This window comes from Mucilaginibacter gilvus (assembly GCF_004054195.1).
Classification (GTDB): Bacteria; Bacteroidota; Bacteroidia; order Sphingobacteriales; family Sphingobacteriaceae; genus Mucilaginibacter; species Mucilaginibacter gilvus.
Map to the genome: position 1 here is coordinate 403,544 of NZ_SBIW01000001.1, position 57,671 is coordinate 461,214.

General features: G+C 44.2%; 62 protein-coding genes and 1 tRNA gene (2 of these 63 running past the window's edge). 50 read left to right on the plus strand and 13 right to left on the minus strand.

Going from position 1 to position 57,671, the window contains the following annotated elements; all coding sequences use genetic code 11:
* From EPL05_RS01860 to EPL05_RS01895, 8 genes are all read right to left on the minus strand, one after another.
* A protein-coding gene (locus tag EPL05_RS01860; protein WP_128531808.1) for a CocE/NonD family hydrolase crosses the window boundary here: on the minus strand, positions 1–1,607 show its 5' portion. The gene continues 250 nt to the left of window position 1, outside the view; the window shows 1,607 of its 1,857 coding nt (coding positions 1–1,607); the start codon lies at positions 1,605–1,607; its stop codon lies off the left edge, out of view.
* Between the two features lie 148 nt (positions 1,608–1,755).
* Complete coding sequence (locus EPL05_RS01865; protein ID WP_128531809.1) at positions 1,756–2,295, minus strand: YcxB family protein; 540 nt, start codon at positions 2,293–2,295, stop codon at positions 1,756–1,758.
* Between the two features lie 37 nt (positions 2,296–2,332).
* The gene (locus EPL05_RS01870) at positions 2,333–2,800 is read right to left on the minus strand and encodes a DUF2314 domain-containing protein (protein WP_166727607.1); all 468 of its coding nucleotides are present in this window, start codon (positions 2,798–2,800) and stop codon (positions 2,333–2,335) included.
* 72 nt (positions 2,801–2,872) lie between these two features.
* Positions 2,873–4,063 (minus strand): phosphoglycerate kinase, encoded by a 1,191-nt coding sequence (locus tag EPL05_RS01875; RefSeq protein ID WP_128531811.1) that lies wholly within the window; start codon positions 4,061–4,063, stop codon positions 2,873–2,875.
* A gap of 98 nt (positions 4,064–4,161) precedes the next feature.
* Positions 4,162–4,596, minus strand: a complete 435-nt coding sequence (locus EPL05_RS01880) for a GNAT family N-acetyltransferase (protein WP_128531812.1) — start codon at positions 4,594–4,596, stop codon at positions 4,162–4,164.
* The gene (gene gap, locus EPL05_RS01885; RefSeq protein ID WP_208394649.1) at positions 4,593–5,591 is read right to left on the minus strand and encodes a type I glyceraldehyde-3-phosphate dehydrogenase; all 999 of its coding nucleotides are present in this window, start codon (positions 5,589–5,591) and stop codon (positions 4,593–4,595) included. Before gap ends, EPL05_RS01880 begins: the two co-directional genes overlap by 4 nt.
* A 64-nt stretch (positions 5,592–5,655) precedes the next feature.
* On the minus strand, positions 5,656–6,756 hold the full coding sequence (locus tag EPL05_RS01890) for an MraY family glycosyltransferase (protein ID WP_128531814.1): 1,101 nt from the start codon (positions 6,754–6,756) through the stop codon (positions 5,656–5,658).
* Between the two features lie 66 nt (positions 6,757–6,822).
* Positions 6,823–7,569, minus strand: a complete 747-nt coding sequence (locus EPL05_RS01895) for a glycosyltransferase family 2 protein (RefSeq protein WP_128531815.1) — start codon at positions 7,567–7,569, stop codon at positions 6,823–6,825.
* Between the two features lie 159 nt (positions 7,570–7,728).
* Here EPL05_RS01895 and EPL05_RS01900 point away from each other — a divergent pair, with 159 nt between their 5' ends.
* The 42 genes from EPL05_RS01900 to EPL05_RS02105 all read left to right on the plus strand — a co-directional run bounded on the left by EPL05_RS01900 (position 7,729) and on the right by EPL05_RS02105 (position 47,727).
* Positions 7,729–8,445, plus strand: coding sequence for a polysaccharide biosynthesis/export family protein (locus EPL05_RS01900; RefSeq protein ID WP_166727608.1), 717 nt, complete (start codon positions 7,729–7,731; stop codon positions 8,443–8,445).
* Complete coding sequence (locus EPL05_RS01905) at positions 8,446–10,872, plus strand: polysaccharide biosynthesis tyrosine autokinase (protein ID WP_128531817.1); 2,427 nt, start codon at positions 8,446–8,448, stop codon at positions 10,870–10,872. It abuts the gene before it with no gap.
* Positions 10,873–10,886: 14 nt separating this feature from the next.
* Positions 10,887–11,402: a UpxY family transcription antiterminator gene (locus tag EPL05_RS01910; RefSeq protein ID WP_128531818.1), complete on the plus strand. Its 516-nt coding sequence runs from the start codon at positions 10,887–10,889 to the stop codon at positions 11,400–11,402.
* Between the two features lie 114 nt (positions 11,403–11,516).
* Positions 11,517–13,301: an asparagine synthase (glutamine-hydrolyzing) gene (gene asnB / locus EPL05_RS01915; RefSeq protein ID WP_128531819.1), complete on the plus strand. Its 1,785-nt coding sequence runs from the start codon at positions 11,517–11,519 to the stop codon at positions 13,299–13,301.
* Positions 13,294–14,412 carry a glycosyltransferase family 4 protein gene (locus EPL05_RS01920; RefSeq protein ID WP_128531820.1) on the plus strand — a complete coding sequence of 373 codons (1,119 nt, stop codon included), beginning with the start codon at positions 13,294–13,296 and terminating at the stop codon, positions 14,410–14,412. The genes asnB and EPL05_RS01920 overlap by 8 nt, the downstream gene beginning before the upstream one ends.
* 37 nt (positions 14,413–14,449) lie before the next feature.
* On the plus strand, positions 14,450–15,736 hold the full coding sequence (locus EPL05_RS01925) for an ABC transporter ATP-binding protein (RefSeq protein ID WP_128531821.1): 1,287 nt from the start codon (positions 14,450–14,452) through the stop codon (positions 15,734–15,736).
* Entirely contained in the window at positions 15,723–16,130 is a 408-nt protein-coding gene (locus EPL05_RS01930; RefSeq protein WP_128531822.1) for a sugar 3,4-ketoisomerase, read from the plus strand. Before EPL05_RS01925 ends, EPL05_RS01930 begins: the two co-directional genes overlap by 14 nt.
* Positions 16,096–16,539, plus strand: a complete 444-nt coding sequence (locus tag EPL05_RS01935; protein WP_166727609.1) for a sugar 3,4-ketoisomerase — start codon at positions 16,096–16,098, stop codon at positions 16,537–16,539. Before EPL05_RS01930 ends, EPL05_RS01935 begins: the two co-directional genes overlap by 35 nt.
* Complete coding sequence (locus tag EPL05_RS01940) at positions 16,540–17,073, plus strand: GNAT family N-acetyltransferase (protein ID WP_128531824.1); 534 nt, start codon at positions 16,540–16,542, stop codon at positions 17,071–17,073. It abuts the gene before it with no gap.
* A 5-nt stretch (positions 17,074–17,078) separates the two neighbouring features.
* Positions 17,079–17,315 carry an acyl carrier protein gene (locus EPL05_RS01945; RefSeq protein ID WP_128531825.1) on the plus strand — a complete coding sequence of 79 codons (237 nt, stop codon included), beginning with the start codon at positions 17,079–17,081 and terminating at the stop codon, positions 17,313–17,315.
* Between the two features lie 2 nt (positions 17,316–17,317).
* Positions 17,318–18,376 (plus strand): 3-oxoacyl-ACP synthase III family protein, encoded by a 1,059-nt coding sequence (locus EPL05_RS01950; protein WP_128531826.1) that lies wholly within the window; start codon positions 17,318–17,320, stop codon positions 18,374–18,376.
* Positions 18,369–19,115, plus strand: a complete 747-nt coding sequence (locus EPL05_RS01955; RefSeq protein WP_128531827.1) for an SDR family NAD(P)-dependent oxidoreductase — start codon at positions 18,369–18,371, stop codon at positions 19,113–19,115. The genes EPL05_RS01950 and EPL05_RS01955 overlap by 8 nt, the downstream gene beginning before the upstream one ends.
* A 1-nt stretch (position 19,116) precedes the next feature.
* Positions 19,117–20,121 (plus strand): ketoacyl-ACP synthase III, encoded by a 1,005-nt coding sequence (locus tag EPL05_RS01960; RefSeq protein WP_128531828.1) that lies wholly within the window; start codon positions 19,117–19,119, stop codon positions 20,119–20,121.
* Positions 20,121–21,236 (plus strand): DegT/DnrJ/EryC1/StrS family aminotransferase, encoded by a 1,116-nt coding sequence (locus EPL05_RS01965; RefSeq protein ID WP_128531829.1) that lies wholly within the window; start codon positions 20,121–20,123, stop codon positions 21,234–21,236. The genes EPL05_RS01960 and EPL05_RS01965 overlap by 1 nt, the downstream gene beginning before the upstream one ends.
* Positions 21,229–21,780, plus strand: coding sequence for a glycosyltransferase family protein (locus tag EPL05_RS01970; protein ID WP_128531830.1), 552 nt, complete (start codon positions 21,229–21,231; stop codon positions 21,778–21,780). The genes EPL05_RS01965 and EPL05_RS01970 overlap by 8 nt, the downstream gene beginning before the upstream one ends.
* A complete protein-coding gene (locus EPL05_RS01975) occupies positions 21,767–22,324 on the plus strand; it encodes a hypothetical protein (protein ID WP_128531831.1) in 558 nt (185 codons plus the stop codon). Before EPL05_RS01970 ends, EPL05_RS01975 begins: the two co-directional genes overlap by 14 nt.
* A gap of 23 nt (positions 22,325–22,347) precedes the next feature.
* Positions 22,348–23,340: a glycosyltransferase gene (locus EPL05_RS01980; protein ID WP_166727610.1), complete on the plus strand. Its 993-nt coding sequence runs from the start codon at positions 22,348–22,350 to the stop codon at positions 23,338–23,340.
* Positions 23,333–24,421 (plus strand): glycosyltransferase family protein, encoded by a 1,089-nt coding sequence (locus tag EPL05_RS01985; RefSeq protein ID WP_128531833.1) that lies wholly within the window; start codon positions 23,333–23,335, stop codon positions 24,419–24,421. The genes EPL05_RS01980 and EPL05_RS01985 overlap by 8 nt, the downstream gene beginning before the upstream one ends.
* Positions 24,422–24,424: 3 nt before the next feature.
* On the plus strand, positions 24,425–25,288 hold the full coding sequence (locus EPL05_RS01990; protein ID WP_128531834.1) for a hypothetical protein: 864 nt from the start codon (positions 24,425–24,427) through the stop codon (positions 25,286–25,288).
* Positions 25,289–25,391: 103 nt separating this feature from the next.
* Complete coding sequence (locus tag EPL05_RS01995) at positions 25,392–26,222, plus strand: glycosyltransferase family 2 protein (RefSeq protein ID WP_128532063.1); 831 nt, start codon at positions 25,392–25,394, stop codon at positions 26,220–26,222.
* A gap of 162 nt (positions 26,223–26,384) precedes the next feature.
* Positions 26,385–27,656 (plus strand): MBOAT family O-acyltransferase, encoded by a 1,272-nt coding sequence (locus EPL05_RS02000; protein ID WP_243837193.1) that lies wholly within the window; start codon positions 26,385–26,387, stop codon positions 27,654–27,656.
* Positions 27,656–28,771 (plus strand): hypothetical protein, encoded by a 1,116-nt coding sequence (locus EPL05_RS02005; RefSeq protein WP_128531836.1) that lies wholly within the window; start codon positions 27,656–27,658, stop codon positions 28,769–28,771. Before EPL05_RS02000 ends, EPL05_RS02005 begins: the two co-directional genes overlap by 1 nt.
* Entirely contained in the window at positions 28,768–29,637 is an 870-nt protein-coding gene (locus EPL05_RS02010) for a glycosyltransferase family 2 protein (RefSeq protein ID WP_166727611.1), read from the plus strand. Before EPL05_RS02005 ends, EPL05_RS02010 begins: the two co-directional genes overlap by 4 nt.
* Positions 29,634–30,842, plus strand: a complete 1,209-nt coding sequence (locus tag EPL05_RS02015; protein WP_128531838.1) for a glycosyltransferase family 4 protein — start codon at positions 29,634–29,636, stop codon at positions 30,840–30,842. Before EPL05_RS02010 ends, EPL05_RS02015 begins: the two co-directional genes overlap by 4 nt.
* A complete protein-coding gene (locus EPL05_RS02020) occupies positions 30,843–31,766 on the plus strand; it encodes a glycosyltransferase (protein WP_128531839.1) in 924 nt (307 codons plus the stop codon).
* Positions 31,763–32,632, plus strand: a complete 870-nt coding sequence (locus EPL05_RS02025) for a glycosyltransferase (RefSeq protein WP_128531840.1) — start codon at positions 31,763–31,765, stop codon at positions 32,630–32,632. The genes EPL05_RS02020 and EPL05_RS02025 overlap by 4 nt, the downstream gene beginning before the upstream one ends.
* A 124-nt stretch (positions 32,633–32,756) precedes the next feature.
* Complete coding sequence (locus EPL05_RS02030) at positions 32,757–33,590, plus strand: glycosyl transferase (RefSeq protein ID WP_128531841.1); 834 nt, start codon at positions 32,757–32,759, stop codon at positions 33,588–33,590.
* Complete coding sequence (locus EPL05_RS02035) at positions 33,584–34,510, plus strand: hypothetical protein (RefSeq protein WP_128531842.1); 927 nt, start codon at positions 33,584–33,586, stop codon at positions 34,508–34,510. The genes EPL05_RS02030 and EPL05_RS02035 overlap by 7 nt, the downstream gene beginning before the upstream one ends.
* Positions 34,492–35,457, plus strand: coding sequence for a glycosyltransferase family 2 protein (locus EPL05_RS02040; protein ID WP_128531843.1), 966 nt, complete (start codon positions 34,492–34,494; stop codon positions 35,455–35,457). Before EPL05_RS02035 ends, EPL05_RS02040 begins: the two co-directional genes overlap by 19 nt.
* A 22-nt stretch (positions 35,458–35,479) precedes the next feature.
* Complete coding sequence (locus EPL05_RS02045) at positions 35,480–36,250, plus strand: FkbM family methyltransferase (RefSeq protein WP_128531844.1); 771 nt, start codon at positions 35,480–35,482, stop codon at positions 36,248–36,250.
* On the plus strand, positions 36,247–37,413 hold the full coding sequence (locus EPL05_RS02050; protein ID WP_128531845.1) for a glycosyltransferase family protein: 1,167 nt from the start codon (positions 36,247–36,249) through the stop codon (positions 37,411–37,413). Before EPL05_RS02045 ends, EPL05_RS02050 begins: the two co-directional genes overlap by 4 nt.
* 27 nt (positions 37,414–37,440) lie before the next feature.
* The gene (locus EPL05_RS02055; RefSeq protein ID WP_128531846.1) at positions 37,441–38,466 is read left to right on the plus strand and encodes a glycosyltransferase family 4 protein; all 1,026 of its coding nucleotides are present in this window, start codon (positions 37,441–37,443) and stop codon (positions 38,464–38,466) included.
* The gene (locus EPL05_RS02060; RefSeq protein WP_128531847.1) at positions 38,463–39,683 is read left to right on the plus strand and encodes a glycosyltransferase family protein; all 1,221 of its coding nucleotides are present in this window, start codon (positions 38,463–38,465) and stop codon (positions 39,681–39,683) included. The genes EPL05_RS02055 and EPL05_RS02060 overlap by 4 nt, the downstream gene beginning before the upstream one ends.
* The gene (locus EPL05_RS02065; protein ID WP_243837194.1) at positions 39,680–40,963 is read left to right on the plus strand and encodes a glycosyltransferase; all 1,284 of its coding nucleotides are present in this window, start codon (positions 39,680–39,682) and stop codon (positions 40,961–40,963) included. The genes EPL05_RS02060 and EPL05_RS02065 overlap by 4 nt, the downstream gene beginning before the upstream one ends.
* 30 nt (positions 40,964–40,993) lie before the next feature.
* Entirely contained in the window at positions 40,994–42,145 is a 1,152-nt protein-coding gene (locus EPL05_RS02070; RefSeq protein WP_128531848.1) for a glycosyltransferase family 4 protein, read from the plus strand.
* A gap of 49 nt (positions 42,146–42,194) precedes the next feature.
* On the plus strand, positions 42,195–43,589 hold the full coding sequence (locus tag EPL05_RS02075; RefSeq protein ID WP_243837195.1) for an exosortase Y-associated Wzy-like protein: 1,395 nt from the start codon (positions 42,195–42,197) through the stop codon (positions 43,587–43,589).
* Complete coding sequence (locus tag EPL05_RS02080) at positions 43,586–44,719, plus strand: XrtY-associated glycosyltransferase XYAG1 (RefSeq protein ID WP_128531850.1); 1,134 nt, start codon at positions 43,586–43,588, stop codon at positions 44,717–44,719. The genes EPL05_RS02075 and EPL05_RS02080 overlap by 4 nt, the downstream gene beginning before the upstream one ends.
* Positions 44,716–45,336 carry a class I SAM-dependent methyltransferase gene (locus EPL05_RS02085; protein ID WP_128531851.1) on the plus strand — a complete coding sequence of 207 codons (621 nt, stop codon included), beginning with the start codon at positions 44,716–44,718 and terminating at the stop codon, positions 45,334–45,336. The genes EPL05_RS02080 and EPL05_RS02085 overlap by 4 nt, the downstream gene beginning before the upstream one ends.
* Positions 45,333–46,202, plus strand: coding sequence for a glycosyltransferase family 2 protein (locus EPL05_RS02090; RefSeq protein ID WP_128531852.1), 870 nt, complete (start codon positions 45,333–45,335; stop codon positions 46,200–46,202). Before EPL05_RS02085 ends, EPL05_RS02090 begins: the two co-directional genes overlap by 4 nt.
* The gene (xrtY, locus tag EPL05_RS02095) at positions 46,186–46,743 is read left to right on the plus strand and encodes an exosortase Y (protein WP_128531853.1); all 558 of its coding nucleotides are present in this window, start codon (positions 46,186–46,188) and stop codon (positions 46,741–46,743) included. The genes EPL05_RS02090 and xrtY overlap by 17 nt, the downstream gene beginning before the upstream one ends.
* Complete coding sequence (locus EPL05_RS02100; protein ID WP_128531854.1) at positions 46,730–47,281, plus strand: WcaF family extracellular polysaccharide biosynthesis acetyltransferase; 552 nt, start codon at positions 46,730–46,732, stop codon at positions 47,279–47,281. The genes xrtY and EPL05_RS02100 overlap by 14 nt, the downstream gene beginning before the upstream one ends.
* 2 nt (positions 47,282–47,283) lie before the next feature.
* Positions 47,284–47,727 (plus strand): hypothetical protein, encoded by a 444-nt coding sequence (locus EPL05_RS02105; protein WP_128531855.1) that lies wholly within the window; start codon positions 47,284–47,286, stop codon positions 47,725–47,727.
* A gap of 4 nt (positions 47,728–47,731) precedes the next feature.
* Here EPL05_RS02105 and obgE read toward each other — a convergent pair whose 3' ends face one another.
* From obgE to EPL05_RS02120, 3 genes are all read right to left on the minus strand, one after another.
* Complete coding sequence (gene obgE, locus EPL05_RS02110) at positions 47,732–48,730, minus strand: GTPase ObgE (RefSeq protein ID WP_128531856.1); 999 nt, start codon at positions 48,728–48,730, stop codon at positions 47,732–47,734.
* Between the two features lie 107 nt (positions 48,731–48,837).
* Entirely contained in the window at positions 48,838–49,413 is a 576-nt protein-coding gene (locus EPL05_RS02115; protein WP_128531857.1) for an adenylate kinase, read from the minus strand.
* A 105-nt stretch (positions 49,414–49,518) separates the two neighbouring features.
* Positions 49,519–49,592, minus strand: a tRNA-Arg gene (locus tag EPL05_RS02120).
* 208 nt (positions 49,593–49,800) lie between these two features.
* On the opposite strand from EPL05_RS02120, the gene EPL05_RS02125 reads away from it, so the two are divergent.
* On the plus strand, positions 49,801–50,904 hold the full coding sequence (locus EPL05_RS02125) for an acyltransferase family protein (RefSeq protein WP_128531858.1): 1,104 nt from the start codon (positions 49,801–49,803) through the stop codon (positions 50,902–50,904).
* 43 nt (positions 50,905–50,947) lie between these two features.
* Here EPL05_RS02125 and EPL05_RS02130 read toward each other — a convergent pair whose 3' ends face one another.
* Positions 50,948–51,409, minus strand: coding sequence for a redoxin domain-containing protein (locus EPL05_RS02130; RefSeq protein ID WP_128531859.1), 462 nt, complete (start codon positions 51,407–51,409; stop codon positions 50,948–50,950).
* Positions 51,410–51,560: 151 nt separating this feature from the next.
* On the opposite strand from EPL05_RS02130, the gene EPL05_RS02135 reads away from it, so the two are divergent.
* The 7 genes from EPL05_RS02135 to EPL05_RS02165 all read left to right on the plus strand — a co-directional run bounded on the left by EPL05_RS02135 (position 51,561) and on the right by EPL05_RS02165 (position 57,041).
* Positions 51,561–52,400 (plus strand): ABC transporter ATP-binding protein, encoded by an 840-nt coding sequence (locus EPL05_RS02135; protein WP_128531860.1) that lies wholly within the window; start codon positions 51,561–51,563, stop codon positions 52,398–52,400.
* Positions 52,401–52,411: 11 nt separating this feature from the next.
* Entirely contained in the window at positions 52,412–53,209 is a 798-nt protein-coding gene (locus tag EPL05_RS02140; protein WP_128531861.1) for a hypothetical protein, read from the plus strand.
* Between the two features lies 1 nt (position 53,210).
* Complete coding sequence (locus tag EPL05_RS02145) at positions 53,211–53,600, plus strand: GntR family transcriptional regulator (RefSeq protein WP_128531862.1); 390 nt, start codon at positions 53,211–53,213, stop codon at positions 53,598–53,600.
* Positions 53,590–54,318, plus strand: coding sequence for a hypothetical protein (locus EPL05_RS02150; RefSeq protein ID WP_128531863.1), 729 nt, complete (start codon positions 53,590–53,592; stop codon positions 54,316–54,318). The genes EPL05_RS02145 and EPL05_RS02150 overlap by 11 nt, the downstream gene beginning before the upstream one ends.
* 17 nt (positions 54,319–54,335) lie before the next feature.
* Positions 54,336–54,725, plus strand: coding sequence for a VOC family protein (locus tag EPL05_RS02155; RefSeq protein ID WP_128531864.1), 390 nt, complete (start codon positions 54,336–54,338; stop codon positions 54,723–54,725).
* Between the two features lie 127 nt (positions 54,726–54,852).
* Entirely contained in the window at positions 54,853–55,986 is a 1,134-nt protein-coding gene (locus EPL05_RS02160; protein WP_128531865.1) for a TlpA disulfide reductase family protein, read from the plus strand.
* 71 nt (positions 55,987–56,057) lie between these two features.
* Positions 56,058–57,041: an NAD(P)H-quinone oxidoreductase gene (locus tag EPL05_RS02165; RefSeq protein ID WP_128531866.1), complete on the plus strand. Its 984-nt coding sequence runs from the start codon at positions 56,058–56,060 to the stop codon at positions 57,039–57,041.
* 90 nt (positions 57,042–57,131) lie between these two features.
* Here the strand turns inward: EPL05_RS02165 and EPL05_RS02170 are convergent, their stop codons facing one another.
* A protein-coding gene (locus EPL05_RS02170; RefSeq protein WP_128531867.1) for an SGNH/GDSL hydrolase family protein crosses the window boundary here: on the minus strand, positions 57,132–57,671 show its end. Its footprint extends 795 nt past the window's final position; 540 of the gene's 1,335 nt are visible here — the last part of the coding sequence; its start codon lies beyond the right edge, outside the window; the stop codon is at positions 57,132–57,134.

Below are 57,671 nucleotides of genomic sequence, written 5' to 3' on the forward strand. Positions count from 1 at the left end.
TCAAAACTGTTGCGAAATTTACCACGTATCGGCTCGCTGCGTACCATTTGCTCGTAACCTGCCATGTTTACCTCTTTGGCTGTGAACTGGTTGTTGGTGGCGGTATCGGGGTAAACGTCAAGTACTTTCACTATAAGATCGGCATCTGTGCCCGTGGTGCTGAATTTGAGGTTGGCCCAAATGTTACCCGCTATGGTTACGTCCTTATCCAGTACTTCTGTTTTATAGGTAAGTACATCGGCGCGTTTCTCCGCAAAACGGTTATCAGCGGTCATATACTCGCGCTTCATGTCGAAATCTGTACCATCTATAAATGGCACCGGGTTCATCGGGTCTGATACGTATTCTTTATAATCATCCGTTGCCGCGGTTGGCGCGCTGAATGATAGCTTGCCGCCCGGCAGCAGGTAAAGGTTTTTCTCTTCGGCTTCTTTTGGCGGCCAGGTATTATAGCTTTTCCATTGGTTTACGCCGGTTTGGAAAGTAGATACCTTTGGCAGATTCAGCGGGGTGCCTTTTAAGTAGTGACTAAAGAAAGCGAACTCAATTTTATCGCGGTAATACGGTCCGGTTGGCCCGCCAAAGCTCACATCGCCCAGGTGATCGCCATTACCCCGTGCCCAGCCACCGTGTACCCACGGGCCCATGGCAAAGTAGATAGGTGTAGTTGGGTTCTTTTGCGCTAATGTTTTATAGGTATTTATAGCACCGTACAGGTCTTCGGCATCGTACCAGCCGCCGGTTACCAATACCGCGGTTTTAATATCGTGCAGGTGTGTTAATACGTTACGGTCTTTCCAGTGCTGGTCGTAATTTGGGTGATCCAACATCTCGTTCCACAAACGGATGGTATCTTTAAAATACTTATCATTCGTATTTTTCATCGAACCCATATCCATAAAAAACTTGTACCCATCGTTTGTGCCGGGGTTAAAACGACCGCCGCGGCGCTGGGTTGGTTTATCGTCCTGCCTGTTGGTAAAGCCCGGGTAAAAGCCAAAGTTGGCCACCAGCATAAATGCCCCGTTGTGCCAGCCATCATCGCGCCAAAGATCGGCAATGGGTGCCTGCGGCGATGCAGCTACCAATGCAGGGTGGCGGCTTAGCAAGGCTGTAGTGGTATAAAAGCCAGGATACGAGATGCCCCACACCCCTACTTTACCATTGTTGTTCGGCAGGTTTTTGATCAGCCAGTCTATAGTATCATAGGTATCGGTACCTTCGTCTACGTGGTTATTGGTTTTGTGTACCTCCTTTTCAGGTGTCATTTCTTCATAAATCCCCTCGCTCATCCATCGGCCGCGTACATCCTGGTAAACAAAAATGTACCCATCCCTTAAAAATTGTGGCGACGGGCCAAGGCTTCCCTTGTATTTATCTACCCCATAAGGCGCAACACTGTAGCAAGTGCGATCCATCATAATGGGGTATTTTTTGGTCTGGTCTTTAGGCACATATAACGATGTGAACAGCTTTTTACCGTCGCGCATAGGCACTTCGTACTCAAACTTGGTGTAGTTATCTTTTATATACGCGGCATCGCCTTGCGCGAGTGCGCTTGCGACAGAAAAAATAAGGCAGAGGACTATGAAGGTTAATTTTTTCATCAGATGAATTTTGATGCATTAAAAGTACATAATTAAATAAAAATGCCCCTATAATTTGGGGCTGATACAAATATGTTACGTTGGGGTTTGTAAACCCGGGGTAAGCGGCGGGTTTAAGAGGCCCGGCATTCCAGGGCGGATAATTAATTTACTTCCAGCGCCAATCCAACTCCTTGGTTACTTCAATTTCAGGGTTTTGAAATATGGCAAGCAGATCGTCCACAAAGGAGCCAGTAGTCACCGCCGACTTAGGGATAACAAGCGCGTCGCCTGTATTTAAGCGAATGAAGTAATGCGTGCCTATCTCGTTTATTTCAGATACTTCGCTTACGTTGATCTTACTCTCGCCCGTTACATCTTTTGTGTCGATAACATCCTGTTGAAAATCAATTACGCATTCTTTGCCTATCCTGTAGCTAAGTTTATCTAATACGAATTTACGGTAGTGCTTTTTGTAAGCGTAGCGCTGGTAAAACGGATAAAAAATGAGGCTTATTACACCGGCGGCTGCAAAGTAGTAGCTATAAAATGTATTCTGATCTTTGAATAAAAAACCGATTATAAAGAAGCACCCCGATACAACCAACCACGACCTTCTCCGATTAGCCTTACTCCGCCTATTTTTTGATGCGGAATAGAGCAAATGGGTTAGAAAATCATCTTCGGTTAATACAACTTTTACTATCATTAACTTATTATTTTAATTAAGGCGAGGAAACAAAACCTTACTCGCCAGCTGTCTTTTTGCTACGCAGATACTTGTCAGAGAAATTCCCCAGATCCTTATTGTGCAGGTAATCATATATCGCCCAATCTTCCACATCGCTTTGCTTAATCAGCACAGGATCGCCGGGGTGGATGGTCTTTAAATACAGGGCCGAATCTGCAAAGATCCCTGTAAACTTTCCATCGATATATTTATAAACTACGCTCCACATGTGCTCGTGCTCCTTGCCGTCCACAAAGTCAGACTTTACCAAGAACCGGTAATTGCTATCCAGCGCATGCGGCTTCAGGCTATCAATAAAGGTATTTATCTTAGCTTGCGCGGTATCTTTCAGCGCCAAAAATTGTTCGTCGTCCGTTTTTAAGTTGACCGACTGAACAGTGCCTGCCTTTTCTTTTTCCGCGTTATTGCAGGCACCAGCCGCCAAAAGCAGCAGTACGGGTGCTAAAAACCATTTCTTTGCCATACCTATAAAATTGTGTGTTGAAACAAAAAAGGCAACCATTTACATGATTGCCTTTGTATATCGAAAATTTGCTTATTCGTTTATCGCTTTTACGCCGGGCAATTCTTTACCTTCCATATATTCCAGTAAAGCACCGCCACCTGTAGATACGTAGCTCACATCGTCTATCATATCAAACTTAGCTACCGCAGCGGCGGAATCGCCACCACCTATCAGCGAGAATGCACCGTTGTCTGTTGCTTTGGCAACTGCTTCGGCAATGGCTTTAGTACCTATCAGGAATTTCTCCATCTCAAAAACACCCATCGGGCCATTCCAAAGGATAGTTTTTGATTCTTCTACCACCTTGCTGAATATTTTAACAGTTTCGGGGCCGATATCCAGGCCCATCCAGTTATCAGGTATTTCGCCGGTTTTTGCTACATCTGTATTGGCATCATTACCAAATTTATCGGCAATAACATTATCAACAGGTAATAACAGGTTAACGCCTTTTTCTTTTGCTTTTTTAACCAGGCTCAGTGCCAGTTCAAGTTTGTCGGCTTCTACTAATGAAGTACCTATGTTGCCACCATCTGCCTTGGCAAAGGTGTAAGCCATACCGCCACCAATAATAAGGTTATCTACCTTATCAAGCAGTTTTTCTATCAGTTCTATCTTGTCTGACACCTTGGAGCCGCCCATAATTGCGGTAAATGGTTTGGCAGCGCCGTTCAATATTTTCTCGGCGTTGGTTAATTCGGCAGCCATCAGGTAGCCAAAGTATTTTGCCTCGGGGAAAAACTGCGCTATAACCGCTGTAGAAGCGTGCGCGCGGTGAGCGGTACCAAATGCATCGTTTACATATATATCGCCCAATTTGGAAAGCTTTTCGGCAAATTCCACGTTTCCTTTTTCTTCTTCTTTGTAAAAACGCAAGTTCTCTAATAATAAAACTTCGCCTTTATCAAGGTCTTTCGCTTTTTCAATAGCTTCGGCACCAATGCAGTCATCAGCAAACTGTACCTGCTGACCCAACAGATCTGAAAGATGCGGCACAATGTGCTTTAACGAAAATTCTTCGGTGGGGCCATTTTTAGGCCTACCCAGGTGCGACATCAATATAACGGCACCGCCATCGGTTAAAATCTTTTTGATGGTTGGCAAGGCGGCGGTCATCCGGTTATCATCGGTAATGTTATAGTCTTTATCCAGGGGGACGTTAAAATCTACACGGATAAGGGCCTTTTTACCGTTGAAAGTTATCTGATCTACTGTTTTCATATTGTTAAAGTATGATTGTTGAATGGGGCGCAAATTGGACAAATTTATTATAAATGCCAACGCTAAAGTTAAAAAGGTGCATGTTTTAGCTTAAAACTTCATTGTATCTTAACATACATTACATAATGCGGCCCTATACCGGGCACCTCAAATACAGGCGAGATCACCTCAAAACCGGTACCCATATAAAAGGCTACGGCTACTTTGCGCGCGTTGCACCACATGTAATTAACCTTTTGCCCACGCAGGTAAGTAATAGCGAAATTAACCAGCCGGTTGCCTATTCCCTTGCCCCGATGAGCGGGTGCGGTTGCCATTCCGCGGAGCTGGTAAGCTTTACCCGGATAGCCTTCATAATTTTGAGGGTGAAAGGATGCTATGCAAGCCAGCTCCTCTTCTACATAATAACCCAAATGGAAAGACTCTTCGGCGTCATCATTTAAAAAACGGCATTCGTCCAGCGTCAACTTCCCTTCGCGTAAAACTTCGTTACGCAGTGGCAGCACATCTTCTGCGGCGATAAACTTTATCATTTAGAAAGCAGATTTATTTTTTCTACCAGGTCTGCCAGGCGGCTGGAGTACCCCATCTCGTTGTCGTACCAGCCAACTACTTTTACCAAGCCGCCAACTACCGATGTGAGCTGCGCATCAAAAATGCAGCTGTGCGGGTTATCCAAAATATCTGTTGACACGATGGGATCTTCGGTATATTCCAGTATGGTCTTCATCGGGCCATCCGCGGCAACTTTAAACGCGGTGTTTATTTCGGTTACCGTAGGGATCTCTTTTAAACTACAGGTAAAATCCGTTAACGAGCCGTTCAATACCGGTACACGGATCCCGGCACCGCCAAGTCGCCCTTCGAGGTGCGGGAAAATATTGGTGATAGCTTTTGCAGCGCCTGTTGTTGTTGGAATGATGGATGCTGATGCCGCCCTTGCCCTGCGGAGATCTTTATGCGGGGCATCGTGTAGGTTTTGGTCGCCCGTCATGGAGTGTACGGTGGTGATATAGCCATCGGTTATCCCCCAGTTATCGTCCAGTATTTTTACCATAGCAGCCACGTTGTTGGTTGTACAGGATGCGTTGGAGAGGATCGGCGATGCAAGGTCAACAGTATCATCGTTAACACCTAACACTACGGTTGGCACGCTTTTATCAGCAGGCGGGGCAGAAATGATCACCTGCTTTGCACCGGCTGTAAGGTGTTTGCCTGCGCCTTCGGCAGAGATGAATTTACCGGTAGATTCTATCACCAGGTCGATATTTAATTCGCCCCACGGTAAGTTTGCAGGGTCTTTTTCCTGGTAAGCTTTTATGACGCGGCCATTAACAACCAGGTTATCTCCGGATGAGGTAACGGTGCCTTTAAACCCGCGGTGTACGGAATCGTACTTAAAAAGATGGGCCAGCGTTTGGGTGTCTGCAAGATCGTTTATGGCAACAACCTCTATATTTTCTTTCAGGAGGATGGTACGTAAAAAAACACGCCCAATACGCCCGAAACCGTTTATTGCGATCCTCATAATTATAAATTAAGAGTGCAAAACTAAATAAAATTAAAATTGAGAAAAGTTGCGCAGCGTCATTTTACGCAAACAGGTTGCGGAAAGCGAAACCCTCACGCTCTTTAGTGCGCAGGCAAATTGTAATACCCCAGTTAAACACCAGTGAATTTAAAAAGATAAGCGCCATTAGGCCAAAATTGCCTATTTGGCTAAACAGCAGTACCATTACAATGGTAATAATGTTTAAGCCCACCAATATCAGCGTTGTTTGCATGTGGGTAAAACCTAACCTTAACACTCGGTGGTGTATATGGTTACGATCTGCTGTGAACGGTGAGATCCCTTTTGATATACGAAGAATAAACACCCGTAAAGTATCGAATATTGGCCCAATAAGAATGGCGAAGGCCAAAGCAGGGGCAGAAAAAATTGCAGGCGAACTGTGGCCCGTAAACTTATTTACCTCGATAAATTTTACCGCCATAATAGCTGATATCAAGCCAATTAACAACGAGCCGGTATCGCCCATAAATATTTTTGCCGGCGTAAGGTTGTATCGTAAAAAGCCAATTACGGCGCCCACTATGGCCAGCGAAATTGCTGCAAGCTCATAATGTTTCATGTACATAAACAATAACGTGAATGTACCGTTCACCACAACGCAGGTAGTGCCGGCCAGCCCGTCTATCCCGTCTATCAGGTTAAATGCGTTCACAATAAGCATAATAAACAGTATGGATATGATGGCGCTTACCACATAGCTAATTTCGTAAACCCCAAAAATGCCATACATGCTGGTAAAGCGGATATCGCCAAGTAAAACCAGTATAGCCGCTACAAAAAACTGTATTAAAAACTTTGTACTTGAGTTAACGCCCGAAAGATCATCCTTTAACCCCATTGCAAACAACACAATGCTCGATGTAAGTAAATAGCTTATCGGCAGGCTTTTATCAACCATGCTAAAAAGCAGCAGCGTTATGGTAAAACTGGCGAAAATGGCCACGCCGCCCAATCGCGGGATACCATGATCATGCTGTTTACGAAAATGGCCAACATCATCATAAAGGTGGCGGGTACGGGCAACATGTAAAATTGAGGGAATAGACAGCAGTGTTATCAGAACTGAAAACAGTACTATAAAAATGTAGTATATGTAATACGTATTTAAATATGCTGGCATTTATATGTTGTGAAGGGGGACACTATATGACTGCGAGTGCGCAAATATAAAATATTTTTTTTATAATTAAAAAAATTGCCTTATCTTACTTAAACGCTTATATAGTAAGGCTATGGGAGGCAATTGTACATCATGCTTATACATTGCCTTCAAGTCCAAAAATAATACTTTAATACGCCCCAGATAGCTATTGTTACTAACACCGCCCGTATTCATGTTAACAACTACCCTTGCGAGGTAAAAAACTGATGCTTTTTTTACATGAATAAATCTTAGCATCAATTCATAATCAGCTGCGGTACCAAAATCGAGGCTATAAATACCAAACCGGTCGTATAAGCTCCTTTTACAATAAAAAGTTGGGTGGGGAGGCATCCAACCTTTATTAAACATCCCTGTTCTGTACTGCCCTGATCTCCATTTACGCAAAACATTCCCGTTTGGTTTTAAATAATTCAGATCAGCATATAATATATCGTTGCCGTTTTCGGCAAATGCCGCGGCAATAGTTCCAGCCACGCTATTATCTGTAAAAACATCGTCGGCATTTAACATCCCAACAACTTGCCCGGTTGCCATGGCAATACCTTTATTCATGGCATCGTACATCCCTTTGTCGGGTTCAGAAACTACACGTTGGATTTGGCCCTTGTATCTGTCAATGATGCCGGTTGTGGCATCAGAAGAGCCGCCATCTATAATAATGTATTCTATATTACTGTAATACTGGTTAATAACCGACTGTATGCATCTTTCGATGGTACTTTCGGCATTATAGCAAACCGTAATTATGGATATTTTTAATTCGTGCACGTTGGAAAAATACAGTTATTTAAACGTAAAATATGTATTTTTGAAATCGCAGCCTAATTATTAACCATACCGGCAGCTAAATTTATGCGTGTTTTATACTTCATTTGTATAGTTTCAACGGTCATTTTTATAAGTTCGTGCTCATACAAGCAAAACCACGTGCTTTTTCAAAATAAAAGTGCGTCCAATACCGTAAACGATAGTTTGCGCCTGCAGAGCCTCACTTTAAAAAACAGTTACCGCATACAACCACGAGACCAGCTACAGATAAAAAACCTGCAAAACATCAAATACATTGTTGATGAATTACCAACTTCGGTTTCAGGTTTAAGTAGCGGTGGCACGGCTTCACAAGGCCAAACTTTTGAAGTTGACGAAGATGGAACGGTAGCACTCCCGGCGTTAGGGCATGTCCCCGTCAGCGGATTGACCCGCGTAGAAGCGACAAAAAAAATAGAGGCCCTTTACCGTAAAGAATTACTTAAAGACCCTATCATTGAGCTAAAGATCACCAATTTGAAAGTTAGTTTATTTGGAGAAGTGGCGTCGCCGGGTAATTTCCCATTGCTTAAAGATAATACCACACTGGTAGAACTTATTGGGCAGGCAGGTGGCCTAACACCCAATGCCAACGAAAGCAATATCAAAATAATTCGGACGGATGGGCAAATTAAAACAACAACGGAGATAGATCTTGGAAACATTAATTCGATATCAGACCCAAGAACTTTTTTGCAAAACGGAGACGTTATTTATGTTTCACAAAATAAACGCGCAGTACGGAATGATAAATTCCTAACCCTATCAACTATTATTCAACCTATAACGTTATTGCTTAGTACAGTTTTAATTATCTTTACGCTTAAGCGGTTATAAATGGAAGAAACCGAAAATATTCAGAAAAAGTTACCTAACCAGGAAATTGATTATTTTAAGATCGGCAAAATACTGATAAGCCGATGGTACTGGGTGGCGGGTTCTTTGGCTGTTTTTTTGATCTGGTCTAACATTTATTTATGGTATACCCCTAAAACTTACGCCACGGGGGGCTATATGAAGCTGGAGGAAAAAAAATCGGAAATTGCCGATCTTTCTAATATCCTTAACAGTTCTGATCGGGGCCCGTCCAGGATACAAAGCGAAACCTCGGTTATACAAAGCCAGCCGGTTATATTAAGCGCCATAAACGACCTCAATTACCCCATTAGTTTTTATGTGGAAGGCAGGGTGCGCACAAGTGAATTATACCCGCAAAAGCCCCTTTCCATTGAAAAATTACTGTTCGACAGCCTTAATTTTTACCGGGATATTGTATCATTCAGGCCGGTAAACAACGCTACCTACAACCTCACCTACAAGTTAAACGGTAAAGATGTATCAAAGAATTATTTGTACAACAACCCGGTTAATATAGGGCCTACAACCATCATTATCAGGTTCCCGGGCGACATTAACAAAAAGGCGGTTTTTCTTTTTAAATTTAATGTACCAGAAGATTTTGTAGGCAGGGTACGCGGGGGCCTTCGGGCCAGCGAAACCGTTAAAAACTCTAACATACTGGCACTGCAAATGACTGATGCCAACCCGCAGTTTGCCGCGGATGTACTTAACGCGGTAATGAAAGAGTACTTAATTTTCGATCGTAGCCGTAAAACGCAATCGGCCACCCAAATGATCAACTTTATTGATGATCAGCTAAAATACCTTTCTAACGAGGTAAAAGGATCAGAAAAATCTATAAAAAACTTCAGGGAGAAGAACAGGCTGATGGAAGTTAGCGCTGCTGCCGATGCCGCATTGAGTAAAGCAAAGGACATAGAGTCGCAGCAATCTATTCTAAAATTTCAGCTTTTGGCAATAGATGACGTTAAGCAAAAAATAAGTAAAGAGAAAAACGATGTTAATCTTAATTTCGACGCGGGAGGCGGCCAGATAGACCCGGGCCTGGCACTGCTGATAACAAAATTAGATGGTTACCTTGCACAACGTACAGAACTCCTAAAAACTTACAATTACAATTCGCAGCCCATACAGGATATTAACAGGGGTATTTTACAGGTAAAAAACACAGCCTTAAATATTTTAAACTCATCATACATCAACACTAAGCGTAGTTATGATTTCCTGTCGGCACAGCTATCGCAGGTAAATCAGCAGATCTCGATTTTACCGGGTGCGGAACGGGATATGATAAGCCTGAGACGCGATTTTGAAATAAACGAAAAGGTGTATTCGTTTTTATCAGAAAAGAAATTAGAGGCGCAGATAACGCGATCGGGTATTTTGCCTGGGGCCACTATTTTAGAGCAGGCGCAACCAAATTACTCCCCCGTTTCGCCAAATGTGCATGATAATCGCAGATCGGCAATTATATTTGGTTTGGCGGTGGGCCTTGGGCTCATCATCCTCATCAGGATACTGAACCCTTTTATTTACGATAAAGAAACTATTGAAAGCCTTACCACCATACCAATTATAGGCGTTATTAGAAAATTCCCCGAGGCCATTGATGAAGATAATAGCCAAATACTGGCCATAAGCAAGCCGAAATCCATCTTTGCCGAATCCGTACGTTCGGTGCGTACCAATTTAAATTTCTTATCGTCAGAAAAAGCGAGCAAGGTAATTTGTATAACATCCGAAGTGGCTGGCGAAGGAAAATCTTTTGTTGCCGTAAACCTATCCAGTACATTATCATTAATTGATAAAAAGGTAATTTTAATTGCCGGTGACCTTCGCCGTTCTAAACTTCATAAAACTTTTAAAGTACCTAACGATAACGGGCTGAGCAATTATCTTTCTCATCAAACATCGCTAAGCGATATTATTCTGCACTCCCAACAGGAGAATCTGGATTTTATCGTGTCGGGCCCGGTGCCGCCAAACCCTTCGGAGTTATTGCATACCGAAAGGATGAAAGAGCTCATCCGCGACCTGAGCTTAAAATACGATGTGATCATGATAGATACGGCACCAATAGGGTTGGTGTCAGATGCAATCCCATTAATACGGATGAGCGATATCAATATATTTGTTATCCGGTCCGGAAAATCAAAATATTATTCGGCAACTATCCCGCAGCGCATCGCGCAGGAATACCACCTGGACAATACGGTGATCGTATTAAACGCTTTTGCCGAAGATCTGTTACATTCGAGGTATTACACCACCAAATTTACAGGTGATTATAGCACAAGATACTATTACTATTCTGATTATAGCGGCGGATACGAAGCATCTGGCTACTATGTAGACGACGAAAAGAAAAAGTGGTGGAGTTTAAAACGTTGGTTTAAGTTATAAGTTTTTTTAAAGGAATGGCTTTAGATAAAGATACCGGGAAGCTACGATGGTACCCGGTATACACTCACCCGCGTGCGGAAAAAAAAGCTTATGACACCCTTACAAACAAAGGAGTTGAGGCATATTTGCCCCTTCAAAAGCGCTTAAAACAATGGAGCGATAGAAAAAAGTGGGTGGAAGAGCCGCTGATTAAATCGTACCTTTTTGTGCGCATTGCAGAGCACGACCAGGCCGAAGTGCTGATGACCAAAGGAATAGCGCGCTTTATATATTTTTCGGGCAGGATAACCTCGATGCCCGATAAACAAATAGAAGACCTGCAATTACTAATGGCAAGCTCCCTGGAGCTGGAAGTTACAGAGGAAAACCTACAACCAGGAGAAAAAATAAAAATAAAAGCCGGGCCATTAAAAGGTTTAACGGGCGAAATGATAGCATACCGTTCGCAAAAACAATTATTATTGCGATTAGATAGCCTTGGTTGTTCCATTATCGTAAATGTGGCAGCATCGTTTATTAACAGGTTTTAAATTAATACCACCAGTTCAATAAAAATAATATTTATTGAACGATAAATATATTATTATCAATAAGTTACAAATAAACCATGTGACTTACCGGGCGAAGCTGTGCCCAAATGGCGTATGTGTAGAATAGCAGGGATAGTATCAGATAAGTTAGGCAGCGAACAAGTAAAGCGGCATGTAACTACTATGTGTAACGCTATGGAGCACGGTGGGCCCGATGATGCCGGCTTTTTTGAAGATGCCACCGCAGGGCTTGGCTTTGGCCACCGCCGGCTTTCGATAATTGATCTGAGCAAAAACGGGCACCAGCCAATGGCAGCCAATGGGCAAAAGGCCTGGATAACTTTTAACGGAGAGATATACAATTACCGCGAATTAAAATATAGCCTGCAAAAATCAGGGGTGACTTTCACCTCAGAAACGGATACCGAGGTTATTTTACAAGCCTATTTATACTGGGGCACCGCATCGTTTAATAAACTTAGGGGGATGTTTGCCTTTGCACTTTACGATGTGCTTAAGGCAGAAGTTTACCTGGTGCGCGATTCCGGCGGAATAAAGCCGCTTTATTACTCAACCACGAACAGTGAGCTGGTTTTTGCATCAGAAATAAAAGCGTTTAAGGCAGCAGGCATAACAAACGATGCCGATGAACGATGGCCGGTATGGCTCTTGGCCTATGGGCATATACCAGAGCCCTACACCACCCTAAAAAATGTGCTTAGCCTGCAAAAAGGCCATTATCTGTGCTGGCAAAAAAACAAAAGCTATACTATAGTTAACTATACCGAACCGGCCGCGCGTAATAGTATAAGCGATATAATCATTGCCCAGGCCGGGATAAGAGAAAGTTTACAAAACGCGGTTACGCGGCAACTGGTGTCTGACGCCCCCATCGGCGTGTTTTTAAGCGGGGGCATCGATTCCTCCATCTTATCGTTATTGGCAAACGCTAACAAAGAACAGGAACTTAAAACCATTTCGATATATTTTGACGAAAAGGCATACGATGAGCGTATATTTCAAAACGCGGTATTGGGCAGTATAAACGGCGAAAATTTTAAGCACCTGGTTAAAGAGCAAGATTTTGAGGATTACCTGCCTCAAATTATGAGCGCTATGGATATGCCAACAACCGACGGCATCAACTCCTGGTTCATCAGCAAGTACGCGCATGATGACGGGTTAAAAGCTGTGCTATCCGGCGTAGGCGCCGACGAACTTTACGGCGGCTACCCTTCGTTCAGCAGAATCAATATTGTTAAATATCTCAGAAAGTTCCCTAAAACGCTTTTATCAAAAACCAGCTTGCTGGCGCTAAACAATTATAAACGAATAGCATATCTGGCCCACGAGCATCCGGTAGCAGATTATTTGTTTCTGCGAGGATTATTTGCCCCTGCAGATATTGCCAAAATTGTTGATATAAGCGAACAGCAATTGCAGGATATCCTTTTTGGCGCAACCACAATACCACAATTGGGGGCTTACGATGGGCTGCATGCATCGTGGTTTGAAACTAACCTGTATATGCAAAACCAGCTACTGCGAGATACCGATGTAATGAGCATGAGCCACGGGCTGGAGGTAAGGGTGCCGTTTTTAGATGAAGATTTTGTGGCGTTTACCCAACAGGTAGATCCTAAATTGCGGTTCAACAACGGCAGGCCAAAACAGCTGTTAATAAATAGCTTTAAAAACGTACTGCCCACCGCTATTTGGAACCGGCCAAAAATGGGCTTTACTTTCCCCCTGCAGCTATGGATGAAAAACACCAAAAGCATTGCCGACGAAAGTTTTTATCACGGCGCGTTTGCAAAAAAGGTAATTCAGAATTTTAAGAAAGGCCAATTGCACTGGTCTAAAGCATACGCACTCTATCAAATACAAAAGCATGCCTAAAAAGGTTATTCTTTTAACACTACAAACCTTTAGCGCAACGGGCGGCATACAAAAAATGGCCCGTACGCTCGCGCATTCGTTACACCACATCTGTCAAAAAAATAACTGGGCGCTAAAACTGTTATCGTTATATGATTCAGACGATGACCTGCTCCCGCAATACCTGCCGGCGCAAAACTTTAAAGGCTTCAATAAAAACAAAAGCAGCTTTATTTGGCGTACCCTCTTTTACACAAAAAATAACGACACCCTTATTTTAAGCCATATTAACTTTGCAGTTGTTGGCATTTTAGCAAAATTATTAAACCCCAAATGCAACGTTTGGCTTATAGCCCATGGTATTGAGGTTTGGCGCCCGCTAAGCTTTCAAAAAAGGCTCCTTTTAAAATATTGCGATAAAATAATTTGCGTAAGCCAATTCACAAAGCACAAGTTGGTTACGCTTCACAACGCAAACGCGGATAAATGTGTGATATTAAACAACGCTATCGATCCATTTATAAAACGCCCGGGCATATTTACAAAGCCTGATAACCTGCTAAAAAGGTATGGTATAACAACCGCCAACCCGGTTATCTTCACGCTTACACGCTTGGCATCAACAGAAAAGTATAAAGGGTACGAAAATGTGATAACTGCCGTAGGGGCATTAAAACACCAGTTTCCGGGCATTAAGTACATTCTTTCCGGCAAGTACGATGAGCGGGAGGGGGTACGCGTTAAAGAACTCATCAGAAAGCATGACGTTAGCGATAATGTGATCCTTACCGGCTTTATTGATGAGGCAGAACTGGTAGATCATTTTCTGCTGGCCGATCTGTTTGTACTGCCAAGCAAAAAGGAGGGGTTCGGCATCGTATTTATAGAAGCATTAGCCTGTGGCCTGCCGGTATTGTGCGGTAATGCCGATGGCAGTGTTGATGCTATACGCAATGGGGAATTGGGTACAGCCATTGACCCGGATGATAACGAGGAGCTTGGGCGCCGGATATCTGAATATTTAACAAACCCGCTAACCGTAACCCAGCGCAGCTACCTGCAAAAAAATTGCCTGCAATATTTTAGCGAAGAAAGCTATATCAATAACCTGCGGTACCTATTGGATAGTTAGATGCCTGTTATATTAAATCTCACCATATTGTTTCGCAATGCCTAAAGTGATACAGGTTCAAAATTTATCAAAGGCTTATCAACTGGGTTCTTTTGGTACAGGCACCATATCGCGCGATATAGAACGTTATTGGGCACGCCTAAGAGGTAAAGAAGACCCCTTTTTAAAAATTGGTGAAATAAACGACCGTACAACCACGGGAACAAGCAGTGTGGTTTGGAGTTTAAAAGACATCGACTTTGAAATTGAACAAGGCAGCGCCGTAGGTATCATTGGCCGAAACGGCGCCGGCAAAAGCACCTTACTTAAAATATTAAGCAGAACCACCGCCCCTACAACAGGTACTGTAAAAATGAAGGGGCGTGTTGCAAGTCTGCTGGAAGTAGGTACCGGTTTCCATCCCGAACTTACGGGCACCGAAAACATATATCTTAACGGGGCCATATTGGGCATGCGGAAGGCCGAGATCAAAAAGAAATTTGATGAAATTGTTGAGTTCTCCGGCGTGGAAAGATACATCAACACGCCGGTGAAACGCTACTCATCGGGCATGTATGTAAGACTGGCATTTGCGGTAGCTGCTCACCTCGAATCAGAGATCCTGATCATTGACGAGGTGCTTGCCGTAGGCGACGCCGAATTTCAAAAGAAATGTCTGGGTAAAATTGGCGAGGTAAGCAAAGGCGAAGGCCGTACAGTTTTGTTTGTAAGCCACAATATGGCGGCCATCAAATCGCTTTGTACACAAGGGATAGTATTAACAAATGGCCAATTAACATTTGGAGGCAAACAGCTTGAGGCTGTTAACTTTTACCAGTTAAATAACGACCTCCCCTCTCATTTTGACCATAAAGCCAACCTGGATACCGCGCCTGGTAACGATACTATCCGCATAAAAAGCTTTAAAGTTGAGCCAATAAACGGCGAGGTTATTTCCATATCAACCGGGGCCTATTTTACACTGACGTTTTACAATCAAAAAGCTAACATAAATTTAGACGCTACTTTTGAGTTAAAAAATGATGATGAAGTTATCGTTTTTCACCAGGGAGTGCTGATAAGTACTAACAATGATTCCAAACAGGGTATGTATACCGTTAGGGGTATGTTGCCAGCTAATCTGCTAAATGCGGGCCGGTACGCGTTTAAGATCATTTTTGGTGAGAACCAGCGTTATGAATTATTCTCCGCGAATGATTTTATACGGTTTGAAGTTTTAAACGAAAGCGCCGGCAGCAACAGCGCGCTAACACCGGGCGTAATACTGCCTAACATACAATACAAGGTTAATTTTGAGCCGGCTACCACCCATGTTAAGTCCTGAGATAATACAACTGCCAAAGATATTGGACGACCGGGGTAACCTATCGTTTATAGAAGAAGGCAACCATATTCCGTTTAAGATAGAACGCACGTATTGGATATATGACGTACCCGGCGGCGAATGCAGAGGTGGGCATGCCTACAGCGATCTGCAGGAGTTTATTGTGGCATTAAGCGGAAGCTTTGATGTAGTATTACACGATGGCACAAAAGAGCTACGGTTCCATCTAAACAGATCGTACTATGGCTTATACATCCCAAAAATGATGTGGCGCGAACTGGAGAATTTCTCCACCAATTCCCTCGCCCTTATACTGGCAGATAAAAAATACGCGGCAGATGCCTACATCCGCAACTTTGATGAGTTTGTACAAAAACGCAATGCCGGGAGTTAAAACAACCGTTTTCGATTGTAATATTATGCAGTTGCCGCGGATACACAACCGTGCCGGCAATATTACCCCGGTTGAAAACAATGTGCATATCCCCTTTGCTGTAAAACGGATATATTATTTATACGACATCCCGGGTGGCGAATCGCGCGCCGCGCACGGACACAAAGAATTAGAGCAGGTAATTATAGCCGCAAGCGGCAGTTTTGATGTACATTTGGATGATGGTCTAAACAAAAAAACAATCCAGTTAAACAGGCCATACGCAGGCCTGCATGTAAAGCCCGGCATCTGGCGCGATATTTCTAACTTTTCCTCGGGCGCTATTTGCCTGGTGCTGGCCTCGGAGCTTTATGATGAACAGGATTATCTACGGGACTATGAGGGTTTTAAACAATATAAATTAACATAAGTGCAGTTCCCTCTTCATAAATACGGCTTAGTCTTTAGGTTGGTAGAAGAAAGCGATGCAGCGTTTATTTTGAGCTTACGTACTGATGAGGGCCGGGCAAAACATTTATCGGCAACAGACAACAACTTGCAGAAGCAAATTGACTGGATAAGGAACTACAAAGAGCGCGAAAAAGCCGGGATAGATTACTACGTTTTATTTGAGGATGATAAGCAGCAGCCTCTTGGCGTTTTTAGGCTGTACGATATAAAGGATAAGAGCTTTACCAGTGGCAGTTGGCTCATTAAACCAGGCTGCAATGAATTTGTGGGCTTAAAATCTGATTTGTTTATCGGATTTTTGGCGCATGAAATGCTTCATCTGGATGATTGCTTTTTTGATGTGCGAAAAAACAATAAAAAAGTATTGCGCTATCATAAAAGGTTTGCCAAATTGATAGGTGAAGACGAGTTAAATGTTTATTTTGTGATGGATAGAGCCGCGTACGAGCAAAAAAGTAAGTTTTTAACAAGCATTATACAATCAGATATATAATTGAGATGGATATAGAAAAATTTATAGTGGAGTTTGCCGACCAGTACGACGAAATAGAAACGGACGGATTCGGCCCGGATACTAAATTTAAGGAAAACGAAGAGTGGAGTTCTATGACCGCATTATCGGTAATAGCCATGGTTGACGATAGCTATTCGGTTAGGTTAACGGGAGATGATGTGAGAAAATCATCAACCATCCAGGAAGTTTATGACATTGTAGCCTCAAGGATAAACAGCTAAAGATGGCTTTTTTAGATATAAGAAATGTTGTTATAAAAGGGGTTGCGGCATGCGTGCCCAAAGCCATTGAAGAAAATATAGACATAATAAACATTCCTGCTTCTGACCTCGAAAAACTAATAAAAAACACAGGGGTGCAAAGGCGCCATATTATAGCACCCGGCACCTGTACATCTGACCTCTGTTTTGCAGCTGCCGAAAAATTGATTGCCGATTTAAAGTGGGATAAAAGCGAAATTGAAGGGCTGATATTTGTATCGCAAACACCCGATTATATACTACCTGCCACATCCTGTATACTGCAGAACCGGTTGGGGATTTCAACCGAGTGCCTTACCTTAGATATCTCTTTAGGTTGCTCGGGCTTTGTTTACGGCTTAAGCACCATTGCCGGTTATATGCAATCGGGCGCCATTAAAAAAGCTTTATTGCTAACGGGCGATACATCCTCCATGACTTGTTCATCTGAAGATAAAAGCAGTTATCCCCTTTTTGGCGATGCTGGAACTGCCCTCGCACTGGAGTACGCTGACGGCGACGGCGGGATAAAATTCCATTTGGGAACTGACGGAGCAGGTTTCGAGTCTATAATTATAAAAGATGGTGGTTACCGCAATCAAACAACGCAAAGTTCTTTAGACCGAAACACCGTTTCTGAAGGCATTAGCCGCAATAACCTGGAACTTGCATTAGACGGAATGGACGTTTTTTCATTCGGGATATCAAAAGCACCGGAAACTGTTAAATTACTCATTGAAAAGTTCGGGCTGGAGAAAGACAGTATCGACTACTTTTACTTTCACCAGGCAAACCTCATGATGAATGAGCGCATCCGCAAAAAGCTGCAGCTTCCGGAGGAAAAAGCACCGCTTTCTTTAAAAGACTTCGGTAACACAAGCAGCGCAAGCATACCTTTAACCATGGTTACCCAAACTGCCATGGAATTAAAAAACGGGAAAAACAGCATAGTTGCATGCGGTTTTGGCGTTGGGCTTTCATGGGCAACAATGCAATGTAATACAGAAAATCTCGTTATTCCCGATCTGTTATATTATGGATAATCCGTTTTCGTTAGAAAATAAAACGATACTAGTAACTGGTGCATCATCAGGCATTGGCAGGCAAATTGCAATTTCTACCGCCGGTATGGGCGCGTCATTATATATTTCGGGGAGAAACACTGAGAGGCTAAACGAAACGTTGCAGCTTTTGCCACGCGCCGGGCATACCCATAATACTGCGGACCTAACTAACGAGTCAGAATTAGATGTGCTTGTGGATGCCTCGCCAAACTTAGATGGGCTTGTATTATCATCCGGTATTGTGCAAACGCTCCCTTTTAAATTTGCTTCGCATTTGGCCCTCGATAACATGATGCAGGCAAATTTTTATGCTCCTGTATTATTGCTCAATAAACTCCTTCGTAAAAAGAAGCTAAATAAAGGCTGCTCTGTGGTATTTATATCCTCCATAGCAGGTAATTTTACCGGCACCAAGGGAAATTCAATGTACAGCGCATCAAAAGGTGCAATAAACGCCATGCAAAAAGTCATAGCTGTGGAGCTTGCAGCACAAAAAATAAGGGTAAATAATGTGTCGCCGGCAATGGTTAAAACCGGCATGCTTGATAATGCTACCGTATTTTCTACAGAGCAAATAGAACAAGACGAGAAGAATTACCCACTTGGGTACGGCGAACCCTTAGACGTGGCTAATGGAGTGATTTATTTATTATCTGATGCAAGCAAATGGGTTACCGGGATTTCGTTAATACTTGACGGAGGTTTTACTATTCAATAAGATGCCCGCTTTCATAAAAGCAATTTCCTATTACCTACCGCAAAAGGAATTGAGCAATCAGGAACTTTCTGCCCTGTTTCCTGAATGGGGGGTGGAAAAGATAGCATCCAAAATTGGGATAGAAACACGGCACATTGCCGCCGATGATGAATTTGCATCAGACATGGCCATAGCAGCCGCCAATAATTTGTTTGCCGAGCACGGCATTAAACCGGGCGAAATTGATTTTGTATTGTACTGTACCCAAAGCCCCGATTACTTTTTGCCCACTACCGCCTGCATTCTACAGGATAAATTAAATATCCCCGTAAACGCAGGCGCGCTGGATTTTAACCTCGGATGTTCCGGCTATACTTATGGCCTGGCACTCGCAAAAGGACTTATTGCGGCAGGCATAGCGGGTAATATCCTGCTGCTCACATCAGAAACCTACACAAAATTCATCCACCCCAGCGATAAAAGCAACCGCACCATCTTTGGCGATGGCGCTGCTGCAACGCTAATAAGCACCAACGGTTATGCCGAAATTGGCGAATTTGTGCTGGGCACAAACGGTGCCGGTGCCAATAACCTGATGGTGAAACAAGGTGCGATACGTCACCCGGCAAAAAACACAGGCCTCGTGAATGACGAATTTGGTAATGTATCGTCCGATGCTAATTTGCACATGGATGGCCCGGCCATATTCTCGTTTACCTCAGAGGCTGTCCCACCGCTTGTAGAAGAAACTTTAATAAAAAACCGGGTAGAAAAAACAGGCATCAGCCAATATATTTTTCACCAGGCTAATCAATATATGCTTACCCACCTGCGCAAAAAGCTGGACATAGCCCCCGAGAACTTTTATATCAATATGCGGCAATTTGCTAATACGGTATCATCAACCATACCTATTGCCCTTGCCGAAGCTTTAAAAGAAAAAGACACCGCGCCGGGTACCAAGTGGCTGCTTGCCGGTTTTGGCGTTGGCTACTCCTGGTGCGCTACGGTAATTACATTTAATTAATGCAGGCTACTAAAAATATCCCCTTCTTTTCCTTTGATGCCACAACCGAACTCATCAGGGCGGAAATAAAGCAAGTTTTTGACGATTTTCTGGAATCGCAATGGTATATATTGGGGGATAAGCTTACCCAATTTGAATCGGCCTATGCCGCCTTCAACAGCACGGCGCATTGCATAGGCGTGGCCAACGGGCTCGATGCGCTGCACATCGCCCTAAAAACGCTCAATATTGGCCCGGGCGACGAAGTAATTGTACCTACTAATACCTTCATAGCTACCTGGCTGGCGGTATCTTATGCGGGGGCAACCATTGTACCTGTTGAACCCGACAAGGCCACCTACAACATCGATCCAAACAAAATAGAGGCTGCCATAACCGGCAAAACAAAAGCCATTATCCCGGTTCATCTTTACGGGCAACCTTGCGAGATGGATAAAATAATGGCAATAGCCATCAAACACAATTTAGCTGTGATTGAAGATAACGCCCAGGCTCACGCGGCAACCTACAACGGGCAGCTTACCGGTAGCTTCGGGGATATTAATGCAACCAGCTTTTACCCCACCAAAAATTTTGGTGCCCTTGGTGATGGCGGCGCGTTAACTACCAATAACGCTGAGCTTGATAAAAACGCACGTTTGCTGCGCAACTATGGCTCTTCGGAGAAATACCATCACGAAATTGTAGGGCTAAACTCCCGACTGGACGAGGTGCAAGCCGCCTTCTTAACCATAAAGCTAAAATATCTGGCGCAATGGACTGCCGAGCGGCAGCGAATTGCGCGGGTTTATAGCGAGCAATTGACCGATATTAATGGCCTGGTATTGCCGGTTACTGCTACAGGGGCCAGCCATGTGTACCATTTGTACGTAATACGCACCACCCGCCGCGACGACTTGCGGGCATTCTTAAAAAACAAAGGCATTGCAACGGCAATCCACTACCCTATCCCGGCTCATTTGCAAAAAGCTTACGGAGGGCTTGGTTACAAACAAGGCGATTACCCTATTGCCGAAGAATTAGCTGCAACCAGCCTAAGCCTGCCTATGAACCCCGGCATGGCTATAGAAGACGTACAATGCATTTGCAGCACGGTACGGTCGTTTTATGAATAAAATATTAATTGTAAGCAACTTGTTACGCATCGGCGGTGCCGAAAAACTGCTTTACGAAGTAGTTGGTTTTGCAAGGGCAAACAACCTGGAGCCTGTGATACTGATATTGGATAGTTACGACCGCGAACATTACGATCCCATTTACGAACAAATGAATGTTAAAGTGGTGCGCACCCGCATCAGCCTGATCAAAAACTTTCGCTCACCGATGCAGATGCTGCAATCTGTTATATGGATAATCAGGCTGAGATATTTTGCGCGCAAACTTTATAAAAGCATTCATGTGATCGGCTTATACAACCTCGACAAAGTGTACCATGGCATAAATCACAATCGGCGCTTTTTTTGGAACGTAAATAATGCCATTCAATTTGTCGACCGTAAGTTCCCCTATTCTGCGGAGTATTTTGGCAACGGGAACGACACCATAGTTTGCATCAATAAATACCAGGCGACCGAAATGCAAAGCCAATACGGCCTGGACCTGTTAAAAGCTAAAATAACCGTGTTTAAACTTTTCCTGGGCGGCCATGATACAAATTAACCTTGTTGCCAGGATAGATGACGATAAAAACTCCTTCCTCGACCTGGTTTATGTGGCTTATAAACTAAAAAGTGCCGGCATTACAGATTTTAAAGTGCTTTTTATTGGTGGCGTGCATAAGCAAAGCATCTATCAAAACATTGTGCATTTAGCCAATTTGTTAGATGTAGAAAGCCACATCGGTTTTACTATGAAAGCTATTCCACTTGCCCAATTACCAGAAGATGTTAAGCAGGGCTATTTTTTAAATTATACTGTGGGCGCATTTGTTGGCTATTCTGCCATCGAAAGTATAGATCTGGGCCTGCGGGCCATATTCCTCAACGGGGATAAAAAACTGATTGGCGATATGCCGAAAACCGCCGGTATGTGCCCCGATCTCAACTCCCTCATAGCCCTGATCACAACACTAACGCAGGGTAAAAGCGCTATTGACACCAAAATTGATGAGAGCAATTCACAGCTCAAAAAGTCGTATTTCCTGACTGCCGCCGAAAGATCCAATTTGTTATCGCTGCTGTTGCCCGGTAACCAACCTCTATAATCCCTCCTATTCAAGCTTAAATTTTGCCCGCAGGTGTATCCGTATTAATATGTTGTTATAACAGCGCAGGGCGTTTGCCTGCAACTTTAAAACATCTTTCTGCACAGCAGGTGCCCGTAGATCTCAGCTGGGAGATAATAGTGGTTGACAATGCCTCTGATGATAACACTGCCGCCCTTGCAAGCCAGTTGTGGAAAGATCTCGGCAAAGCAGATATCAATTTTACGATACTTACCGAACCAAAAGCCGGGAAAAACAACGCATTACACACAGGAATAGCGGCAGCAGCGTACGACTATATACTAATATGCGACGATGACAACTGGCTATCTGATGATTACGTAAGCAAGGCGTTCCACAGGATGCACATCAATCCGGCCATAGGTGCGGCAGGTGGCCGGGGAGTTGCTGTTTCTGACGGGGATTTACCCGCCTGGTTTACCCAATACCAGCACGGTTACGCCGTAGGCGGGCAAAATTCCGTTACCGGTGATATTTCCAAAAAGGGGTATCTGTGGGGAGCGGGGATGGTTTTCCGGAAACAGCTCTACTACAAAACATATTTAGATTTCCCCTCGTTTTTAACCGGCCCTAATGGTGATACCCTGGCGCGCGGTGAGGACGTAGAATTTTGTCTGAGGATCCTGCTGGCTGGGCATACCTTATTTTATGATGAGGCGCTCACCTATAAACATTACATCCCGCCCGGCCGCCTTACCGAGGAGTACCGCGACAAGCTATTTAAAGGTTACGATTACGAAAAAAAGATCCTGGATCTGTACACCCGCCAAATAAAAATCAACTCATTGCCCTGGTTCAGCAGGCAGCAATTGCTGTTGTGCAGCATTTCGCGGTACATATTAAGCGGTTTAAGCGCCAAATGGAAAAGCAGCTTTGAGTCGGATATAATATACCTTATTGCCGGTTACCAGTTGTCAACGGCTTCTCACGAGGTGAAAAAAATAAGAAAACTCAATTTGCAGTTAGCTGCAACAACCAACGCCAAACATGTCTGATATTTTTAAGCATTCACATTTTGAGGCTGACGCGTTTGGGCATGGTGGCAACAAACGGACAGCGCAGATAGACGAAATTTTGAAGGATGCGGGGTTAACTTATAAAGAGCCAGACTTTTCCAATTCGGCAGTCATCACCAATAAGCTACCCGTTTATTTAAAAGGGCTTCAATACACCAAACATTTGCCTACCGCCAATAAAAACAAGTACGCTATAGGCCGTTACCTTAAAATGTTTGAGGCTTTTGTGAAAAAACAAAAGCCCGGCCTTGTTATTTGGGAATCAACGGTTGGGTACAATTTACTGCTTGCCGAAATACTGTACAAGCATCATGTGCCGGTAGTTGCCCTGCCGCATAATATTGAATCGTTGGTTGCGGGGTCAAAAAGCGTGTTCTCCTCAAAAGAATCGCCTAATTGGCTCATGGAAGAACTGAAATACCTGGGATATTGCAAAAAAACGTTTACCATTTCCAGGGAAGAAAACTGGCTCCTTTCCAACACGGGGATAAACTCGGACTACCTCCCCTATTATCCTGCGAAAAAAACTGAAGAGTATCTCTTAGCCATAAGGGCACAAAAACAAACATCATATACGGCTCCACAAACAGCAAAGGAAATTTTGCTGCTTGGCACGTATTACAACAAGCCTACGCTTGATGGTTATGTAGAATTGCTAAACTACATCAGGCAAAAAACAAGTCTTGTTATCAACGTTGTCGGCTTTGGCTCGGAGCAATTGAATAATATGTTTCCCGATAAAAACATCAGGATCTGGGGCAGCGTTAACGAAGAAAAGCTGGCCTCCCTTGTTGCCATTTGCGATTACGGCGTTGTTCACCAGGCGCCATCCAGCGGCGCGCTCACTCGCATCCCCGAAATGTTGTTAGCCGGGCTGCCGCTTTTAACAAACACCCATGCCGCCCGTAGCTATTTCGGTACAGCCGGGCTTGGCGTTTACCAATCATTTGAAGAATTACTGGATATGCTTCACACTCAAAGGCCCGAAATTGCCCCTGTTCCCGTAAGGCCTGTCGAAGAAAAGCATTTTGCAGATTACATTAGAACCCTTTTGCATTAACCCTTGAAACTCGAAAGGATAATTTCGTTTGCCAACAGAGCGAGCGAGTTGCGGTTTAGGGCGATGGTAAGTTCGTTACGCGAAACCGGCTGCTTGCTGCCCGTGTGGGTAATTCCTTATGACGATAACCTTTTCGACCTGCCCGATAATTGCACCTGGTGGCAAATGGATGAAGTAGAAAACCTGATCAAAACATCTGCGCTGCATCCCATGAAAAGGAAGTTCCAATGCTTTTTAACAAACAATTATCATTTTGTGGATGCCGATGTCATCTTCCTTCGCAACCCGGAGGAAGTTTTGGCCAACATAGATGGCTTCGTAAGCTCCTGCGGGCACTGGCACAACCCGGAACACACCTACGTGCCATCTACACTGCTATTATATAAACAGGCCAGCACAACCTGGCAAAAAAGCATTTTTAACTCGGGGCAGTTTGCCTGCGATAGGGCACTGTATGACATTAACACCCTTACAGAGCTTATCCGAAACCCCTTATACAAAGAAGCCCTGGACAGCCACGACCAAATCTCTATCAACCTGTTTGTTTTCCTTTCAGGGGTAAAGGTTACCAATGTTACCTTACCGCCGCATAACCTTGAATCGAGCTGGGCGGGAGATTATCAGGAAGATGGCTACGACAAGTACTGGACCGACGAAAAGAAGAAACCATATTTGATCCATTGGGCCGGTTATAAAATTGCCGTGGATAAACCCATCGACAAATTATTCACCAAATACCTTACAGAGCAAGAGAAACAGGTGTTTATTACCGACTTGGCCGATTTTGAAAAAAGCCGCGCTGTACCCCAGCTACAGAAGTTTTATTGGCTGCTGAGGAGTGTGTTATTAGGCAAAAAGCAAAACTGATATTACGTTGAACCTGCCCGATCTTTCCTTATATCGTGATGAATTAAAAGCAAAAGGTGCGATTACGCCATTGCGGGTATTTGCGGTGCCACCAGCGGGTTTAATGGCTCAACTACCCCCACCACCTGCTAACAAACACGGCTGGCCATGGACCACCCAAACTAACCCTGGCCTGTATGAGGGGAAAACAAGCTGGCCCAAGATCACCATTGTAACACCATCTTTTAACCAGGGCGAGTTTTTGGAACAAACTATCCGGTCGGTATTATTGCAAAATTACCCTAACCTGGAGTACATCATTATCGACGGCGGCAGTACGGACAATTCTACCGGGATCCTTAAAAAGTACTCACACTGGATAAGTTACTGGCAAAGCGAAAAGGATAAGGGCCAAAGCAACGCTATCAATTTAGGCTTCAGCCTTTCTTCTGGAAGATACCATGGCTGGATAAACAGCGACGATTATTACCTCGAAAACGTATTCCATAACGTTGCCGGCGCTTTTTGTTCGTCGGGCGTGGATTTTATATACGGTTATGGCCTGGACTATGTGATAAGCACGGGCGAAATTAAAGAGACTAAAATCTTGCCATTTATAGACTTTTTTATCAAGATACCGGGATTGGTACAACCATCTACCTTTTGGAGCGCCGCCATACACGAACCGGTATGGGAAGAGTTGCATTGCTCACTCGATTATGAACTTTGGCTGCGCCTGGTGAAAGGGCATAGCCGCAAACTGATAAAAGAACCCTTATCCGTTGCCAACATTCATGAGGATGCTAAAAGTTCCGACCCAAAAATGAAGGCAAAATGGGAAGAAGATCATCAAAAAATATGGGCTGCCGATGCACATGGAACCGTTTACGAATGGAAGCGGATCGTGTTTTTAAACCGCATCCGCCAAAAAATTTATAAGTGGCTACATCTTTAAACTTTTATGGCGCCTCAACCAAATCACAGGCAACAACGCTAACCTTTGCTCTTTAACTCGCTCCTTTTTCTCATTTACTTTATAATAGTTACCGCTAATTATTATTTACTTCCGCATAAATACCGGTGGATATGGCTCCTGATAGCCAGCTGTTATTTTTATATGTATTTTAAGCCGGCGTACATCCTCATCATCTTCTTCACTATTATTGTAGATTATATTGCAGGACTGCTTATTGAGAACGCAAGCGGCAAGGCCCGGAAATTATACCTGGGCTTAAGCATTGTAGCCAACGTTGGCGTGCTGGCTTTTTACAAATACTTTAACTTCCTGGCAGAGAACCTTAATTTTTTATCTGCCGGTGTGCATGGGCCACAAATCCCGCTGGTTAATTTCATTTTACCTATCGGGCTGTCTTTCCACACCTTCCAGGCTATGAGTTATACCATCGAGGTTTACCGCGGCAATCAAAAGGCCGAACGGCATTTAGGTATCTACTCGCTATATGTAATGTTTTACCCGCAAATGGTTGCCGGCCCTATTGAAAGGCCTCAGCATATATTGCCGCAGTTTCGTAAAGCCGTTGTTTTTAACCGGGCGCAGTTTATAGGCGGGCTATTTTTAATAGCCACCGGCCTGTTTAAAAAAGTGGTGATAGCCGATAAGCTCGCGCTGTTTGTAAACCCGGTATTCGATCATCCGCACGGGCACTCTTCACTGGAATTACTCATCGCCACCTACTTTTTCGCGTTCCAGATCTATTGCGATTTTAGCGGGTACTCTGATATCGCCATCGGTGCCGCGCTGGTGCTGGGAATAAAATTGATGACGAATTTTAACGGGCCCTATCTTGCCCACAACATCGCCATTTTTTGGAAAAGGTGGCATATCTCGCTCTCCACCTGGTTTCGCGATTACCTGTATATCCCCTTGGGTGGTAGCAGGGTAAGCTTTGCTTTAATGTGTATAAACCTGCTTATTGTGTTTACGGTGAGCGGCCTTTGGCACGGTGCCAGCTGGAAATACCTGGTGTGGGGTTTGATACATGGCTGCCTGCTTATTGGCTACCACCTGTTGAAAAAAGCGAACATGAACATCAACGGCTGGAAGTTTTTAAAATGGCTTATCACGTTTCATCTCGTTTGCCTGGCCTGGATCTTTTTCCGGGCTTACAATATTAATGATGCGTTTTACATCATCGGCCGGATATTTACCGGTGGTAGCTTTAGTTACCAGGCTGTGCAAATTATGCCGCTTACAGAGATAGCCTATGGCTTTTTAATAGTGGTTTTATTGCTCTTGGCAGAGCGTTACCTGCCTGCAGCGAAAGATTATTCAACACGCAAAAAGGTAGCGCTTACCGTTTCGTTAATAATAGCCTGCTACTTTTTAGGCATTTTTGATGAGGCTCAATTTATCTATTTCCAATTTTAATGGGTAAAAAACTCCTTCCTTTATTGGCGCTTATTATTGGCACTCTGGTGATGATTACGGCAATGAACCAGTCGTTCATCAATAAAATAAAACAGGAGAAATACTTCGCCCACCTCAAGCCAGCCGAACAAAAGGGGAACATCCTTTATAAAACCTTATTCCTTGAATCGGACAGGTGGCGGTACGGCGATCTTTACGGGCTTTGTTACCTGCCCGGCTATAAATTCCCACTCGAACCCTTTAAGGAATACAAGCACAAGGTCGACTGGAAGCCATCAAACCGGATCCTGTATATCATCGGTGATAGCTTTTTAGCAGATAAAACCCTATACGGCGCATTCGACGGTTTTGACAACGTAATTTTTCTCGATCGCCGGTTCTCCTTTGGCCCTATTGCATTGGATAGCACAAAACAAAACTATATGCTGATGGAGTTTGCCGAGCGCAACCTGGTAGGTTACGATATCAGCACAACCGATGAAGCTTTAGTCCCCGCAAAGGTTGCCCAATCCGGTTTGCCGGTCCGCAAAAAAAGTGACGTACAAGGCACGCAGGGTCTACCAACCTCTATTCAGGCAAGGCTTAGTAATATCATCTTTAATAAAGATCTTAACCGTAACCTGGAACTGGTGCTGTTTGATAATAAAATAACAACACCTTTTAAGCAGCTAAAAGCATCACTTAATTATGCGTTATTTAAGCGGCTGCCAAAAGAGATTGCAATGGCCGGCGATAACAGCCGGTTGTTTTTAAATATTACTGTTGATACCGCCAATACGCAATCTGCCTTTAGGCCGATACCTGATACTGATGTTAAACAGATAAGCCAAAACCTTGACAATGCCCGCCGATACTACTTAACACTTGGTTTTAAAGACGTTTTTTTATCGGCGATACCAAACGCCGTGAGCATATATGATGCACAGCATGGGCCATATAACCACCTGCTGAAACGTGTGGAGCAAACATGTACCTTGAAGAAGGTATCCCTTTTTAACGCTTTTAAAAACAGTAAAGCCAATGTATTTTACCGAAGCGATGCCCATTGGAACCCATTGGGTATGGATATTTGGGTAAACCAAACCAACACGTTCCTGGCCGCAAACACACATTGACGCCTTTTTCCATCATCATCCCACTTTATAATAGCGCAGTAACTTTACCGGCAACGCTGGATAGCATAGCGGCACAGGAGTTTAAAGATCTTGAGCTTATTTGTATTGATGGCGCATCTACAGATGCTACGCTGAAAATATTAGATGTTTTTAAAATTGCCCACCCCGAGCTGCCAATCACGGTATTGTCCGAACCGGATAAGGGTATATATGATGCCATGAATAAAGGCATTGCTATAGCAAAGGGCAACTGGCTTTATTTTATGGGTGGCGATGATACCTTTGAGTCGGACCAGGTTTTGAGCAAGGTATACCAGGTAACCAACCAGAGCGATGCTGACCTGGTACACGGTAACGTAACAGGTGTCGTATCTGGCAATGTTTACAACGACAATATCCTTTCAAAGGTGTTGTTCAGGGGCATTCATCACCAGGGCATCTTTTATAAAAAGCGCGTGTTTAATTATACCGGCGGGTACGATCTACGGTTTAAAATAGCAGCGGATTATCATCTTACACTCAAAGCATTCCTCAATAAAGCATTCAAAACTCAATACGCCGATATCATCATCGCGTATTTTGGCGAAGCCGGTTTAAGCTCGCAGCGATACGATTGGGTATTTTACAGTTACCACTACAGACTTTTGGCAACGCATAACGCGGCTAATACAACCAGTGATGAGAGCCTGAAATGCCTCAACGATTCAATCTATTGCTGTTTTCAACTCGCAAAACAAAAACAAAGTCTGCCGTTTGCCTGGCAAAATATGTTATTTTACACCTTTGATAAAAATGGCCTGCCACCTGGTACTAAAGTTCGCAACCTGCTGAGAATGGCTTACTGGACATTCAGACCCAACGCATGACGATAGGCTTGGTAACCCCTTATTTCCCCGACGAGCAAATCAAAGACAGTGGTATTGCAAATCATTGCCTGTCGCTGGCTGAGGGTATGGCTGAATTAGGGAATAAGGTAGTTGTATTACATATCAGGCCTCAATATAAAAACGAGCAGGACAATTATCATGAGTATAAAATAGGTGAGCTGATCACCGTTATCACACATAAAGCAAAGCTCCCGGCGGCCTTCACACGGGTTTTAAAAAACAAATGGGCGGTTATAGATTTTGCCCTAAAGGTTTCCTGTATGCTGCTTACCACCAAGGTGCTGAACGCTGCGATCAGGAAGCATGGGATAACCGTTATAGAAACATCCAGCTATTTTTCACTTTGCTATTTTCAATTATACAAAAGGAACAGCGTGCCCATTGCTGTTAGAGTGAGCACCACTTTTACGCAGATCATGAACGACCATTACCCCTTTAAATCGAGAGGAATGGACCTGATCGCACGGATGGAACTCATATTCATCAAAAAAAGCAGGCACCTTGTTACACACGCCCAAAACCACGCGCTGGAACTGGAGCAGTTATTTGGTATCAACCATTCACGGTTCCAAATTATTCCGCATGGTGTAAATTTGCCAACGGATATCCCGGTTAAAACGGTAAAGCCCGGCCCTGTACAGATACTGTTTGTTGGCCGCCTGGAATACCGCAAGGGCATAGACGTTTTGCTGGCCGCCATACCGTTAGTACTAAAAACGAACCCTGATATCCAATTTAACATCATTGGTGCCGATACCGGCAACGAATACCAAAACCGGTTTATTGCGGATACAGATACCGGCATTTTGCAAAAGGTTACCTTCAGCGGAAAGGTGGATAACGACGCTTTACAGCAGGCATACTACAACGCTGATATTTTTGTGGCACCATCGCGGTACGAATCTTTTGGGTTGATATTTATAGAGGCCATGAGCTACGGCAAACCGGTAATTGGGTGCGACGCGGGCGGCATGCCGGAAATTATCACCGATAATTACAACGGCTTATTTGCCCTACCCGGCGATGCACAAAGCCTGGCCGAAAAACTCATATTGTTGATAGAAAACACCAGCCTAAGAGATGAGTTGGGCAGCAACGCGCTTAAAACAGTACAGGAAAAATTCACGGTAGCGCAATTAGCCGCGAGTTCGCTAAACTATTACCAACAAATCAGCAATAATTAATTGGTAAGCATTTCTGTAATCATCCCCACTTATAATCCCAATGTGGCAAGGCTTTGTCAAACATTATCGGCTTTAAAGAACCAGACCTTTCCGCTTAACTTATGGGAGCTGATCATCATCGATAACAACTCATCAAACCATTTCGCAAAAGGGCTCGATTTGAGCTGGCACCCGGCAGCAACAATTATTACCGAAAATAAGCAGGGGCTCACCTACGCACGTATCAAAGGGTTTAGCGTGGCCCGCGGCGAGATCATCATATTGGCCGATGATGATAACGTACTGGATAAAAATTACCTGCAAAACGTCCGCGGCATCTTTCAGGCCAACTCCGGTTTAGGGAGTATCGGGGGCAAGTCTGTCCCTCAATTTGAATCACCTCCGCCGGAATGGTTAAGCCCATTTTACGATTCTCTTGCTTTAAGGGATCTGGGCGATAACCGGATCATTGATACTTGGCGCAATAATTACCCTGCCGCCGCTCCAATTGGCGCGGGCATGGCCATCCGTGAGAATGCCTTGCGGACTTACATCTCGGCACATCATGCAGCTACCAACGTAATTACCGACAGAACAGCCACCTCGCTTTCCTCCGGTGGCGACAATGAAATAAATTTAGCGATACTAAAATCGGGTTGGGCGGTTGGCTATTTCCCCGAACTTACATTAGAGCACATCATCCCCGCCGAACGCATAACCATCGCTTATATGGCAAAACTGGTTTTCGGCATCAACCGCTCCTGGGCCATCTTGTTAGCTAAACACAAGATCAGTCCCTGGGCAAGCATTCATAAAAACACACTGCTATTCAGAAAAATAAAAAGCTACATAAGCAACAAGGCTTGGCAGGGCGAAGGCAATTATTTAAGATGGAAAGCAGCCTGCGGCATATTCCAGGGACGGGCGGAAGGTAACCGTAAATGATAAGTAAACTTAAGAACTCGCTTGCTTACAGGTTGCCCCAGGTTTACAAGACGCTGTTAGGCTTTAAAAGCATAAAAAAAGCGGCGTCGAAACCACAGGCCGATGTTACCATCATCACCATGACGGGTAAACGATTGATCAGCATGACGCGGTTATCTATTCTTTCTATCGCGCGTAACTGGGTTGCTTTGCCCCGGCTGATAGTAATTACCGATGGCACCATCAGCACCGAAACAGTAAAGCAAAAATTAGCCTTTTGGCCCGGGGAACTAACCGTTTACGATTGGGAACTAACGGCCAGCTACCACCTCGAGAAAAAGAGGCATAACCTGGTAAAATATGCAGGAGAGCATGTGCTGGGTAAAAAAATGGCCGCCATACTGCATTATGCCGAGCTTTCACCGGTTGTTTGGCTGGATAGCGATATCTTGTTCTTTTCCGATTTCAGCGCGCTTATCCCTGCCGCTAATAACAGCGGTTTCGCGTGCGGTGGCAGCGAGGATTACTCTGCTACTTACGACGACCGTATTTTAAAACATTACGATAACGATCTTTACCAACTGTACATGTTCAATTCAGGCCTCATGTATGTTTATGGCGAAAACCTTTACGAGCGTTTCGCAATAGAGCCCCTTTTGGCGGAACTCCGTTCGTACGTTTATTTTTTTACCGAGCAAACCGTGTTCGCCCACATGGCCAGTCAATCGTTGGGGATACTGTGGGACTTAGATGTCGTTAAAAACTTTAACGGCGATAACCAGTCGTTAACCGCCATGCCTGCAGATAACGTTGTGGCCCGGCACTACACCACCAATGTGCGGCACCTTTTTTGGCGCGATGCTTTTTTCCATTTAATTAATGCATAACAAAACATCAATAACATCCCTTTTGATCCGCTCCTTTCAGGCGGTTGTTAATGTTTTGTACCGTTACCCACTATCCGATCTCAAAAAATATAAAAGATTTGGCGGGTACAGGGCCTATCGCCAAATGCTGAGCGGAAGAGCTATGATGGAGAAGCGCTCTGTTGATCTGCCACCTGTGGCTTCCACAACCGGTGGTTTACCGGTATATTTTTTAACCGGAAAACACTATCTGTACCAAACACTGTATTGCATCCAGTCGCTGGCAAAGGTTTCCGCCGCCAAATTTCAATTTATACTGGTTGATGATGGCACCTTTGATAACGAACTCATCTACCGGATAACCACGCAGCTGCCTGGCGCGACGATCATTTCTGCGGATGTTATTGCTTCCAACCTGGCCAAAGTACTGCCTGCGGATGCTTATCCGTATATCCATCAAAAACGGGAGGTTTACCCGCACCTTAAAAAACTTACAGACGTCCACACCCTGCCGGACAATAACTGGAAAGTTGTGCTGGATTCTGACATGCTGTTTTGGAACGAACCCCTTGAACTGATAAACTGGCTGAACGCGCCAACGCAACCACTGCACATGATAGATTGTGTGGAAGCTTACGGCTATTCCAAACAGTTGATGGAGCGGCTTTGTGGCTGCCCGGTTACCCCACTGATAAACGTGGGCGCTATAGGACTTAAAAGCCAAAATATCCACTGGGCCAAACTGGAAGAATGGATAAAAGTACTGGAAGAACAGGAAGGCGCATCTTATTACCTGGAGCAAGCCTTAACAGCCATGCTTATCGGCGATGCTGATGCCACGGTATTACCGGGCAAAACGTATATCGTAAATCCAGGCGCGGAGACCATCAAAGATAAAAAAGGCATCTTGCATCACTACGTGGATCTTTCCAAACAGCATTACTTTAAAACCGCCTGGCAGGAATTTGTTAAATGGTAGGCAAGCTTATTTATAAATACTTTTTCAGACCAACGTTACCCATCAGGTATCATTTAAAGCACTTTGGTTTGATGGGTTGGATAAGCCTGGTGCAAGGCGAAAAGCAAATGAAAAAGGCCGCCTTAGACCTCGCGCCGATAACACTAAGCAACGATCACCAGCTGGAGTGCAGCTACCTCACCGGCGAAAAATACTGGTATCAAACCATTTTCTGCGCCTATTCGTTGGCAAAGGTTATGCAGGGCAGGGTAAGGATAAACATTTACTCGGACGGCAGCCTCTCGCCAGAGCAGATCAATCTTTTCAACAGCATTTTAAAAGGTGTTGCCATCATTTCGCCCGATGCGATGCTGAACGAATTGGATGATAAATTGCCTCTTCAAAAATATCCCTCGCTCAGGCACTTGCGGGAGAGCAGTCCGTTCTTCAGGAAACTGGTAGATATGCGCTTAAACAACCGATACCTGGTACAGTTGGATAGCGATATGTTGTTTTTTAATTACCCTGCCGAACTGGTAGAGGCTTATAACACCGGAAACTGCTATTTTATGCAGGATAAAATAGAGGCCTCCTATTATGTATTGCCCGAAAAACAGATAGAAGAACAATTCGGCCTGCAAATGGAACGCAAAATAAACAGCGGCATTTTGGCTTATAATTCCGCCGCTATCGACTGGGATTTTGTGGAAACAGTATGTACGTATTTTTTAGAGAGAGTCCCCGTCATCCATCCCCCACTGCTGGAGCAAACCATCAATGCCATTATTGTATCGCGGTTAAATGCCGCGCCTTTAAACCAGCTTTATAATATTTTATATAACAACAAACACAACACCATATCTCCCGATGATGTGGTAAGGCACTATATTTTTAAGGCCCGCGAGTTTTACTTAACCAAGGAATGGAAGCAGGTACTGTAAACATGCCCTTAGTTTCTATCTGCATGCCTGCTTACAATGCAGCGCAGTACATCGAAGAAGCCCTGGCATCTATCTTCCGGCAATCTTATAAGCATATCGAAGTTGTTGTAGTAAACGATGGCTCAACCGATGGCACGGGCGAAATCCTGAGTAATATGAAGCATCCGGCCTTAAAGGTTTTCCATACCACCAATAAGGGGCAATGCGCCGCGGCCAACCTGGCTTACTCGCACTCAACCGGGCGGCTTATTAAATTTATGGATGCCGATGATCTTATTTCGGACCAGTTTATAGAAGAACAGGTTACGCGATTAGGCGACCGCGAAGACGTAATTGCCTCTGCCGATTGGGGCCGCTTTTATAATAACGACCTGGCTACTTTTACTTTGTACACAGACAGCGTTAAAGGTGATACAAAACCAATAGAATGGCTGGTTACCTCCCTGCAAACCAGCAGCGCCATGATGCAATGCGCAAGATGGCTTATCCCGCGGCCAATTCTGGAGCGCTGCGGCGTTTGGGATGAGCGGCTGAGCCTGATAAACGACTTGGAATTTTTCATACGCGTATTGCTGCACGCCAGCGAGATAAGGTTTACAGACAACGCAATACTATATTACCGCAGCGGGCTGCCAAGCTCCTTGTCGTCTTTAAAATCAAGGAAAGGTGCCGAATCGGCATTTCATTCGATAGATGACGGTATGTCTTACATCCTGAAGTACGAAAACAGCGCTCGTACCCGGCTGGTATGTGCCAATTGCTATCAAAGTTATATATTTACCTTTTACCCCTATCACCCCGATCTATCAGCAATTGCAGAAACAAAAATAAAAGAGCTTGGCGGTTCAACTTTGCCCTGTTATGCAGGTGGGGTCACCCTGCTTTTCCATAAGATCATCGGCTGGAAACTCACAAAATTAATTAAGCTGTTGTTCCGCAAAGGCTGATACCTTCTTTAAAAAAACAAACATGAATTATTCTCTTTTATACCAGCCATTAAAGCTCATAGAACGGGCCGCACTTGCCATAAAGAGAAAGCGCAGGTTTAAAAAATTGCAGCACACTTCTGCCGCGCAGCTTGGTTTGGGCCATATCGATTCCTTAGAATTATTGGAGATCATTCGCGATGATGCCGGACTTACCGCATCACCCAATATCTATGATATCGGCAGCAATGTGGGCACCTGGACATTGCTTGCCAAAGCCATTTTCCCGAACGCGCGGGTAGATGCCTTTGAACCACTGCCCGACCATAACAGCCAGTTTAACAACAGCTGTAAAAATTTAAGCGACATTCACCTGCACGAGTTTTGTTTGGGCAATGAAGATACCACCGGTGTTATCAATATCTCCAGCTATTCAGATTCGTCGAGCTTGCTGGTAGCCACCCCGCTGGAATTTGAGCACTTCAAAATCAAAAAGGAAAAAGAGCTGCCGGTTGAGATCAAACGCCTCGCCGGCCTTATAAAGGATAAAACCATTCCCGTACCCGATATTATTAAACTGGATATACAGGGCTTTGAGCTGGAAGCCCTAAGAGGATTGGACAGCTACCTTGACTCGGTAACCTATATCATTTGCGAGGTTTCTTTTAAAGAGTATTATTACGGACAGCCCGGCTTTCTCGAAATAGCAAATTATCTTGCCGGTTTCAACATCCACCTGTTTGCCTTTGGCACCAACACACCTATAGGTACCGAACTAAACCAAATAGACGTATTGTTTAAACGCCGTAAATGAGAATACTGCTCTCTTTCCTGCAAGATAGAATAGAACAGCCTCACCCGGTACCCGGCTACCGCTTTTGGGAGTTTTATATCAAAAACGGGATTGACGAAGCAGGAATGCAATACCTGGAAGTACCGGGCGCTGATTGGGCGGAAGGGCTGGTGTATGCCGAAAGTTCTGCCGAATTACAGCGCTGGAAAGATAAAACCTGGCAAGCTACTATCAACTACATCCAAAATAACCTGGGGAAGATAGATCTGTTCCTGTGCTACCTTTATCCAAAACAAATTGAGGAGAACGCAATAAGGCAGATCCAAAAATTGGGCGTCCCATGCGTTAACTTTTATTGCGATAACGTACGGGAATTTCGAAGTATCCCGCCCGAGTTCAAAATTTTCGATTTGATGTGGGTTCCCGAATACGAGGCCTTACCCATGTACAAAATGGCCGGGATAAAACACATCAACCTGCCGATGCCTATTTGGGTTGAGCCAAAGTTTCGCGATGCACTGCTCGCAAAGGAACTACCCGGCGCCACTTTCGTCGGATCGAAAGATATTTTAAGGGAACAGTTATTAAGCGAAGCCGTACAAAAGGGCCTGGATGTGCGTATCGGCGGTAGCGGATGGGTAGAAAAGGGCAAAACCGCCACATCTACAATACAGGTACGAGGTTCGTTATCGCAAACCCTTCTCAACCAATACCGCTTTGTACAACAGCACGGCCTAAAGGGCTGGGCCATCAGGCATAGCAACAGGCTGCAAACAATACCTGTTGCAGACATACCGACGAATCATCTTTTTGAAAGCCCGGCTTTTGACGAGTACACCAACATAACCCAAAACAGCACGGTAACGCTGGGTATTAACCGGGTACCAACCTATAAAAGGCTCAACAGCAACCCGCTTACTTACTCCCGCTTACGGGATATTGAAGCCCCTATGCTGGGCGCATGTTATTTAACAGAATATACCGAAGGCCTGCCTCATCTGTACGACCTCGACAAAGAGATATGGTGTTACAAAAACGCGGATGAGTTGGTATACAAGGCGAACGAGCTGATAAAAAACAAAGAAAAACGAACAGGATTAAGGCATAACGGGCAACAGAAATCCTTAAATGAACACAATATTCCGCGTTCGCTGGTGTTGATTAAGAAAACCATTTTTGGATAAACCCGGAGCCAGCCCGAATAACGCGCATTGAAAATAGCCATTATCGTAAATCCGCTAATCCCTGTCCCGCCCGATAAATATGGCGGAATTGAGCGGATTGTTTATATGCTGATACAGGAATTGATTGCCAAAGGGCATGAGGTTACCCTCTACGCAAATGAACACTCCAAGCCCGGCTGCGAGCTTGTTGGGTATCGCGAATACGATCCATATAGCATGCTGGATATAATCCGAATTAATGCTCTCACGTCAAAAATAGCTTTCCAAAAATTTGATGTGGTACACACTTTTGGCCGCATGAGCAATATTGTTTTGCTGATGCTGAGCAAACTGCCTAAAGTTGTTTCCTATCAGTTACCACCTACCCTTTCGCAGGTAAAAAAGATGGCAGGCCTTGCCCGTAAGGGGTCTATCCATTTTACGGGATGCAGCAATTATATCTCGGGGCAAATAGCGCCCTACGCGCCGGTAACTACCATTTACAACGGGGTAGACACCAGCGAATATACATTTACGCCCGCCGTTGCGGAGGATGCTCCGCTTGTTTTCCTGGGGAGGATCCAAAAAGAAAAAGGAACGGATATAGCCATACATGCCGCCCTCGCTGCCGGCCGCAAACTGGTTATAGCCGGCAATGTGCCCGATGAAAAAACACACCAAGCGTACTTTGAAGAAAAGGTTAAGCCATTTATTGATGGTAAACAAGTAAGCTATATTGGCCCGGTGAACAACAGCCAAAAAAACGAGCTGCTGGGAACCGCCGCGGCTTTTTTAATGCCCGTAACCTGGGATGAACCTTTTGGTATTGTAATGGCCGAAGCCTTGGCCTGCGGTACGCCCGTAATCGGTTTTAAACGAGGCTCGGTACCGGAAGTTGTGCAGCACAGTGTAAATGGATACGTATGCGATTCACCGGAAGAAATGGCCGCTTTTGCTAGAGACATCCGCAAAATTAACCGGGCTGATTGCCGCCGCATAGCCGAAGAAAAATTCAGCTCGGGCACCATCGGCAACCAATACGAAGAACTTTATAAGCGCCTGATAGCTAAATGAAGAATATCACGCTCATTACTACCGGCCAGCCCTCCACCAATCCCCGCCTGGTAAAAGAGGCGGATTTTTTAAGCGCCCTTGGTTACAGCGTAAAGGTGATCTATTGTTTTTACCAGCCCTGGGCACAGCAATTAGATGAAAGCATTATCAGCCAAAACCCGGGTATGTACATCTGCCTCGGTGGAGCCCCCGTTAGTTCCAAATTCACCTACTATAAAACAAGGTTTCGCCAAAAGCTTTGCCAAATCCTTTTCAGTTATTTTAAAGGTTGGGGCATCCCCGAAAACGCTATCAGCAGAACACATAGCGAAACACTAAAAGCAGCAAAAAAAATTAAAACCGACCTCTACATCGCGCATAATCTGGGTGCCCTGCCCGCCGCTGTATTGGCGGCTAAGTATATGGGTTGTAAAGTAGGTTATGATGCGGAAGACATGCACTCTGCCCAGTTCAACGATGTTTCGACGATGTATCTGCTGAATAAATACATTGAAGTAAAATACTTTAGCCATACAGGTTATTTTACAGCCGCCAGTCCGCTAATAGCGGCTAATTACCGGCAGGCATATCCCGCCCTTCAACCGCTGGTGATCAATAATGTATTCCCGAAGATCAAATCGCCTTTCAATAAAGACCAGGGGACAGCCGGCACGGTAAAGCTCTTCTGGTTCTCGCAAACCATTGGGGCCGACAGGGGATTAGAAAACATTGTAGCGGCTATGGCCCAGGCGCCGGAAACAGAACTACATCTATTGGGCAGCTGCACATCCCAATATAAAGCCACCTTGCTGGATATAGCTGCGAAAAGTGGCGTGCAGCCAGATCGGATAATTTTTAACCGGCCCATCCCGCCTGATGAAATAATGGCCTTTGCCGCTCAATTTGATATTGGCATGGCTACCGAGACAGGCAGCACCCTCAACAGGGATATTTGTTTAACCAACAAGATCTTTACCTACCTGCAAAGCGGGCTGGCCATCATCGCGAGCGACACACAGGCACAAAGCCTCTTTTTGTCGGAATACCCTGCGGCTGGTAAACGCTACCAAAAAAACAACACCAAAAGCCTTGCCGGCTGCTTAAACCATTACCTGCAAAACCCGGAGGCGCTGCGTCAAACCCGCCTCGGCAATTACCAGTTGGGGCAAACAGAACTTAACTGGGAAACAGAAAGCAGTAAATTTGGTGGCATTATATCCAGCACCTTGCAAGCGTGAAGAAAGTACTGATCATATCGCCCTATTTCCCGCCGGTAAACGCAGCAGATATGCACCGGGTACGCACAAGTTTGCCCTTTTTTGAACAATACGGATGGATAGCAGAGGTGGTTACCGTTGATGTTTTGTATACCGATATGGTGCAGGACGAGCTGTTATTGCAGAGCGTTCCGTCGGGGATCAAAGTTCACAAAGTGAAGGCTTTTGATAAACTCCGTTCCTCCAAACTTGGCCTTGGCAGTATTGCCCTCCGCTCGTTATGTTATTACCGCAAGTATGTTAACAAGCTTCTAAGCAACCACCATTTCGACCTTATTTATTTTTCTACCACGCAGTTCCCGGTTTGTGTATTGGGCGCTTACTGGAAAAAGAAATTCAAGGTGCCCTATGTAATTGATATGCAGGACCCCTGGCATTCTGATTATTACCAGGATAAACCCAAAGACCAGCAGCCGTCAAAATATTGGTTCTCGTACCGGTTAAACAAATATATGGAGCCCGCTGCCATTAAAAATGCCGACGGAATTATCGCTGTTTCTGAACAGTACATTACCGACTTAAAAAAACGCTACCCGCAAATAAAAGATATTCCGGCCGCAACTATCACGTTCGGCATGTTTCCGCCTGATCTGGATATCGCCGTTAAACACCGGGCTGAGTTTAAACCGCTGCTGAACCTTGATGATATCAACGTTGTTTATGTAGGCCGTGGCGGTACCGATATGCATAAGGCTATAACGCCCGTATTTGATGCATTAGCCCACTGCTTAAAAGCCGATCCGGCGTTCTTTTCGCGGGTAAAGTTTTACTTTGTCGGCACAAGTTATGCACCTGCGGGCCAGGGTAAGCCCAGTATTTTACCCCTTGCAGAAAGTTTAGGACTAACCGGCCAGGTAATTGAAATAACCGACAGGATAAGCTACTACCATTCCCTGGCTACATTAATGCAGGCAGACGCTTTGTTCATCCCCGGATCTGACGACGCGAAATATACCGCTTCAAAAATATACCCCTATCTCCTGACACGAAAAGCGCTGCTGGCGGTGTTTAATCCGCAGAGTTCGGCAATAGCTATACTTAAAGATTTTGGCATCAGCACGGTATATGATTATAACAATATAAGCCGGCAACATGTACTCGATTTTTTATACGCGCTGGGTGGTAAGCCACATTTACAGATCAGTTTATCTGAAGAAGCGGTACAAAAGCATCTCGCGCAAACCAAAACACAGTTGCAATGCGAACTTTTTAACCTCGCTATAAACAATGACCGGCTATAAACTCAATTTAACTGGCAGCGCCAGAACCCTATGCGCAAATTAGCCATTGTAACAACGCATCCCATTCAATACTACGCGCCGGTTTTTCAATTACTGGCGCAACGGGGCAATATTGATATTAAAGTATTTTACACCTGGAGCCAATCCACGTTAAAAAAAAATGACCCCGGTTTTGGGCGCGATATAAGCTGGGACATCCCCTTGCTTGATGGCTACGCTTACGAATTTATTGAGAACACCGCTCAAGACCCTGGTTCGCACCACTCAAAAGGCATCATCAATCCCGGGCTTATCCCTGCTATTACTGGTTGGCAAGCCGATGCGGTGATGGTTATTGGTTGGGCATATAAAAGCCACCTCGGGGTTTTAAAATACTTTAAAAACAAAATTACGGTACTGTTCCGCGGCGATTCTACATTGCTGGATGAGCAATGGGGACTAAAAAACCTGCTGCGGTTTTTGTACCTGCGATGGGTTTACCGCCATGTAGACTATGCATTATATCCCGGAAAGGCAACCAAGGCTTATTTTGAAAAATACGGGTTAAAAAAAACGCAACTGGTTTTTGCACCACACGCGGTAGATAACGCCCGTTTCGCAGCTGACCGCCAAAACGAGGCGCGCGAACTGAGAACCAGTTTAGCCATTAAGGATGAGGACATCCTTATTTTATTTGCCGGCAAATTTGAAGACAAAAAGGACCCACTTATATTAATCGATTCTTTTCTAAGCCTCGCGCAAAGCAACCTCCATTTACTTATGGTTGGCAATGGTGTTTTAGAGGAGCGGTTAAAGCAAAAGGCAAACGGCCATACCAATGTCCATTTTATGGATTTTCAAAACCAGTCGGTAATGCCGGTTGTTTACCAGGCCTGCAATCTTTTATGCCTGCCATCCCGTGGCCCTAACGAAACATGGGGGCTGGCCGTCAATGAGGCAATGGCCTGCAATAAAGCGGTACTGGTATCCAACAAAACAGGTTGTGCGGCAGACTTGATTACCCCGGGCCATAACGGCAATGTTTTTACAGCTGAAAATACCGAAAGCTTACGCCTGAATTTAGCAGCCCTCTGCACATCAAAAGAAAAACTCCGGCTGTTAGGGGAAGCATCGGGGGAAATAATAGCCGGTTGGAATTTTACAAAAATAGCCCAGGCTATAGAAACCACGGTAACAAACTGAAATGATTACTATTGCAGCCTGTAATTTAGGGTGAGTAACAAAAAGCAAAATGGGTGGTAAAGGCTTAGAGAGATATATTGTACTTTTTATGCCCTGGTTAATTGCATTCCTGTTTAAAGGCGATGCGTACCTCTCCTACATGATCGCATGGATTGGTTCATTCGTTATTCTCTTTTTAACTCTTACGGGTTGGGTAAGGGCTATGCCAAAAGACAGGCCTTTAGGTGAACAGCTTATGCGCCCCATGTTTATCATGCACATCATTTTTGCGGGCTACACCTGTTGCACATCAATATTTTACTTCTTTAGCGTATTGGGCTATGACGAATTTAATGCACCAATAAGTACTTTTTTGGTAGACCAGGAGAAATTGGAACTTACTGCTCAATGCCAGCGACTTTACTGCCTCGGCCATGCTGCCTTTATTACAGGGGTACTTATGTTTATGAAGTACCCAACAAAGCACAAGTATTATATCGAAAAAAGCAACCTTGCTTCGCTGTTAATGAAAATAGCGATAATCAGTTTCCCTCTATCTAATATATTGATCAGGTTGCCTGGGCTGTCGCAATTTTCTATCCAGTTGAGTGCCTTAAGCTTTATAGCAGGCACACTGGCGCTTGCCTTTGCTATCCCATTAAAAAAACCTGTTAATACTTTAATATGCAGTGGGTTATATGTAATTAACTTTTATATCGCCTTAACGTCTGGCTTTAAAGAGCCCATCATCATCAGCGTGCTGGTGCTGGGTATATTTTTATACCCTAACTATAAAAAACTGGTGCTGGTTACATTCGTCCCCATATTATTCGGGTTGTTTATTGTATTGCCAGCCTACGTTAACAACTATCGCTCTACCGCCTGGACAGGCGATGTAGCCGCCGACGATGCAGCCCAGCAATCACTTGATGCTGCTTTAAATGACGAAAACACCACCACCTGGGCGTTCCTGGTATTGCGGTTAAGCGAGATTGATATGTTCACCACCTTTGTAAAAACCACTCCCTCATCGGTTGATTATTATGGTACCGAGCTTTTAAAACAATCGGCTATTGCCATTGTGCCGCGCATATTTTGGCCCGAAAAACCTATTACCGAGGAGTTAGTAATGGCCCGAGTATACAAAGCAGGCGTAGTAAACAGGGGGTCAAACGTATCGGCAAAGCCAGCTTACATTGTAGATGGTTACTTATCGGCGGGTACATTTGGTGTTTTTCTCTCAATGTTCCTGTATGGGGTAATTGCCCAGCTAATATCCAATAAAGCCGAAGCACTGTTTGGGGGATATATTTTGGGTACCGCGCTTATATTTAGTGGCTTGTTCCAGATCTTTTGGCGCGGACTGAGCTTTGAATTTATCATCAACTCTGTATTTTGGAGCTATATAAGTATGCTGGGCGTATTTCATATTTTACGAAAAAGAAATATCCTTAAAAAGACTTGAAGATACTACATATCACCGCCGCCTATAAACCGGCCGTTATTTATGGCGGGCCAACTATGTCGGTAGCTACGTTGTGCGAGGAGCTATCCAAAGCAGGTGTTTCTGTACAGGTATTTACCACCACTGCCAACGGCGCGCAGGAACTGGCTGTTGATACGGCGGTACAGCTAAATGTAGATGGTGTGCCGGTAATTTATTTCACACGGATAACAAAAGACCACACCCATTTTTCGCCGGGTTTGTTGAAGGCTTTGTGGAAAAAAGCAACAGAATTTGATGCCATACATATCCATGCCTGGTGGAATTTGGTATCGATGCTATCCTGCGCAATAGCATTGGCACGCAAAGTACCGGTTGTTGTATCGCCCCGGGGCATGTTAAGCGCTTATTCGTTCAACAATAAAAACATTGGTGCCAAAAGGCTTATCCATAAAATAATGGGGGAAAGCCTTTTAAATAAAAGCCATATCCACACCACGTCAAATTATGAAAGCCAGGCCGTTATTAACCTGGTAAAGCCCTTAAGTATAACCGCGCTGCCCAATTTTGTGAAACTACCTAATCCAGGTGTTATAGATCAGAGCACGTGCGGCGGCGTCTTAAAATTACTTTTCTTTTCGCGCATAGAAGAGAAAAAAGGGCTCGACATTCTGCTAAAAGCCCTTAAATTTCTTACGCTAACCTACCATTTAACCATTGCCGGCGATGGCGAGGAAGAATATATTAATTACCTGAAGACTTTAACCCGGGGCGTGGAAGATAAAATTACATGGGCAGGTTTTTATGGTGCCGATAAGTTTGAGCTATTACAACAACACCATCTGCTGGTACTCCCCTCGCACGATGAGAATTTTGGCAACGTAGTGATAGAAAGCCTGGGTGTGGGCACCGCGGTTTTAGTAAGCGAAGCGGTTGGCCTTGCCGGTTATGTTAGAGAGAATAATTTTGGTTGGATCTGCCAAACTAACGCACAATCTGTAAGCGATACCATAAACAATATTGGTGCAAGCGGCCTGGCAGCGCTAACCAACATAAGGCAAACGGCCCCCGCAATTGTGCGGAACGATTTTACCGGCACGGCCTTAGCTCAAAAATACATCAACTTTTATCAGCAACTAATTAAAGCATGAGCCATTACCAGGATTATCAGTACCAGGACGATGCCATAATGCATAATTTGATTTATACCCAACGCCCCTTGCTTAAAATGTTGGATAAAGATAAAAACCGCTGCATTTTAGATTTAGGTTGTGGCAACGGCTACCTGGTAAATCATTTGCTATCGTTAGGATATAATGTTTATGGTACCGATGCTTCTGAACAAGGAATCGCAATTGCCCGAAAGACTAACCCCGAAAGATTTTTTGTACAGGATCTAAGTATTGATAAGCTCCCACCGGAACTACAGGGGCTGAAGTTTGACACCATTATCTCCACCGAGGTAATTGAACATTTGTACGACCCCGAAAAGTTTATAGATTTTTGCAAGCGAGCCTTAACTGCCAATGGCGAGCTTATTATCTCCACCCCTTACCACGGCTACGTTAAAAACCTCCTGCTTAGCCTGGCAAACAAATGGGACGAGCACATGAGCCCCCTGTGGCTGGGAGGGCATATCAAAATGTGGTCGGCAAAAACGTTGGGGCAGCTGCTTAACGGCAAGGGATTTACGGTAACGCAATTTGAGGGTTGCGGGCGTATACCATATCTTTGGATGTCGATGATCATCAAAGCACGCTTAAATTGAACAACGAATACTCGTTTATCATATTAACTTTTAATGAAGAAATTCATTTACCCCGGCTGCTGCGATCTATAGCGGGGCTTAATGCCGCGATATTTGTTTTAGATTCTTACAGTACCGATAGCACCCTTGCCATTGCGGAAGCAGCCGGTGCATCTGTTTTACAGAACGCCTTTGAAAATCATCCCAAGCAATGGGATTTTGCGCTCAAAAACTTTGATGTTAAAACCCCCTGGGTAATTTGCCTGGATGCCGACCAGGTAGTTACTCCGGAACTGCAGATACAATTGCTGAACTTTAAGGACCAGGATCATCCAAATATCAACGGTATATACTTTAACCGTAAAAACTTTTTTAAAGGTAAATGGCTTAAGTATGGTGGCTATTACCCGTTCTACCTGCTTAAAATGATCCGTTACGGCATCGGTTATTCCGACCTTAACGAGAATATGGACCATCGCTTAATTGTTCCGGGGAATACCATCATCTGGAAAAAGGGCCACATTTTAGAAGAAAACTTAAAAGAAAACAATATCCGTTTTTGGATAGAAAAGCATAATAAATACAGCGACCTGCTTGCACTGGAAGAAACCGAGAGAATATTGGGCACCCGCAACCAAACCGTAAAGCCCGCTTTTTGGGGCTCGCCGGATGAGCGTACCGCACGGCTTAAACAGTTATGGTGGCAATTGCCGCGCTATGTAAGGCCGTTGTTATATTTTACGTACCGCATGGTATTTAAACTGGGTATATTAGATGGCCGCACCGGTATCATATTCCATTTTTTACAGGGCTTTTGGTTTAGGCTGGTGGTAGATATTAAAATAGACGAGATCATCAAACAAAAGCAGGATGCAGATAGGCATTAAAAATAACATAGCGTTATGGTTCGGTGTAAAGTTCACCGGGCTTTTTTTGTTGTTCTACTATTTTAATATTTTGTTTTTTGGGCTTACGTTGCCCGGCAACAACTACAACGCTTTTTTAGACCATCATTTTAATTATATCGATTGGCTTAGATACGCACTGTTACACATTTCGAGCACACTGCTTAATTGGCTGGGCTTTACATCCATTGTGGGTTATCACCAATTACTGGTTGTAGGCCATGGTATTATCGACCTTATTTACACATGCCTCGGGTTTGGGGTAATGAGTTTTTTCGCGGCCTTTGTAATAGCATACCCAAAAAAATTAAAACCCAAACTGGTATTCCTGGTGTGTGGTTTATTCGGCATCCAAATACTTAATGTTGTGCGGCTGATGCTGCTGGCCCTGTATTGGAACAAAAGCCGTAGCCGGATCATCGATCATCATATAATTTTTGACGTACTCATTTATATCATCATTATTGTTTCTTTATATAAATGGATCAACAACAAAGCTACTAACCCCGATGCAGCAAACTGATCTTTCGGTATACAATAACCATCCTTATCATCCGGGGGGTAATGCGTTTAAACGCTTGCTTTGGTATTATGTGAACGCTATAATTTTTACGAGCCGTTTATTCCCTATCAATGGCCTAAAAACGTTATTGCTGAAACTGTTTGGCGCAAAGCTCGGCATCGGGGTAGTAATAAAACCTGCCGTAAATATAAAATCGCCCTGGCTGTTATCAATCGGCAACCACACCTGGATAGGCGAACAAGTTTGGATAGATAACCTGGTGATGGTAACCATTGGCAGCCATGTTTGCCTCTCGCAAGGCGCTATTTTGCAAACCGGCAGCCATAATTATAAAAAGAAAACGTTTGATCTGATAACCGGGAGTATTACATTAGAAGATGGCGCCTGGATAGGCTGTGCAGCTATTGTTAACCAGGGTATTATCATGGGCTCGCACGCGGTGCTTACTACCGGTTCGGTGGCTACAAAAAATTTAGACCCCTACTTTATTTACCAGGGAAACCCCGCTATAAAAGCACGGGCAAGAGAGATAAACTAAATATGCTGAAGAGAACTCCCTTAACTTTTGGAATGATAGCCACCTTAGTTGGCGTATTGATATTTACAGGCTGCAAGGAAAAAACAATATCTAAAGCCGACCCAAGTGAAACAAACCGAGTTATAGACAGCGCATCGCTTTCCCAAATACTGGCCCTGGATAAACAGGCAAAAGGCAGCGTATTTGTGCTTACCAAAGATTACCCCGAACTAAAGCACCTGCAAAACCGCGTGATACTGCTGCCACCGCTAAGCCAGGACCTCTCTATCAATTTTGATGAATACCTCCATAAAGATTATATGGGGCCAATCAATATCCTTTTGCCCTCCTATTATGTAGGCATCCGGGCTTCAGTTATCCTTAAATGTTTCCCCGGGTACAAGGGGTTCACCTTTACAGAATTAAGCGATAACTACGTTTTGTACCATTCCGATAAAAAGAGGTAACAGGTTACCTGTTAATCTCTTTCCACAGCAGGTCTTTTAGCTCGGTGATGTTCCGCTGCGCTACCGATGAAATAAACACGTAAGGAATGCCTTCCGGTACTTCCTTCTCCATCTCCGCCTGCAATTCTTCATCCAGCATATCGCTTTTTGTAATGGCCAGCACGCGTGGTTTGTGCATCAGTTCGTCGTTATATTGGCTTAGCTCCCGCAACAGGATGTCGTACTCTTCTTTTATCGTCCTCGCGGTATCGGCCGGTACCATAAATAAAAGCACCGAGTTACGCTCGATGTGACGCAGGAACCGGATCCCCAAACCCTTACCCTGCGATGCACCCTCTATAATGCCCGGTATATCCGCCATAACGAACGATTGATTGCCGCGGTACCCCACAATGCCCAAGTTAGGCACAAGCGTTGTAAAGGCGTAATCGGCTATCTCCGGCTTCGCTGCAGATACCACTGAAAGCAAGGTTGATTTACCCGCGTTAGGGAAACCTACCAAACCAACATCGGCCAGTATTTTTAGTTCGAGGATATTCCAGTCTTCCTGGCCGTCTTCGCCTGGTTGGGCAAAGCGCGGGGTTTGCCTGGTGGATGTTTTAAAGTGCCAGTTGCCCAAGCCGCCACGGCCGCCGCTGGTTAATATCTGGGTTTCCCCGTCGTGGTTTATTTCGAAAAGGATCTCACCTGTTTCGGCATTTTTGGCAATGGTACCCAGGGGTACTTCTAATATCTCATCACGCCCGGTTTTGCCGCTTCGTTGCGAGCTGCCACCCGGATCGCCATCGCCGGCTATGACGTGTTTGCGGAATTTTAAGTGAAGCAAGGTCCACAACTGGGCGTTACCTTTTACAATAACGTGGCCTCCGCGGCCGCCGTCGCCGCCATCAGGGCCGCCCATCGAGGTTAAAATATCCCTGTGTAAATGCGAAGAACCTGCTCCTCCGTGGCCGGAACGGCAGCAGATCTTTACATAATCAACAAAATTTGAACCCTGCGACATAATCTTTTTTCTTTTGAGATGGAAAGCCCCAAAGTTAGTAAAGTCCGAAAGATAAGAAACATACGCTTCTTTCTTTCGGACTTTACCGACTTATCCGACTTCCGGACTTATTTATAAGTAGCTATAACGCTATTGATAGAAGTGAAGATATCTTCTACACTACCAATGCCATTTATACTTGTATATTTATTCTGACCCTGATAAAACCCCGCAACCGGCGCTGTTTTATCATTATATTCTTTTATACGTTTACGTATCACTTCCGGGTTAGCATCATCCAGTCTGCCCGAACTTTTACCACGTAATAACAATCGTTGCTCTAATTCAGCGTCGTTAACCTCCAAAGCTATCATGACAGATATGGCAGATTGTTTAGATAAAAGCAAACTATCCAACGCCTCAGCTTGTGCTACCGTGCGTGGAAAGCCATCAAAAATAAAACCTTTAGCATCTTTATTAGCGTCAAGTTTATTGCTGATCATCCCTATCACAACGGCATCGGGAACTAACTTCCCGTCATCCATCAGTTTTTTTGCTTCCAGCCCCAACTCGGTGCCCTGCGTAATCTCGCCACGTAGTAGATCACCTGTAGATAGATGAATTAACCCGAACTTCTCGATAAGTTTTTGTGATTGAGTACCCTTCCCTGCTCCGGGGGGACCAAACAGTACTAAGTTAAGCATCCCTTATGTTTAAAAATTAAAAAAGCCTTTGTGAACAATACGCAGAGGCTTAATTTTTTGGGCACCTGGAGGATGTCGCTGTTCCTCGCAAGTGGTTGAAATATGTGCACTTGTAGGGATTCGAACCCCAAACCTTCTCATCCGTAGTGAGATGCTCTATCCAATTGAGCTACAAGTGCGTTTCCGGTAACCGGTGTCATACATCAAAAATAGATATATGCCCCTTTTTTAACGGACTGCAAAAATAGAATTTCTTTTTAATTACTGCAATAGTTTTATAAAAACATTTAATAAAAAAACTTAAGGCGTTAATTTCCAATATTAAAAGTTAAGGTATTTTATATAAGTTTTATTTTAGCGGCTAATTATTCATTCCTTACTGCTATAATGGAAGTTGCCAAAGGTTCATCTTTATTTGCCGATATTACCGAAACACCCGCCGTCCTTAATCAAAAATTCTACCCCTCGCTAAACGGCATCAGGGGCATAGCGGTAATACTGGTGGTGCTTGCACATGCATTTGATCTGCAATACCGGGGGCTGGCCAACTTTATTTACATAGGCTCGCTGGGCGTGAACATGTTTTTTGTTTTAAGTGGCTTCCTCATTACTACGCTTTGTATTAAAGAGAAGGTTATCACCGGCACCCTGTCCCTAAAAAACTTTTACATACGGCGTGCTTTGCGCATATTGCCGGTTGCCTACCTGTATATAGCCCTTATTATTGCACTCAATTATATATTGAACTTAAACATAAGCTGGTTAAATATATTAAGCTCGGCTTTTTTTGCGGCAGATTTCTCTTATTTCAAAAAACTAAGCTTTCATTGGAACCTGGGGCATTTTTGGTCGCTTGCTGTTGAAGAGCAGTTTTACTTCATCTTCCCTGTTTTTATCAAGAAAAAATTTGCTGTATTTGTAGCACTGGTAATGTTCATTTTATTTGTGCTGCCTGTGATCTTATACCTGCAATCGGCAAATATCCTTCCTAATAGCGGGCTGCTTTACGCACTCACCCATTTCCTTGTTAAATTCCAGGCCATTAGTTTGGGCTGCTTTTTTTCTGTGCTTTGCTTTAAGGGGTATCTCAACTTCGGCAAGCTCAGGCCTTTTATTACCGTAATTTGCCTGGTAATTATCTTTTGGATAAAGTATGACGACTTTTTTAGCCTGAAGGCAGTTTTCAGCAACCTGTTCCTATCGGTACTCACGGGGTTCATCATTGTAAACAGTATTTACCAGGCAACAGATATTACTTTTAAAGTTTTCAACTTTAAGCCACTGGCCACTATCGGCATCCTGTCCTACAGTATTTATATATGGCAGCAGCTCTTTGTATCTAACGACCCTAAATTCTGGCCCAGCTCCTATCCAATCAACTTTCTGTTTATAGCAATTGTGCCCTGCCTGTCGTACTATTATTACGAAAGTTTCTTTCTGCGGCTCAAAACCAAATTTATGGTGCAGGCTTCGGTCAAAAAAAATGGCTGATAAACACGTGTTCATCAACCATTCTATCTTTATAAATAGTTGCTTATTTTACTTTCTCGGCAATGGCTTCGAAGTTGGGCAGGTCGCCGGCGTTTTCAAGTACCTCGGCGTAGATGATGTTCTGCTCTTCATCTATCACAAAAGCAGCACGTTTAGATACACCCTTCATCCCAAAGGCAAAAGACTCGTACAGCGCACCGTAAGCTTCAGATACATCCTTATTAAAATCTGAAAGTAGCGGAAATTGATAAGCGTTCTCTTCTTTAAACTTAGCTAAGGTAAATGGCGAATCAACCGATACGCCCAGGATCTGCGCGTTCAGCCCGTCGTAATAACCAAAGCTATCGCGCATGGTGCAAAGCTGCGTGGTGCAAACGCCGGTGAAAGCTAAAGGAAAAAAATGCAACACTACCTTTTTGCCTTTAAAATCGGTAAGGGAAACGTCTTTAAGTTCGGATGAGGTAAGTTTAAACTGTGGGGCCGGTTGGCCTGGTTGTAATGGCATAATGTTTTGTTTTATGCAAATAAATGGCTTTTAGCCGGAAATTCTGCACCCTGCGAAGTGACGAGTTGTTTTTTTACAAAAAAAATCAAAAACACTTGGAGTTATTAAATATCTATCTACATTTGTAGTGTACTACTTAACTAATACACTAATGATACAATTTAACAACTTGTCCTTTGGTTATTCGCCCAAAAAGCTGCTCTACAAAAATCTTACGTTAGAAATTCAAAGCGGCAGCATTTACGGGCTGCTGGGGAAAAACGGCGCGGGAAAATCTACCTTGCTAAAAAACATGGTAGGTACGTTGTTCCCGGTAGAAGGCAGCGTAATGGTTAATGGCATGGTGCCAAAAACCCGTAAACCATCCTTCCTGCAAACCATTTATTACATTGCTGAGGATGTGTATGTGCCCGCGCTCACCATTAAACAATATAAAAACCTTTTTGCCCCCTTTTACCCGCTGTTTGATAGCGACAATTTTTACAGATACCTCACCGAGCTGGAAGTAAGCGTTGACGGCAAACTGAATAAATTATCTTTCGGACAGCAAAAAAAGTTTGTGATAGCGTTTGCCCTGGCCTGCAATACCAGGGTGCTGCTGATGGACGAACCTACCAACGGATTAGATATCCCTTCCAAATCGCAATTCAGGAAACTTATCGCCTCGGTAATGAACGAGGACAGGATCATCTTTATCTCCACCCACCAGATTCGCGACCTGGAGAACATGATAGATAATGTAATTATTGTAGACGATGGCAAACTGCTGCTGCATGCTTCCGTGGCTGATATTGCCGATAAAGTTTGCTTTAAAACCGTATCGGAAATACCGGCTGGAGTTAAAGTACTATACTCCGAAAAAATGCTCCGCGGGACCGCTGTAGTAATGGAAAACATTGACGGCGACGACTCTGGCCTAAACCTGGAACAACTGTTTAACGGGGTTACCGAAAACCCAGCGATGGCCAAACAAATATTTTCAACCAACTAACTTAATTACCCATGAATGATACTTTTAGCCTCAGCAGGTTTGGGCTTTTATTAAAGAAAACCATCCTGGAACGTGCTATGCAAATAATTGGCGCATTTGCCGCCGTGCTGGCGTTCACCTTTTTACTTTATACGCTTATCCTTTACGCTTTAGATTGGGGACCCGCGCAAAATCTGGCCTTCATTTGGGGCTTTATAGGTGGTGGCGTTGTGCTATCGTCGGTAGTGTTCAGCTACTTTACCACCAACGCGGGTGGGGCCTCATACCTTACTTTGCCTGCCTCCGCCCTGGAAAAATGGCTTTGTGGTGTATTAATATCCGGGCCACTGTTCTGCCTTGTTTTTCTAAGCTTTTTCAGGCTGATGGATTACAGTTTTGTAACCGCCTACCATAACGGGCTCGACCGCAGCAGTCCGCTCTATCGCAGCTTGTACGACCATGTTTATCTATACGTGTTCGAAGATAATAATGTAGTTATTAAGGCAACGGTGTTATATACTAATTTTGTGGGGGCTATGATGGTGGGCTCGCTGTACTTTAACCGGGTTGCCCTGGTAAAGGTAGCGCTGGTGGTGTGCGGGATGCTGGCCGCCATTTATTTTTTAAACCTGGGTATTGTTAGTCTATTATTTTCTAATGTTGACGTCGCGTTCCCGTACTTTACGGTACTGATAAAAGTACAATCGGAAGTTGGCAGCATTGAGTTGCCGCATTATGCGTATGATATTACCAACAATTTTTTGCAGTATGTGCTGCCTGGTGTTTTATGGATAACCGCATACGTAAGGTTGAGAGAAAAAGAAATTTAGAATGGAGTTTAGAGAAAAGCAAGCAATTTATTTACAGATAGCAGAATACGTTTGCGAGCAGATATTGCTTAAACAGTGGCCACTGGAAGCAAAGATCCTGAGTATACGCGATCTTGCCGTGATGATGCAGGTTAACCCCAACACCGTGCAGCGCGCCTACGATTTTTTGCAGCAGCGCGAGATCATTACCAATAAACGGGGTGTGGGCTACTTTGTAGAGGGCGATGCCATGGCCAGAGTAATTGCCTTTAGAAAAGAGCAGTTTTTAGAGAACGAGCTGCCGGTATTTTTACGAAGCATGTATTTGCTGGACATCCCGGTGGAAGAAATTGAAATGCGTTACAAGAAATTTATCGACGAAACTTTTAAAGAGAAAAAACATGAAGACTAAAATTAGCACAGTAATACTCACCGCATTATTTGCCATAATGCTGTTAGGCGTGGTGGTATCTGACCTGGCGTTTAAAAACGTTTACGACAAGGTTGATAAAAGCGACCTCTACTGGAACTACAACAAAGTACTGGAGCAGCCTTTTAAACACCTCAAGCTGGATGGCGGTAACATCACCCAGATCGTGTTCGAACAAAACAAGCATGCATCGGTGCGGGTGCTTAATTACTGGGACGCCTATCAAAAGGATGTTACTTTTAAAGCCTATGTAAAAAACGACACTCTGCACCTCACATTCCCTAACAAATACAAAAACCAGGGCGAAAAAAACTGGATGCAAAACAGGGTGCTGGTGCGCCTGTTTGCGCCGCGATTATTATCTATCGACGCTAACAACACCAACTTTGAACTTCAAAAGCTAAGGCAGGCAAACATCAGCGTTAATGTGAAGGGCAAATCGAGGCTGGAAGTGGAGAGTTATAACAACAGCTTTGATACAATTAAAGTAGCCCAGGCAGATTCCAGTCAGGTGCTGTTTGAAATGGCGCCCGAGTTAAAAGGATCAAAAAACATACACTTCGGCTATGTATCGGCAACCCTTAACGATTATACCATATTGGATATTGGCCACGGTTTTGCCGAAAAAGCAATCCTCAATATTGCCGATAGTTCTGCGGTTATTTTATCCGGAAAATCGCTTAGGGCGATGCATCAGTAGTTCAAAAAAGACATAAAATGGCACAAAGAATTGGACAGATAGCTTTGCTTGTTAAAGATTACGCCGAAGCCATTGACTTTTATTGCCAAAAATTGGGGTTCGTATTAATAGAAGATACTGTTTTAACCCGCACCAAAAGATGGGTATTGGTGGCACCACCTAATTCGGATTTCAGGTTATTACTGGCCCGAGCTGTTGACGAAAAACAGCTAATCCGTGTTGGAAACCAAACCGGCGGCAGGGTGTTTTTATTTTTGTACACCAACAATTTTTGGAACGATTATCACTTGTTTTTAAAAAACGGGGTGACTTTTATTCGCGATCCGTTTGAAGAGAATTACGGCACCGTAGCGGTATTTGAAGACTTGTATGGTAATCTTTGGGATTTAATAGAAGAACGAAAATAATATGAAAGCCTATTCAGATAAATCGGCTATTTCACCAGATCGTATTCATATTTTGGCATATTTAAATATTTATCAAACCTTAAATGAAACACCTTTTTAATTTAACTTTAAGGTATAATTTCACACGATGAAAAACTACCCAAGCCTGTTTTTTGCCTTTCTTTTGTTTAACTCAGTTGCCTTTGCACAAACACAAAAGTTTGCCGATAATTTCGAATTGAGGGGAACCGTTTCGCCATCAAAAACACGTATTTTATGGCTCAGATATAAATTATCTAACGAAAAACAGGTTGTATTTAAAGCGTATATAAAGAACGGTTCATTTACATTTAAAGGTTATATACCAGGCCCGCTTTATGCAGAATTTTACTTTAGCCACTTGCCCGACCCGCGCTGGGGCCTTGGCTCGAATCCGATTTTCTTGAGTCCCGGAAAGATGTTTGTGTCATTAGCAGAAAACGACCCTGAACACACCAAAATTACAGGCTCATTAATGCAGGATGATTGGAACAAACTGGACCTCCAAAAAGTTTCATTACGAAAAGGAATCGACCTTAATCGCGACTGGCTTAAAATTCAAGCAGCGCAAAAGAACATTGACTACAAGTTTATAACGGCTCATCCCAATTCTTATTTAAGCCCATATTTGATTAACTATTACTTTGATGGCCTGTCGGATTTGCGGCTCGACTCGGCAGATATGTTCTACACCGCTCTTAACGCTGCGGTAAAAAACAGTTTCGCAGCAAAACTGCTTGCAAAAAAAATTGCTAAACATAAAGCATCGGCAACCGGCGGCATTGCACCACTTTTTGCGGAAAGGGATATTAACGGGAAGTTGATTGCGCTTAAATCATTTAGGGAGAAAAGCTATGTATTGCTTTATTTTTGGGCAAGCTGGGCGTTGGTAAAGAGCACCGAAGACGCTCACTTGAGAACTATTTACAATAAATATCATCCATCGGGGTTGGAGATAGTAGGGCTCACGCAGGATTTTTTTCAAAAGGATTGGAAAAAAGCAATTGAAAATAAAGACTTACGCGCCTGGCACAATATCTCTATAGCTTACAACGCTAAAGTATTTGATGCATACAACGTAGACAGCATGCCCCCAACAGTAGCTATTTTAATCGACAAACAAGGCAAAATCCTTGGGCGTTACCTTGGCGAGCATCCAAATTGGCAACGTGGAAACGATAACGAGGGAGAGTTTACAGACCTGGAAAAAAACCTGGATGAAGTGTTTGATAAACAATTTTAGTAAATTTAATACTTGGCCAATTCAAAAAAAATTCATTTTGCCTATAGTTAAATATGGAATAGGATAAACCCATGCAAGCCATCATCATTACCCAACCCGGCGGCCCGCAAGTATTACAGCTTGCAGAACGCCCCACACCCAGCCACGGCGCTACTGAAGTATTGGTAAAAGTAATGGCGGCGGGCATAAACCGACCGGACGTTTTCCAGCGCAAAGGCAACTACCCCCCACCCGATGGCGCTCCAATAGATATTCCCGGACTGGAGCTTGCAGGTGTGATTAGCGAAGTTGGTGCCGATGTTACCCGCTGGAAAATTGGCGATAAAGTTTGCGCGCTGGTCATAGGCGGCGCGTATGCCGAATATTGTAACGTACCCGCAGGGCAATGCCTGCCCGTTCCCGATAACTTATCTTTTGAGGAGGCTGCTTCCCTGCCGGAAACCTTCTTTACCGTTTGGAGCAATGTGTTCGATAGGGCCAAACTGCAACCGGGCGAAAGCCTGTTGGTGCATGGCGGTAGCAGCGGTATTGGGGTTACCGCTATACAAATGGCCAAAGCCTTGGGCGGCACCGTTTACGTCACCGCCGGCAGCGCCGAAAAATGCAAATTTTGCGAAGAACTGGGTGCCGATAAAGCCATCAACTATAATATAGAAGATTTTGGCGAAGCCATTAATAAGCTCACCGGCGGTAAGGGCGTTGATGTGATATTAGATATGATAGGTGGCGATTACACGCCCTTAAACATCCGTTGCCTTGCAAATGACGGCCGGCTGGTGATGATAAACGCCGTAAAAGGTAACAAAGTAGAAATTAACTTATCCGAAGTAATGCGCAAACGGCTGGTGATCACCGGGTCGATGCTGCGGGCAAGAGAGGTAGCCTTTAAAAGCGCCATCGCCCAAAAACTGGAAGAGCATATCTGGCCGCTCCTGGCATCCGGAAAAATAAAACCTGTTATTTATAAAACTTTCTCCTTTGATGAAGCGGCCAAAGCACATGAGCTAATGGAAAGCAGCGAGCATATGGGGAAGATAGTGTTGAGTTTTGAGTGATGAGTTGTGGGTTTTAAGTAAAAAGCCTTGAGTTGTAAGTTGAAGATCAACTCATAACTCAAGGCTCATAACTCAGAACTTAAAACTCAACTACGGAAACTTCACCCCATTATAAGCCGATACGCTCGCTTTAGGGATATTTGACCCGTATTGCGCGTTAATGGCTTTTATAAATTCATTAGCCACAATAGCGTAGCCTCTCGGGGTTAAGTGGATGCCATCAAGCGAAAACACACCACCGCTAATGTAATTTGAGCCCAGGCTTACACCGTCTATCACCATCCCGTTAGCCTTTAAATTGTTCAGGAAGGTAAATGCGTCAAACACCGCGAGGCCTTTAGAGGTTGCAGCCGCTTTAATGGTATTGTTATAATCGTTCACATAATCTTTGGTTAACGTAACCTCATTAGCATCCAGCACATATTGGTTCTCAATCGGCGCATAAGGCGTTAAACCGTAAGGCACGGTACCTACACCTGGCACGGTTACCGGCTGGCCTATTTTGCTGGTAGGGAAGGTTAATACAACCAAATCCGCTGCTGTTGCAGCGCGTGCGGCATAAGTGGTAGTAGCTATATCGGCAGTGCTGCGTGCATTGATATACAAAGCCGTAACGGTTGGCGCGTTTTT

Coding starts and splice junctions, on each gene's coding strand:
- EPL05_RS01865 (WP_128531809.1), bottom strand. CDS start 2,295: ATGATAGTAAAAGTTGTATTAACCGAAGATGATTTTCTAACCCATTTG.
- EPL05_RS01870 (WP_166727607.1), bottom strand. CDS start 2,800: ATGGCAAAGAAATGGTTTTTAGCACCCGTACTGCTGCTTTTGGCGGCT.
- EPL05_RS01875 (WP_128531811.1), bottom strand. CDS start 4,063: ATGAAAACAGTAGATCAGATAACTTTCAACGGTAAAAAGGCCCTTATC.
- EPL05_RS01880 (WP_128531812.1), bottom strand. CDS start 4,596: ATGATAAAGTTTATCGCCGCAGAAGATGTGCTGCCACTGCGTAACGAA.
- gap (WP_208394649.1), bottom strand. CDS start 5,591: ATGAGGATCGCAATAAACGGTTTCGGGCGTATTGGGCGTGTTTTTTTA.
- EPL05_RS01890 (WP_128531814.1), bottom strand. CDS start 6,756: ATGCCAGCATATTTAAATACGTATTACATATACTACATTTTTATAGTA.
- EPL05_RS01905 (WP_128531817.1), top strand. CDS start 8,446: ATGGAAGAAACCGAAAATATTCAGAAAAAGTTACCTAACCAGGAAATT.
- EPL05_RS01910 (WP_128531818.1), top strand. CDS start 10,887: ATGGCTTTAGATAAAGATACCGGGAAGCTACGATGGTACCCGGTATAC.
- asnB (WP_128531819.1), top strand. CDS start 11,517: ATGTGTAGAATAGCAGGGATAGTATCAGATAAGTTAGGCAGCGAACAA.
- EPL05_RS01920 (WP_128531820.1), top strand. CDS start 13,294: ATGCCTAAAAAGGTTATTCTTTTAACACTACAAACCTTTAGCGCAACG.
- EPL05_RS01925 (WP_128531821.1), top strand. CDS start 14,450: ATGCCTAAAGTGATACAGGTTCAAAATTTATCAAAGGCTTATCAACTG.
- EPL05_RS01930 (WP_128531822.1), top strand. CDS start 15,723: ATGTTAAGTCCTGAGATAATACAACTGCCAAAGATATTGGACGACCGG.
- EPL05_RS01935 (WP_166727609.1), top strand. CDS start 16,096: ATGAGTTTGTACAAAAACGCAATGCCGGGAGTTAAAACAACCGTTTTC.
- EPL05_RS01945 (WP_128531825.1), top strand. CDS start 17,079: ATGGATATAGAAAAATTTATAGTGGAGTTTGCCGACCAGTACGACGAA.
- EPL05_RS01950 (WP_128531826.1), top strand. CDS start 17,318: ATGGCTTTTTTAGATATAAGAAATGTTGTTATAAAAGGGGTTGCGGCA.
- EPL05_RS01955 (WP_128531827.1), top strand. CDS start 18,369: ATGGATAATCCGTTTTCGTTAGAAAATAAAACGATACTAGTAACTGGT.
- EPL05_RS01960 (WP_128531828.1), top strand. CDS start 19,117: ATGCCCGCTTTCATAAAAGCAATTTCCTATTACCTACCGCAAAAGGAA.
- EPL05_RS01965 (WP_128531829.1), top strand. CDS start 20,121: ATGCAGGCTACTAAAAATATCCCCTTCTTTTCCTTTGATGCCACAACC.
- EPL05_RS01970 (WP_128531830.1), top strand. CDS start 21,229: ATGAATAAAATATTAATTGTAAGCAACTTGTTACGCATCGGCGGTGCC.
- EPL05_RS01975 (WP_128531831.1), top strand. CDS start 21,767: ATGATACAAATTAACCTTGTTGCCAGGATAGATGACGATAAAAACTCC.
- EPL05_RS01985 (WP_128531833.1), top strand. CDS start 23,333: ATGTCTGATATTTTTAAGCATTCACATTTTGAGGCTGACGCGTTTGGG.
- EPL05_RS01995 (WP_128532063.1), top strand. CDS start 25,392: ATGGCTCAACTACCCCCACCACCTGCTAACAAACACGGCTGGCCATGG.
- EPL05_RS02000 (WP_243837193.1), top strand. CDS start 26,385: ATGTATTTTAAGCCGGCGTACATCCTCATCATCTTCTTCACTATTATT.
- EPL05_RS02005 (WP_128531836.1), top strand. CDS start 27,656: ATGGGTAAAAAACTCCTTCCTTTATTGGCGCTTATTATTGGCACTCTG.
- EPL05_RS02015 (WP_128531838.1), top strand. CDS start 29,634: ATGACGATAGGCTTGGTAACCCCTTATTTCCCCGACGAGCAAATCAAA.
- EPL05_RS02025 (WP_128531840.1), top strand. CDS start 31,763: ATGATAAGTAAACTTAAGAACTCGCTTGCTTACAGGTTGCCCCAGGTT.
- EPL05_RS02030 (WP_128531841.1), top strand. CDS start 32,757: ATGCTGAGCGGAAGAGCTATGATGGAGAAGCGCTCTGTTGATCTGCCA.
- EPL05_RS02035 (WP_128531842.1), top strand. CDS start 33,584: ATGGTAGGCAAGCTTATTTATAAATACTTTTTCAGACCAACGTTACCC.
- EPL05_RS02040 (WP_128531843.1), top strand. CDS start 34,492: ATGGAAGCAGGTACTGTAAACATGCCCTTAGTTTCTATCTGCATGCCT.
- EPL05_RS02045 (WP_128531844.1), top strand. CDS start 35,480: ATGAATTATTCTCTTTTATACCAGCCATTAAAGCTCATAGAACGGGCC.
- EPL05_RS02050 (WP_128531845.1), top strand. CDS start 36,247: ATGAGAATACTGCTCTCTTTCCTGCAAGATAGAATAGAACAGCCTCAC.
- EPL05_RS02060 (WP_128531847.1), top strand. CDS start 38,463: ATGAAGAATATCACGCTCATTACTACCGGCCAGCCCTCCACCAATCCC.
- EPL05_RS02070 (WP_128531848.1), top strand. CDS start 40,994: ATGCGCAAATTAGCCATTGTAACAACGCATCCCATTCAATACTACGCG.
- EPL05_RS02075 (WP_243837195.1), top strand. CDS start 42,195: ATGGGTGGTAAAGGCTTAGAGAGATATATTGTACTTTTTATGCCCTGG.
- EPL05_RS02085 (WP_128531851.1), top strand. CDS start 44,716: ATGAGCCATTACCAGGATTATCAGTACCAGGACGATGCCATAATGCAT.
- xrtY (WP_128531853.1), top strand. CDS start 46,186: ATGCAGATAGGCATTAAAAATAACATAGCGTTATGGTTCGGTGTAAAG.
- EPL05_RS02100 (WP_128531854.1), top strand. CDS start 46,730: ATGCAGCAAACTGATCTTTCGGTATACAATAACCATCCTTATCATCCG.
- EPL05_RS02105 (WP_128531855.1), top strand. CDS start 47,284: ATGCTGAAGAGAACTCCCTTAACTTTTGGAATGATAGCCACCTTAGTT.
- obgE (WP_128531856.1), bottom strand. CDS start 48,730: ATGTCGCAGGGTTCAAATTTTGTTGATTATGTAAAGATCTGCTGCCGT.
- EPL05_RS02115 (WP_128531857.1), bottom strand. CDS start 49,413: ATGCTTAACTTAGTACTGTTTGGTCCCCCCGGAGCAGGGAAGGGTACT.
- EPL05_RS02125 (WP_128531858.1), top strand. CDS start 49,801: ATGGAAGTTGCCAAAGGTTCATCTTTATTTGCCGATATTACCGAAACA.
- EPL05_RS02130 (WP_128531859.1), bottom strand. CDS start 51,409: ATGCCATTACAACCAGGCCAACCGGCCCCACAGTTTAAACTTACCTCA.
- EPL05_RS02135 (WP_128531860.1), top strand. CDS start 51,561: ATGATACAATTTAACAACTTGTCCTTTGGTTATTCGCCCAAAAAGCTG.
- EPL05_RS02140 (WP_128531861.1), top strand. CDS start 52,412: ATGAATGATACTTTTAGCCTCAGCAGGTTTGGGCTTTTATTAAAGAAA.
- EPL05_RS02145 (WP_128531862.1), top strand. CDS start 53,211: ATGGAGTTTAGAGAAAAGCAAGCAATTTATTTACAGATAGCAGAATAC.
- EPL05_RS02150 (WP_128531863.1), top strand. CDS start 53,590: ATGAAGACTAAAATTAGCACAGTAATACTCACCGCATTATTTGCCATA.
- EPL05_RS02155 (WP_128531864.1), top strand. CDS start 54,336: ATGGCACAAAGAATTGGACAGATAGCTTTGCTTGTTAAAGATTACGCC.
- EPL05_RS02160 (WP_128531865.1), top strand. CDS start 54,853: ATGAAAAACTACCCAAGCCTGTTTTTTGCCTTTCTTTTGTTTAACTCA.
- EPL05_RS02165 (WP_128531866.1), top strand. CDS start 56,058: ATGCAAGCCATCATCATTACCCAACCCGGCGGCCCGCAAGTATTACAG.